The 54526-nt window shown below is 62.8% G+C and carries 60 protein-coding genes, 2 tRNA genes and 1 pseudogene (2 of these 63 cut by a window edge); 38 read left to right on the forward strand and 25 right to left on the reverse strand.

Annotation, left to right across the window (positions count from 1 at the left end; all coding sequences use genetic code 11):
• A protein-coding gene (locus FQV27_RS08545; RefSeq protein WP_246133052.1) for a molybdopterin cofactor-binding domain-containing protein crosses the window boundary here: on the reverse strand, positions 1-1405 show its 5' portion. The gene continues 824 nt to the left of window position 1, outside the view; 1405 of the gene's 2229 nt are visible here — the first part of the coding sequence; the start codon lies at positions 1403-1405; its stop codon lies beyond the left edge, outside the window.
• 13 nt (positions 1406-1418) lie between these two features.
• The gene (locus tag FQV27_RS08550) at positions 1419-1877 is read right to left on the reverse strand and encodes a (2Fe-2S)-binding protein (RefSeq protein WP_147098124.1); all 459 of its coding nucleotides are present in this window, start codon (positions 1875-1877) and stop codon (positions 1419-1421) included.
• A 98-nt stretch (positions 1878-1975) separates the two neighbouring features.
• On the opposite strand from FQV27_RS08550, the gene FQV27_RS08555 reads away from it, so the two are divergent.
• A complete protein-coding gene (locus tag FQV27_RS08555; RefSeq protein ID WP_147097536.1) occupies positions 1976-2551 on the forward strand; it encodes a TetR/AcrR family transcriptional regulator in 576 nt (191 codons plus the stop codon).
• Between the two features lie 54 nt (positions 2552-2605).
• Here FQV27_RS08555 and FQV27_RS08560 read toward each other — a convergent pair.
• Positions 2606-2682: transfer RNA gene (locus tag FQV27_RS08560), tRNA-Met, on the reverse strand.
• Between the two features lie 227 nt (positions 2683-2909).
• Here FQV27_RS08560 and FQV27_RS08565 point away from each other — a divergent pair.
• The 3 genes from FQV27_RS08565 (at position 2910) to FQV27_RS08575 (ending at position 4815) form a co-directional block, all read left to right on the forward strand.
• Positions 2910-3476 (forward strand): tyrosine-protein phosphatase, encoded by a 567-nt coding sequence (locus FQV27_RS08565; RefSeq protein WP_147097538.1) that lies wholly within the window; start codon positions 2910-2912, stop codon positions 3474-3476.
• Between the two features lie 68 nt (positions 3477-3544).
• Positions 3545-3964 (forward strand): DUF6683 family protein, encoded by a 420-nt coding sequence (locus tag FQV27_RS08570; RefSeq protein ID WP_147097540.1) that lies wholly within the window; start codon positions 3545-3547, stop codon positions 3962-3964.
• A 164-nt stretch (positions 3965-4128) separates the two neighbouring features.
• A complete protein-coding gene (locus FQV27_RS08575) occupies positions 4129-4815 on the forward strand; it encodes a hypothetical protein (RefSeq protein ID WP_147097543.1) in 687 nt (228 codons plus the stop codon).
• 22 nt (positions 4816-4837) lie between these two features.
• Here FQV27_RS08575 and gltX read toward each other — a convergent pair whose 3' ends face one another.
• Entirely contained in the window at positions 4838-6160 is a 1323-nt protein-coding gene (gene gltX, locus FQV27_RS08580; protein WP_147097545.1) for a glutamate--tRNA ligase, read from the reverse strand.
• Positions 6161-6238: 78 nt separating this feature from the next.
• On the opposite strand from gltX, the gene FQV27_RS08585 reads away from it, so the two are divergent.
• From FQV27_RS08585 to FQV27_RS08620, 8 genes and pseudogenes are all read left to right on the forward strand, one after another.
• Positions 6239-6646, forward strand: a complete 408-nt coding sequence (locus tag FQV27_RS08585) for a metallopeptidase family protein (RefSeq protein WP_147097548.1) — start codon at positions 6239-6241, stop codon at positions 6644-6646.
• On the forward strand, positions 6643-7593 hold the full coding sequence (locus tag FQV27_RS08590) for a 1-phosphofructokinase family hexose kinase (RefSeq protein ID WP_147097551.1): 951 nt from the start codon (positions 6643-6645) through the stop codon (positions 7591-7593). Before FQV27_RS08585 ends, FQV27_RS08590 begins: the two co-directional genes overlap by 4 nt.
• Positions 7590-8033 (forward strand): L-alanine exporter AlaE, encoded by a 444-nt coding sequence (gene alaE / locus FQV27_RS08595; RefSeq protein WP_147097553.1) that lies wholly within the window; start codon positions 7590-7592, stop codon positions 8031-8033. Before FQV27_RS08590 ends, alaE begins: the two co-directional genes overlap by 4 nt.
• Positions 8034-8108: 75 nt before the next feature.
• The gene (locus FQV27_RS08600; RefSeq protein ID WP_147097556.1) at positions 8109-9014 is read left to right on the forward strand and encodes a dioxygenase family protein; all 906 of its coding nucleotides are present in this window, start codon (positions 8109-8111) and stop codon (positions 9012-9014) included.
• 98 nt (positions 9015-9112) lie between these two features.
• Positions 9113-9322, forward strand: a complete 210-nt coding sequence (locus FQV27_RS08605) for a hypothetical protein (RefSeq protein ID WP_147097558.1) — start codon at positions 9113-9115, stop codon at positions 9320-9322.
• Positions 9319-9873 carry a hypothetical protein gene (locus FQV27_RS08610; protein WP_147097560.1) on the forward strand — a complete coding sequence of 185 codons (555 nt, stop codon included), beginning with the start codon at positions 9319-9321 and terminating at the stop codon, positions 9871-9873. The genes FQV27_RS08605 and FQV27_RS08610 overlap by 4 nt, the downstream gene beginning before the upstream one ends.
• Before the next feature lie 31 nt (positions 9874-9904).
• Positions 9905-10030 (forward strand): annotated as a pseudogene (locus tag FQV27_RS19335) (TetR family transcriptional regulator); the annotation flags it as partial.
• Positions 10031-10072: 42 nt separating this feature from the next.
• The gene (locus FQV27_RS08620; RefSeq protein WP_147097563.1) at positions 10073-10432 is read left to right on the forward strand and encodes a TetR-like C-terminal domain-containing protein; all 360 of its coding nucleotides are present in this window, start codon (positions 10073-10075) and stop codon (positions 10430-10432) included.
• A 44-nt stretch (positions 10433-10476) separates the two neighbouring features.
• On the opposite strand, the gene FQV27_RS08625 is transcribed toward FQV27_RS08620, so the two are convergent.
• Positions 10477-11034 carry a hypothetical protein gene (locus tag FQV27_RS08625; RefSeq protein WP_147097565.1) on the reverse strand — a complete coding sequence of 186 codons (558 nt, stop codon included), beginning with the start codon at positions 11032-11034 and terminating at the stop codon, positions 10477-10479.
• Between FQV27_RS08625 and dtd the strand changes: the two genes are divergently transcribed.
• Positions 11033-11482 (forward strand): D-aminoacyl-tRNA deacylase, encoded by a 450-nt coding sequence (gene dtd, locus FQV27_RS08630; protein WP_147097566.1) that lies wholly within the window; start codon positions 11033-11035, stop codon positions 11480-11482. The genes FQV27_RS08625 and dtd overlap by 2 nt on opposite strands.
• A 533-nt stretch (positions 11483-12015) precedes the next feature.
• Positions 12016-13257 carry a DEAD/DEAH box helicase gene (locus FQV27_RS08635; RefSeq protein WP_186827279.1) on the forward strand — a complete coding sequence of 414 codons (1242 nt, stop codon included), beginning with the start codon at positions 12016-12018 and terminating at the stop codon, positions 13255-13257.
• Positions 13258-13310: 53 nt separating this feature from the next.
• Here the strand turns inward: FQV27_RS08635 and FQV27_RS08640 are convergent, their stop codons facing one another.
• Entirely contained in the window at positions 13311-14498 is a 1188-nt protein-coding gene (locus FQV27_RS08640; protein WP_147097570.1) for a multidrug effflux MFS transporter, read from the reverse strand.
• A gap of 178 nt (positions 14499-14676) precedes the next feature.
• On the opposite strand from FQV27_RS08640, the gene FQV27_RS08645 reads away from it, so the two are divergent.
• Together FQV27_RS08645 and FQV27_RS08650 are read left to right on the forward strand one after the other, a co-directional pair.
• Entirely contained in the window at positions 14677-15249 is a 573-nt protein-coding gene (locus FQV27_RS08645) for a thymidine kinase (protein WP_147097572.1), read from the forward strand.
• 64 nt (positions 15250-15313) lie between these two features.
• On the forward strand, positions 15314-15988 hold the full coding sequence (locus FQV27_RS08650) for a DUF2270 domain-containing protein (protein ID WP_147097574.1): 675 nt from the start codon (positions 15314-15316) through the stop codon (positions 15986-15988).
• 2 nt (positions 15989-15990) lie between these two features.
• On the opposite strand, the gene FQV27_RS08655 is transcribed toward FQV27_RS08650, so the two are convergent.
• Positions 15991-16449: an SRPBCC domain-containing protein gene (locus FQV27_RS08655; RefSeq protein ID WP_222611680.1), complete on the reverse strand. Its 459-nt coding sequence runs from the start codon at positions 16447-16449 to the stop codon at positions 15991-15993.
• Positions 16450-16566: 117 nt separating this feature from the next.
• Between FQV27_RS08655 and FQV27_RS08660 the strand changes: the two genes are divergently transcribed.
• The 6 genes from FQV27_RS08660 to FQV27_RS08685 are packed head-to-tail and all read left to right on the forward strand — an operon-like array spanning position 16567 to position 21950.
• Positions 16567-17709, forward strand: a complete 1143-nt coding sequence (locus FQV27_RS08660; protein WP_147097585.1) for a D-alanyl-D-alanine carboxypeptidase family protein — start codon at positions 16567-16569, stop codon at positions 17707-17709.
• A gap of 8 nt (positions 17710-17717) precedes the next feature.
• Positions 17718-18314: a dTMP kinase gene (gene tmk / locus FQV27_RS08665; protein ID WP_147098130.1), complete on the forward strand. Its 597-nt coding sequence runs from the start codon at positions 17718-17720 to the stop codon at positions 18312-18314.
• Positions 18311-19402 carry a DNA polymerase III subunit delta' gene (locus FQV27_RS08670; RefSeq protein WP_147097587.1) on the forward strand — a complete coding sequence of 364 codons (1092 nt, stop codon included), beginning with the start codon at positions 18311-18313 and terminating at the stop codon, positions 19400-19402. The genes tmk and FQV27_RS08670 overlap by 4 nt, the downstream gene beginning before the upstream one ends.
• 3 nt (positions 19403-19405) lie before the next feature.
• Complete coding sequence (locus FQV27_RS08675; protein WP_147097589.1) at positions 19406-20212, forward strand: TatD family hydrolase; 807 nt, start codon at positions 19406-19408, stop codon at positions 20210-20212.
• Positions 20209-21012: an MBL fold metallo-hydrolase gene (locus tag FQV27_RS08680; protein ID WP_147097591.1), complete on the forward strand. Its 804-nt coding sequence runs from the start codon at positions 20209-20211 to the stop codon at positions 21010-21012. The genes FQV27_RS08675 and FQV27_RS08680 overlap by 4 nt, the downstream gene beginning before the upstream one ends.
• Complete coding sequence (locus FQV27_RS08685) at positions 21009-21950, forward strand: AEC family transporter (protein WP_147097593.1); 942 nt, start codon at positions 21009-21011, stop codon at positions 21948-21950. The genes FQV27_RS08680 and FQV27_RS08685 overlap by 4 nt, the downstream gene beginning before the upstream one ends.
• On the opposite strand, the gene FQV27_RS08690 is transcribed toward FQV27_RS08685, so the two are convergent.
• The 4 genes from FQV27_RS08690 to FQV27_RS08705 all read right to left on the reverse strand — a co-directional run bounded on the left by FQV27_RS08690 (position 21947) and on the right by FQV27_RS08705 (position 26548).
• Entirely contained in the window at positions 21947-22918 is a 972-nt protein-coding gene (locus tag FQV27_RS08690) for an ABC transporter permease (protein ID WP_147097595.1), read from the reverse strand. The two genes, FQV27_RS08685 and FQV27_RS08690, sit on opposite strands and share 4 nt — an antisense overlap.
• Positions 22919-22921: 3 nt before the next feature.
• Entirely contained in the window at positions 22922-24217 is a 1296-nt protein-coding gene (locus tag FQV27_RS08695; protein WP_147097597.1) for an ABC transporter permease, read from the reverse strand.
• 54 nt (positions 24218-24271) lie between these two features.
• Positions 24272-25345 carry an ABC transporter substrate-binding protein gene (locus tag FQV27_RS08700; protein WP_147097599.1) on the reverse strand — a complete coding sequence of 358 codons (1074 nt, stop codon included), beginning with the start codon at positions 25343-25345 and terminating at the stop codon, positions 24272-24274.
• 99 nt (positions 25346-25444) lie between these two features.
• Positions 25445-26548: an ABC transporter ATP-binding protein gene (locus FQV27_RS08705; protein WP_147097601.1), complete on the reverse strand. Its 1104-nt coding sequence runs from the start codon at positions 26546-26548 to the stop codon at positions 25445-25447.
• 193 nt (positions 26549-26741) lie between these two features.
• Here FQV27_RS08705 and FQV27_RS08710 point away from each other — a divergent pair.
• The 6 genes from FQV27_RS08710 (at position 26742) to FQV27_RS08735 (ending at position 31303) form a co-directional block, all read left to right on the forward strand.
• Positions 26742-26828: transfer RNA gene (locus FQV27_RS08710), tRNA-Leu, on the forward strand.
• Between the two features lie 176 nt (positions 26829-27004).
• A complete protein-coding gene (locus FQV27_RS08715; protein ID WP_147097603.1) occupies positions 27005-27415 on the forward strand; it encodes a hypothetical protein in 411 nt (136 codons plus the stop codon).
• 106 nt (positions 27416-27521) lie between these two features.
• Positions 27522-28184, forward strand: a complete 663-nt coding sequence (gene lipB / locus FQV27_RS08720) for a lipoyl(octanoyl) transferase LipB (RefSeq protein WP_147097605.1) — start codon at positions 27522-27524, stop codon at positions 28182-28184.
• A 173-nt stretch (positions 28185-28357) separates the two neighbouring features.
• Positions 28358-28819, forward strand: a complete 462-nt coding sequence (locus FQV27_RS08725; RefSeq protein ID WP_147097608.1) for a c-type cytochrome — start codon at positions 28358-28360, stop codon at positions 28817-28819.
• A 245-nt stretch (positions 28820-29064) separates the two neighbouring features.
• A complete protein-coding gene (gene ctaD, locus FQV27_RS08730; RefSeq protein WP_147097609.1) occupies positions 29065-30738 on the forward strand; it encodes a cytochrome c oxidase subunit I in 1674 nt (557 codons plus the stop codon).
• 70 nt (positions 30739-30808) lie between these two features.
• Positions 30809-31303 (forward strand): DUF2244 domain-containing protein, encoded by a 495-nt coding sequence (locus FQV27_RS08735; protein WP_147097611.1) that lies wholly within the window; start codon positions 30809-30811, stop codon positions 31301-31303.
• Here the strand turns inward: FQV27_RS08735 and FQV27_RS08740 are convergent.
• Together FQV27_RS08740 and FQV27_RS08745 are read right to left on the reverse strand one after the other, a co-directional pair.
• A complete protein-coding gene (locus FQV27_RS08740) occupies positions 31300-31491 on the reverse strand; it encodes a DUF3008 family protein (RefSeq protein WP_147097613.1) in 192 nt (63 codons plus the stop codon). The genes FQV27_RS08735 and FQV27_RS08740 overlap by 4 nt on opposite strands.
• Positions 31492-31562: 71 nt before the next feature.
• Positions 31563-32024 (reverse strand): GatB/YqeY domain-containing protein, encoded by a 462-nt coding sequence (locus FQV27_RS08745; RefSeq protein ID WP_147097615.1) that lies wholly within the window; start codon positions 32022-32024, stop codon positions 31563-31565.
• Positions 32025-32152: 128 nt separating this feature from the next.
• Between FQV27_RS08745 and carA the strand changes: the two genes are divergently transcribed.
• The gene (gene carA, locus FQV27_RS08750; RefSeq protein ID WP_147097617.1) at positions 32153-33313 is read left to right on the forward strand and encodes a glutamine-hydrolyzing carbamoyl-phosphate synthase small subunit; all 1161 of its coding nucleotides are present in this window, start codon (positions 32153-32155) and stop codon (positions 33311-33313) included.
• 86 nt (positions 33314-33399) lie between these two features.
• Positions 33400-35619, forward strand: a complete 2220-nt coding sequence (locus FQV27_RS08755; RefSeq protein ID WP_147097619.1) for a glycosyltransferase — start codon at positions 33400-33402, stop codon at positions 35617-35619.
• Positions 35620-35757: 138 nt separating this feature from the next.
• Here the strand turns inward: FQV27_RS08755 and FQV27_RS08760 are convergent, their stop codons facing one another.
• On the reverse strand, positions 35758-38577 hold the full coding sequence (locus FQV27_RS08760) for a [protein-PII] uridylyltransferase family protein (protein WP_147098132.1): 2820 nt from the start codon (positions 38575-38577) through the stop codon (positions 35758-35760).
• A 179-nt stretch (positions 38578-38756) separates the two neighbouring features.
• On the opposite strand from FQV27_RS08760, the gene FQV27_RS08765 reads away from it, so the two are divergent.
• From FQV27_RS08765 to ilvN, 3 genes are all read left to right on the forward strand, one after another.
• The gene (locus tag FQV27_RS08765; RefSeq protein ID WP_147097621.1) at positions 38757-39599 is read left to right on the forward strand and encodes an arginyltransferase; all 843 of its coding nucleotides are present in this window, start codon (positions 38757-38759) and stop codon (positions 39597-39599) included.
• 161 nt (positions 39600-39760) lie between these two features.
• On the forward strand, positions 39761-41506 hold the full coding sequence (locus FQV27_RS08770) for an acetolactate synthase 3 large subunit (protein ID WP_147097623.1): 1746 nt from the start codon (positions 39761-39763) through the stop codon (positions 41504-41506).
• Positions 41507-41514: 8 nt separating this feature from the next.
• The gene (gene ilvN, locus FQV27_RS08775; RefSeq protein WP_147097626.1) at positions 41515-42075 is read left to right on the forward strand and encodes an acetolactate synthase small subunit; all 561 of its coding nucleotides are present in this window, start codon (positions 41515-41517) and stop codon (positions 42073-42075) included.
• Positions 42076-42103: 28 nt separating this feature from the next.
• On the opposite strand, the gene FQV27_RS08780 is transcribed toward ilvN, so the two are convergent.
• Positions 42104-42469 carry a hypothetical protein gene (locus tag FQV27_RS08780; RefSeq protein ID WP_147097628.1) on the reverse strand — a complete coding sequence of 122 codons (366 nt, stop codon included), beginning with the start codon at positions 42467-42469 and terminating at the stop codon, positions 42104-42106.
• 334 nt (positions 42470-42803) lie between these two features.
• Positions 42804-43580, reverse strand: coding sequence for a M48 family metalloprotease (locus tag FQV27_RS08785; protein ID WP_246133053.1), 777 nt, complete (start codon positions 43578-43580; stop codon positions 42804-42806).
• A gap of 98 nt (positions 43581-43678) precedes the next feature.
• Here FQV27_RS08785 and FQV27_RS08790 point away from each other — a divergent pair, with 98 nt between their 5' ends.
• On the forward strand, positions 43679-43918 hold the full coding sequence (locus tag FQV27_RS08790; RefSeq protein ID WP_147097630.1) for a hypothetical protein: 240 nt from the start codon (positions 43679-43681) through the stop codon (positions 43916-43918).
• 2 nt (positions 43919-43920) lie between these two features.
• On the opposite strand, the gene FQV27_RS08795 is transcribed toward FQV27_RS08790, so the two are convergent.
• A complete protein-coding gene (locus FQV27_RS08795) occupies positions 43921-44184 on the reverse strand; it encodes a DUF167 domain-containing protein (protein ID WP_147097631.1) in 264 nt (87 codons plus the stop codon).
• An 87-nt stretch (positions 44185-44271) separates the two neighbouring features.
• Here FQV27_RS08795 and FQV27_RS08800 point away from each other — a divergent pair, with 87 nt between their 5' ends.
• Both FQV27_RS08800 and FQV27_RS08805 read left to right on the forward strand, forming a co-directional pair.
• The gene (locus FQV27_RS08800) at positions 44272-44844 is read left to right on the forward strand and encodes a nitroreductase family protein (protein WP_147097633.1); all 573 of its coding nucleotides are present in this window, start codon (positions 44272-44274) and stop codon (positions 44842-44844) included.
• The gene (locus tag FQV27_RS08805) at positions 44841-45542 is read left to right on the forward strand and encodes an EI24 domain-containing protein (RefSeq protein ID WP_147097635.1); all 702 of its coding nucleotides are present in this window, start codon (positions 44841-44843) and stop codon (positions 45540-45542) included. The genes FQV27_RS08800 and FQV27_RS08805 overlap by 4 nt, the downstream gene beginning before the upstream one ends.
• Here FQV27_RS08805 and FQV27_RS08810 read toward each other — a convergent pair.
• Positions 45514-45783, reverse strand: a complete 270-nt coding sequence (locus FQV27_RS08810) for a DUF1467 family protein (RefSeq protein ID WP_147097637.1) — start codon at positions 45781-45783, stop codon at positions 45514-45516. The genes FQV27_RS08805 and FQV27_RS08810 overlap by 29 nt on opposite strands.
• A 177-nt stretch (positions 45784-45960) precedes the next feature.
• On the opposite strand from FQV27_RS08810, the gene FQV27_RS08815 reads away from it, so the two are divergent.
• Positions 45961-46692: a response regulator gene (locus tag FQV27_RS08815; RefSeq protein WP_147097639.1), complete on the forward strand. Its 732-nt coding sequence runs from the start codon at positions 45961-45963 to the stop codon at positions 46690-46692.
• A gap of 92 nt (positions 46693-46784) precedes the next feature.
• On the opposite strand, the gene FQV27_RS08820 is transcribed toward FQV27_RS08815, so the two are convergent.
• The 6 genes from FQV27_RS08820 to FQV27_RS08845 all read right to left on the reverse strand — a co-directional run bounded on the left by FQV27_RS08820 (position 46785) and on the right by FQV27_RS08845 (position 52718).
• Positions 46785-47522, reverse strand: coding sequence for a GNAT family N-acetyltransferase (locus FQV27_RS08820; protein WP_147097641.1), 738 nt, complete (start codon positions 47520-47522; stop codon positions 46785-46787).
• Between the two features lie 85 nt (positions 47523-47607).
• On the reverse strand, positions 47608-49383 hold the full coding sequence (gene aspS, locus FQV27_RS08825; protein WP_147097643.1) for an aspartate--tRNA ligase: 1776 nt from the start codon (positions 49381-49383) through the stop codon (positions 47608-47610).
• Between the two features lie 77 nt (positions 49384-49460).
• A complete protein-coding gene (locus tag FQV27_RS08830) occupies positions 49461-50156 on the reverse strand; it encodes a CPBP family intramembrane glutamic endopeptidase (protein ID WP_186827268.1) in 696 nt (231 codons plus the stop codon).
• Positions 50129-50929 carry a glycoside hydrolase family 25 protein gene (locus tag FQV27_RS08835; protein WP_147097645.1) on the reverse strand — a complete coding sequence of 267 codons (801 nt, stop codon included), beginning with the start codon at positions 50927-50929 and terminating at the stop codon, positions 50129-50131. The genes FQV27_RS08830 and FQV27_RS08835 overlap by 28 nt, the downstream gene beginning before the upstream one ends.
• Before the next feature lie 122 nt (positions 50930-51051).
• Positions 51052-51279 carry a hypothetical protein gene (locus FQV27_RS08840; RefSeq protein WP_147097647.1) on the reverse strand — a complete coding sequence of 76 codons (228 nt, stop codon included), beginning with the start codon at positions 51277-51279 and terminating at the stop codon, positions 51052-51054.
• Positions 51280-51338: 59 nt separating this feature from the next.
• Positions 51339-52718: an FAD-binding oxidoreductase gene (locus FQV27_RS08845; RefSeq protein WP_147097650.1), complete on the reverse strand. Its 1380-nt coding sequence runs from the start codon at positions 52716-52718 to the stop codon at positions 51339-51341.
• A gap of 27 nt (positions 52719-52745) precedes the next feature.
• Between FQV27_RS08845 and FQV27_RS08850 the strand changes: the two genes are divergently transcribed.
• A complete protein-coding gene (locus tag FQV27_RS08850; RefSeq protein WP_147097651.1) occupies positions 52746-54488 on the forward strand; it encodes a chloride channel protein in 1743 nt (580 codons plus the stop codon).
• On the opposite strand, the gene FQV27_RS08855 is transcribed toward FQV27_RS08850, so the two are convergent.
• A protein-coding gene (locus FQV27_RS08855; RefSeq protein ID WP_147097653.1) for an ABC transporter ATP-binding protein crosses the window boundary here: on the reverse strand, positions 54485-54526 show its final stretch. 639 nt of this gene lie beyond the right edge of the window; 42 of the gene's 681 nt are visible here — the last part of the coding sequence; its start codon lies off the right edge, out of view; the stop codon is at positions 54485-54487. The two genes, FQV27_RS08850 and FQV27_RS08855, sit on opposite strands and share 4 nt — an antisense overlap.

A 54526-nucleotide genomic window follows, 5' to 3' on the forward strand; every position in this document is an offset into this window, starting at 1 on the left:
GCAGACGCGCCATGGAAAGCTGGCGCGGAAAGTCCTGAAGAAAATCCTCCTCGCGCGAGAAGATCAGCTTCACCGGCGTGCCGCGCATCTTGTTCGCGACTTCGGCGGCGGGGCGGATATTTTCGAATTCCAGCCGGTGTCCGAAACTTCCGCCGCTGTACAGGTTGTGGAACACCACCTTCTCGACCGGATGGCCGGTGATCTGGGCAACCATGCCCTGCACGGCATTCGGGATCTGGTGGCCGACCCAGATTTCCGCGCCCTCGTCCGTCACCAGAACCAATGCGCTCAGCGGTTCCAGCGGCTGATGGGCCAGATAGGGCGCGCGATATTCGGCCTCGATCACCCCGTCGCCTGCCAGCGCGGTATCGACATCGCCTTCGTCACGCCAGATCTTCTCTCGGTGCTCGTCGGCGAAAGACGCCTCCATCACGGCCCAGTGCTCCGACTGATCGGGGGGATAATCGCCCTGCGCCCAGTCGCATTTCACAGCCTCGGCCGCGCGCATCGCATACCAGCTGTTCGACGCAATGACAGCAATGCCATTCGTGACTTCGACAACGGACGAGACACCGGGCATCGCCAGCGCCTCGGCGGCATCATAACCGTTCAGCCCGGCGCCCTTGTAGGGATTGACGCGCAGGGCAGCATAAACCATCCCGTCCAGCGTCAGATCGAGGCCGAATTTCATCGCGCCGGTTGCCTTCGCCTCGACATCGACGCGCTGCATCGGCTTGCCAAGGATGCGCCATTCCGACGGATCGCGCAGCGCGACGTTTTCCACCGGCGGGATCGCCGCGGCTTCGGCGGCGAGTTCGGTGTAAGGAATTCTGGTCCCATCCGGCAGAACCACCTGACCGGCCTCGGTCGTCAGATCCGCGACCGCCATACCGCTGCGCTTTGCCGCCGCAGCCTTCACGGTTTCGCGCGCCACCGCACCGGCAAGGCGCAGCTTGTCATAGCTGTCCGGCACCGTGCTGGACCCGCCGGTCATCTGCATCCCCTGACTGGCAATCCAGTCCGCCGCCTGCTTGCGCGCGGCCTCTGCCTCGGGCGACAGGTCATAGGCTTCGAACGGCACGAATTCGCCGGCAAGCCCGGTATTGGCATAGGCCGGATCGGGCGGACCGAAGGACACGTCCGGCTGATCGAGGTCGATATCAAGCTCTTCGGCGATCAGTGCCGCCTGCACCGAGGCAACGCCCTGCCCGACATCGGCATGGGGCGTGACAACGGTGATGCGCTCCGGACCGATGACAACCCAGGGGTTGATCGTGGCGGCGGGCGGCGCGGCCCCCTGCGGCAATGGCGGGGCCATGTCCTGCGCAAAGACGGCCGGCCCGAAGGCGACACCCCCGGCTACGGCGGCAGAGCCGAACAGAAAAGCGCGGCGTGAAAAAGTCATCCCGTCCTTCATCTCAGTTCTCCGCCATTTTTGCCGCAGCGGCATGGATCGCCTCGCGGATACGGACGTAGGTTCCGCAGCGGCACAGATTGCCGGCCATTGTCTTGTTGATATCCTCATCGGTCGGGGCCGGGTTCATGTCCAGAAGCGCTGCCGCCTGCATGATCTGCCCGGTCTGGCAATAGCCGCATTGCGGCACCTGATGGTCGATCCAGGCCTGCTGCACGGCATGAAGCGTGCCTGCGCCAAGCCCCTCGATCGTCAGCACTTCGGCCCCGGCCAGATCGCCGATCCGCGCCTGACAGGCCCGCACCGCCATCCCGTCCACATGCACCGTGCAGGCGCCGCATTGCGCAACCCCGCAGCCATATTTCGGCCCGGTGATGCCAAGCTCGTCGCGCAGAACCCAAAGCAGCGGCATATCCGGCTCTACATCGACCTGGCGCGTCTCGCCATTGACGGAAAGTTCGATCATGCTGGCCTCCTTGCTGGCATTTTGGACAGGTTTACAGATCGACAGGGTTTGTCAATATGTCAGGCGAAACCTAACGCAACCGGCCGAGAGCGGCGATGCAGATCCGTGACGACATCCTTGAAGCAGCGGTCGACGTCTTTACACGCTTCGGCCTGCGCAAGGCGACCGTCGGCGATATTGCCGAACGGGCCGGCGTCTCGCGGCAGACCGTCTATGCGCGCTTCGCCGACAAGGATGCGATCATCGCGGCAACCATCGAATTTCTGGGCAGCCGCTGCCTCGATCAGACCCGAAAGGCATGGGAGGATCAGCACAGTCTGGCCGCAAAGCTGGACGCCTATCTGCGTCATTGCGTGATCGACCTTTACCGCATCGCGCATGGCTCTGCGGGCGGCTGGGACATGGTCATCGGCACCCAGCCGCAAGCAAGAGAGGCGATCCGCTTTCTTCTGATGAAACGCGCCAAGGCGCTTGAAACGATCCTTTCGCCGCATGCAAAGGCGCTTGCCAAGCATGGGCAATGCCCCATTGATCTGGCGATGTTCATCTCGACCGTCGGCGACAGCCTGAAACACACGGCCGAGGATGAAGTCGCGCTGAAGCGCAGCCTCGACACGCTGCGCGCCTCGGTCCTGCTGCTTTCGGGGGTCTCTCCGTCACGCGGCGGATAAAGCCGAGGCGACGCGCGGTCATTGCGAACACTGGCCAGCGATTTCGGAAGATTCTGGTAGCGGAGGAGGGATTTGAACCCCCGACACAAGGATTATGATTCCTCTGCTCTAACCAACTGAGCTACTCCGCCCCAAGCGCCCGCTTCGGGTGCAGGCGATGTAAGGGAGGGGGCGAGAGGCGTCAAGACGATTCTTCGGCTTTTCTGCCCGCCCGAGACAGATGCCCCGGATGGCGCGCCGCCGCCGCGCCCGATGTCATCGACCTTACCCCGACATTACGCCGATATAATGTGCCTGGGGCGCCCGCGCATGGTAATGGTCCCTCGAACTTAAACCCGTAAGATCAGGACGTTCGGACATGTGGCGCGCCATTCGCAGAGGGCTGGCTGTTCTTGGCATTTTGCTGATCGGATGCATCGGCTATCTGGCCTATCTTCAGCTCAGCGGCAATTTTCACGAAGTCAGCCCCGGCGCGGTCTATCGCGCCGCGCAGATGGATGGGCAAAAGCTGGTGCGCTGGAACCGCGACCACAAGATCGCCAGCGTCCTGAACCTGCGCGGTCAGGACGACGGCACCGACTGGTACGAAACCGAAAAGGCCGTGACCGACCGGCTTGGCATCAAGCACATTGACTTTCGCATGTCCGCAAGCAGCGAACTGACCGCGGACGAGGCCCGCAAGCTGATCGAGATCATGCGCGACGCGCCCAAGCCCATGCTGATCCATTGCAAATCGGGCGCGGACCGCACCGGGCTTGCCTCGGCCCTGTATGTCGCAGGCATCGACGGCGGCACCGAAGGCGAAGCCGAACGGCAATTGTCGGCGATCTACGGCCATATCGGCCTTCCCGCCGTCAGCGCCGCCTATGCGATGGACAAAACGTGGGAGCGGATGGAGCCGGAACTCGGCTTCTATGACAGCTGACCCTATTCCCGATAGGTGCATTTCACCTGCGTCTCGCTGATCCGGCGGGTGCGGCGCAGCTTGAGGCGATGTTCGCCTCGGGCGATCTTCTTGGCCAGATTGGCGCGGCAATGGAACATGTCGGCCTGAACCGGCACAATGTCGGGGATGCCCATGCCGTCTGGCTGATCAACGCATGGGGCGCGGCGAATGGCGATTTGTCACCGACATCACCGCAGACCGCAATGGCCGTGTCGGAACAGGTGAAGCTGTTCCTGATGGATATAGCGCCCGAAATCTACGTCGCCGATGATGCAGCAAAGCAGGCGAAAGCGGAAAAACTGCTGATCAGTTCTGCGCTGATCGCCAGCATGCAGCAGCAAGCTGCGGGCAAGCCGCTTGCAAGCCGCATGCTTGCGGAAAGCGTCAGGCAAGGATTGTCAGAGATGGGAATAGACACCGACCGGGTGCAACTGACCGAGGCGGGCTTTGCGCTGAAAGGCAATTAGGCGCAGGCCCGCCACACCATCACCACGTGATCCAGCGGAATTACATCCGACCTGTCCGGTCCGCCCATGAACCATCGATTTTCCGCTATTGAAGCCTCCGCAGGCGCTGATATGCCTTGGCGGCGGGCACGGATCCTGCCCCTGTCACATGCAAGCCGGTCGCAATGTCTCGATTCAAAGATGAAGCCATCTTCATGACGAAAAACGCGTTCACTCAGGCCGCATCGCGCGGCTGGACGCAGCCCTACAAGAAGCCCGCCGCCTATTACCATCCCGCTGACGGGCTCACCGTCGAGGTCGATCCGCGATGGCAAAGCGTCGCGGGCTTTGTTGTCAATCCCTCGCCCGGCATATTGATCTACTCGGCATTTTTTCAGAAATGCCTCAAAACCCATCTGAAAATCGGCACGAAGACTGCTGCAATCCGCATCTTCAATCAACAGGTCGAGCGCTATCGCGAGGATGTCAGATTTCCCATCTCTTTCATCGAGGAAGTCGACAGCAAAGCCCCGTCATTTTATGCCGAGCTTCACACGGTCCCGGAGTATATCGACCTGCTTTTGACGACGGTCGAGGACCGGATCCTTCCCAATTATGACATGTCGGGCGATCTGGCTTTCCTTCGCTCGCTTCCCGATGAATACCAATCGTACAATCCACGCTATTTTTGGGACGCGCAGGCCTACACCGTCTCGCAAATCTTAAAAGGCAATAAAGACGTCACTGACCAATTGCTGGCTTCGCAAAAGGTCAGCGGCCTGTCGCGCGATTATATCGAGCAGACAGCAACGCTCGGCCGGCATGCCGATGACATCATCGCCGCAGCAAACGCAATCGAGAATTCAGCCTAGCGCGGCCACAGCCACCGCTACGCTATCCCCGCGCCTTCACCACCTGAATCAGAGGCATTACATCCGACATATCCGGCCCGTGCGCCTGCCCGGTCACGGCCTTCCTCAGCGGCATGAACAGCCCCTTGCCCTTGCGGCCCGTGGCCTCTTTCACGGCGGCGGTCCATTCGCCCCATGTCGCATCCGTATAGGGCGGGGGCGGCAGCAGGGTCATGGCCTCAGCGATGAAATCGCGGTCTTCCTCGGCAATATCGGGTTCGGCCCCATTGCTGAAGATGTCCCACCACTGGCCCAGATCGTCCAGCCTGGTGATGTTCTGGCTGGCCACGCGCCAGAAGCGTTCGGCCTGATCGTCCGGCACGCCAAGCGCCTTGATCCGGTCCTTCACCGCATCGAAGGGCAGCGACTGGTTCTGGTGGCGGGTCAGCGGCCACAGATCCTCGGCATCGAATTTCGTGGGCGAGGCGCCGAAATGCGACAGATCAAAGCTGTCAGCGATTTCATCAAGGCTCAGCAACTCGACCGGCTGGCTGGACCCCAGCCGCGACATCATCGACACCAGCGCCTCGGGCGCGACCCCCGCCTCGCGCAGATCCTTGATCGCCAGCGAACCGAGCCGCTTCGACAGCTCCTCGCCCTGCGGGCCGGTCAGCAGGCTGTGATGCGCGAAATTCGGCACCTTGCCGCCCAAAGCTTCAATGATCTGGATCTGCGTCGCGGTATTCGTCACATGGTCGGACCCGCGCACAATGTCGGTCACGCCCATATCGCTGTCATCGACGGACGAGGCGAAAGTATAAAGCACCGTCCCATCCGTGCGGATCAGCACCGGATCACTGACCGAGGCGGCATCAATGGAAATATCGCCCAGAATGCCGTCCTTCCACTCGATCCGGTTCTGATCCAGCTTGAAACGCCAATAGCCCTCGCGCCCCTCGGCCCGCAGCTTTTCCTTATCCGCATCCGACAGCGCCAGCCCCGCGCGGTCATAGACCGGGGGCTTGCCCATGTTCAGCTGCTTCTTGCGCTTCAGGTCCAGTTCGGTCGGGGTTTCGAACACCTCGTACAGCTTGCCGTCCGCGCGCAGCTGTTCCTTCGCTTCCTCGTACCGGTCCAGCCGCTTCGACTGCTGCTCGATCCGGTCCCAGCTGATCCCCAGCCATTCCAGATCACGCTGGATGCCGTCCATATATTCCTGCTTGGACCGTTCGGTATCGGTATCGTCGAAACGCAGGATGAAGGTGCCGCCGGCCTTCTTCGCGATCAGAAAGTTGAACAGCGCCGCGCGAAGGTTTCCGACATGGATATGCCCCGTGGGCGAGGGGGCGAAGCGGGTGGTTGTCATGGCATGTTCCTTTGGATGCGCTTGCTCTTTCACATGGGGGCAAATTTGTCCATATCTTGGGGCAAACAGGGGAAGATGATGACCGACTGGACCGACGCCACCGCACCCGAAAGTGATGAGATCGAGGCAATCGCCCGCCGCGTCCTGGACACGCTTCCGGCAGCCTTCGCGCCCCATGCCGCAAACATCGTCCTGCGGGTCGAGGATTTCGCCGACGACGCCATGATGGACGAGTTGGAAATCGACGATCCGCTGGAACTGACCGGAATCTATGACGGCGTGCCGATGACCGAAAAGCAGCCCAGCTATCCGCAGCATTTCCCCGATACGATCTGGCTGTTCCGCCGCGCAATCATCGACGAATGGGCCGAACGCGGCGATGTGACGCTGGCCGATCTGGTGACGCATGTGACGGTCCACGAGCTTGCCCATCACTTCGGCTGGTCGGATGACGACATCGCGAAGATCGACAGGTGGTGGGAATGAAACAGGCCCCCATCCTGACGGTAACGCTGAACCCGGCGCTGGATCTGTCGACCGGCGCGGACAAGGTCGAACCCGACAAGAAACTGCGCTGCGACGCGCCCACCGTCGATCCGGGCGGCGGCGGGGTGAATATCAGCCGCGCGATCAAGGTGATGGGCGGTGACAGCATCGCCTTCGTGGCGCTTGGCGGCACAACGGGGCGGCGCATGGCCGAACTGCTGGAGGAAGGCGGCATCGACTGGCAGCAGATGCGCGCGCCGGGCGAAACCCGGCAATCTCTGGCGGTAATGGACCGCGACAGCGGGCTGCAATACCGCTTTGTCATGCCGGGGCCTGAATGGTCCTCGGCCGATGTCGGCAAATCCATCGCACATATCATTCAGGCGGCACAGCCCGGCGGGCTGGTGGTGCTGTCCGGGTCGAACCCGCCCGGCGTGCCGGACGACTATGCGGCCCTGCTTGCCGCGAAACTGGCGGATGGCGATGCCGGGCTGATCGTCGATACCTCGGGCAAGGCCCTGCGCGCCGTCGCCGATGGCGGCCACAATTTCGCCCTGCTGCGCATGGACCGCGAAGAGGCCGAGGGGCTGGCCGGAAAGCACCTTCCCGAACGCACCGACACCGCCCGCTTTGCCGCCGAACTTGTCGCCGCCGGGGCCGCAAAAGCCGTGATCGTCGCGCGCGGCAGCGACGGCAACATCATCGCCGACAGCACCGGCGCCTGGCATGCCGAGGCCGCGAAGGTCGAGATCGTCAGCAAGGTCGGCGCAGGCGACAGCTTCCTTGCCGGCTTCACCCTCGGCCATGCGCGCGGCCTGCCCATCCACGACGCGCTTGGCCTTGCCGCCGCGATGGCATCGGCCACTTGCATGACCCCCGCAACGGAACTGTGCCGCCGCGAAGACGTCGACCGCCTGTTCGCCGCCCGCGTTGTCACCGCGCTGTGACCCGCTCTCCCCGCGCCTTCATCGCCGATACCACGGCGCTGGTGCTGTTCTTCACCGCGACCGGCATCCTGAACGAACGCTTCATCGCCGGGATGAGCTGGCCCGAGGTCGCGCAGGCCCGCATCCTCGGCGCGGCGCTGATGCTGCCCGTCGCCCGCCCTTACGGCCTCTGGCGAGACTGGGTGATGCGCCGCGCGGGACCGGGCCGCCTGTCGCAGCTTCTGTGGGACAGCCTCGCGCTTGTCAGCTTTCAGGTGCCGATCTATGCCGCGATCATCTGGATCAGCGGGGCATCGGGCGCGGGTTTCTGGCGCGGCGTCCTTGGGGCAGCGGTGATGATGCTGGCGCTTGGCCGCCCTTACGGCGCGTTCCTGAACCGGGTCCGCCGCCTGTTCGGCCTGCCCCCCGGCGGCGAAAAACCGATGAGCCTCAACAGCTAGTGATGATCCGCCCCGGAACCCCCGGCCCCGCCCGCCGTTCCGCCTGCAGTCATTTCAAACCGGAGACAGCGTTTCATGCCCCATCACGACCCCCACCATGACGACGAACACGATCTGGGCTTTGCCCATGACCTGCCGCGCCTGATCGGTCGGCGCAGACTTCTGGGCGTCATGGGCGGGCTGGGCCTTGTGGCCGCAGCAAGCCCGGCCTCGGCACTGGAATGCGTGGCCCTGCCTTGGGAAACGCAAGGCCCCTACCCGGCGGATGGCAGCAACTCGCGCGAGGGGCAGATCGTCAACATCCTGACGCAGGAAGGCGTCATCCGCGAAGACCTGCGCCCCTCGTTCGGCGATCTGTCCGGCACAGCGGACGGCCCGCAGCTTGATCTGGAACTGCTGCTGGTCAATGCCGACGGATGCACGCCGCTGGCCGGCCACGCGATCTATGTCTGGCACTGCACGACGCTTGGCGAATACTCGATGTATGACCTGCCGGACCAGAACTTCCTGCGCGGCGTCGGCGTCACCGACGATCAGGGCCGCGTTAAATTCACCACCATCTATCCCGGCTGCTATCCCGCCCGCTGGCCGCATATCCATTTCGAGGTTTTCGAAAGCGCCGAAGCCGCCGTCGCGGGCGATGCATCCGTCCTGACCGCCCAGATCGCCATGCCCCACGACATCAGCGCCGCGCTTTACGAAAGCGACGCGCTGTATGAAGGCAGCACGCAGAATCTGAACAATCTCACCCTCGAAACCGACAACGTTTTCGGCGACAATTCCGAGGAAGTCATCGCCCAGCAAACGCCCGAGATCACCGGCGACGCGGCCAGCGGTTACAAGGCCGCGCTGACCATCCCGGTCGATTTCAACGCCGACCGCACCGTCAGCATGGGTCCGGGCGGCCCCGGCGGCCCGCCGCCCGAAGGGATGCCGCCGGGTGGCGCCCCGCCAGACGGCGCCCCGCCCCCATCCAACTGATCGCCATGCGCCCCGGCCCCGAAAAGGTCGGGGCGCTTTCGTTCTGCGCTGGATACAGCCGCCTTGACGAATCATGTAAGATATTCTTACATCAACGCATGCGTATTCTGACCCAAAGAAATCTGCTGCGTTTGCTGCATATCCTGCTTGGCCTCGGACTGGGGGCGCTTGTCTATATGCCGCCGTCATGGACCGGCGATCTGCGCAGCTTCATGGCATGGATCGGCGTGCCGCTGGCCACCGCCTCGGGGCTGGCCATGTGGCAGCAGGGCCGCATCCGCCGCTGGCTGTCCACCCGCAGCGGATGATCCGCAACCTGCCCGCGCCTGTGCTGGCAATGCTGCTGGCGGCGGCGGTTGGCCTGTCGGCCTTCGGCCAGATCCTGCTGCAATCCACCTTCCGCCAGACCCGCCACCCGGTATCGCTGTTTCGCGCCAATACCACCGCCGATCCCGCCCTGATCCGCGACTGGTATGCGACACTTCAGGCGCAAGGCACGCTGAACCGCATGATCGCGACCGAGATCACCGACCTGATCTGGATCGCGGGCCTTGCCGCCACCGCCATTCTGATGACCCTGCTTGCCGCCCGCCTTCTGCGCCGCCGCAACCCTGCCGCCAGCAACCGCCTGTATCGCATCGCGCCCTATACCGCGCTCGCCCCGGCGCTGGATCTGGTCGAGAACACCTTTTCGCTGGCGATGCTGTCCGATCCGACCGGTTTCCCGGACGCGTTTGCCCATTTGCACGCCGCCGCGTCATGGGCGAAACTCGCCGCGATCGGCACCGTCGCAACGGCCATCCCGGCCTATGCGACCTGTGCGGCCATAAGGGGCAAGGGCGCTGGCGAAAAAAGCTGACTATCACCACGGCGCGCTGCGCGAGACGCTGATCGAACACGCGCTGAAACTGATCGCCGAAAAAGGCATCGCCGGCTTCAGCCTGCTGCAGGCGGCCAATGCCGCAGGCGTCAGTTCCGGCGCGCCCTATCGCCATTTCGCCAGCAAGACCCAGCTTCTGGACGAGATTGCGCGCACCGGCTTCACCCGTCTTGCGACATTGCTTCAGGAACCCACGTCCCAGACCGGCACCGATCACCTGATCGCGCTCGGCCTGCGCTACATCGCCTTTGCCCGCGACAACCCGCCGATGTTCGCCGTCATGTTCGACACGACCGAACGTCACCCCCAGTCGCCCGAAGGCAAAGCCGCCCTCGCCCCCCTGGCCGAGGCTCTGGCGGCGCTTGACGCCCGGAACCGCCTGCGCCTGCCGCCCGATGATGCCCTTCGTGTCACCTGGGCCTTCGTCCACGGCATCGCGCAGTTGCAGGCCGGCGGCATGCTCAGCTTTCAGGGACTGGGCGATGACGCGCTGCGCGCGCTGATGCGCCCGGTGCTCAGCGGCGGGATAACGGGTTGAGCCTGGCGCATGACGGCCGGTCAGTCTTTCGCCAAGCCTGATGGCTATTCGCCGCTGACCACTGGCTGGGCCTTCGGATCATGACTGTCGATAATATCGCTTACCTCGCCGAAGAGGGCATGCAACCGCTCGCTCGGGCAATGGGCCAGATACTTCACCTGTTTATCCGGTCCGCTGTAACTCACGATGTCGCCCCCGTAATCATCGCAGTCCCCCGCTGCATCCAGCACCTTCTGTGGGATCGGATTGGCCAGAATGTGATCCCGCGCGGCGACAAATGCACCGGGGTTCAGCTGCCGCGAAGCAGACCGCTTCTTCTCATCGAAAGGCCCGGCGACGGTTGTCCGCATGATGTCATCCGGAAACACCTCGAACTGCTGGTATCCGCTGAATGCGCCACCCGAGTTCAACTCGACAACAGCACTCGTGTCGCTCGGCTCAAGCGCGGGCGTGCATCCCGCCAGCAACGCCAACGTCAAAAGAAGGTTCTTCCTAACAATCATCCCAACCGCTCCACGAAACAGCGTCAACTTCCGAATGATTGCCGCCAACCCGTTACCGTGACAAGCATCAAGCTGAAACCGAAACCAAAGGCCAGCCATGCGCGCCCTGATCCAACGCGTCACCGACGCATCCGTTACGGTCGATGACCGCATCACCGGCCAGATCGGGCCCGGCCTGCTGATATTGGTCTGCGCCATGCAGGGCGATGACCAGACGGCCGCCGACAAGCTGGCCGCGCGGGTCGCCAAGCTGCGCATCTTCCGCGACGAGGCCGGCAAGATGAACCGCTCGCTTCTGGACACCGGCGGCGCGGCCCTTGTCGTCAGCCAGTTCACCCTTGCCGCCGACACTCGGACCGGCAACCGCCCAGGCTTTTCCAGCGCCGCCCCTCCCGATCAGGGTCAGGCGCTGTATGAGCATTTCGCGCAGGCGCTTCGCGACCTCGGCATCGCCGTCGAGATGGGAGAATTCGGCGCCGACATGCAGGTCGCCCTGACCAATAGCGGCCCGGTCACGATCTGGATGGATACGGCTGACCGTCGCTAGGATGTGAAGCGGATGCCCAACCTGCCCCCGCAAGCTTTCCCAACCCGTTCAGGCGGGCGTGATTCCGGCGGGTCGCGAAGGGGGCAAGGCGGGCTCGTCGTTGTATATACGCGATATATACGCATTATGGATGGGTTATAGACGCGTTATTGCAGCCGTTTCTTTCGCTCGGGAATGCGTCAGGACGCTTGACTTTTCGCCGCCGAACCCTCATCTGCCATTCAACCCCGGATCCGCGTGCTGCCGCGTGTGCAGCCAGTCGCGACCGGGCTTTTGAAGGTTCCCACCTACACGCAGGGGCACCGTCGGGCCGCCGTATCATGGCCCGCACCCCTATGCGGCAAGACGCCGCCCCAGCCGTGCCCGATACGGGTGCGCGGCATATGTAAGTGACTGATATGAATACTGAATACCGCAGGCCGCGTCGCGGCCAGAAACCCCGCCCGCAGGCGCAACGTGCGCCGCGCGAGGCCAATGTAAACGCCCGCCGCGCCCCCGCGCGCGAACCGGTGACAACCGGCCCCTTCGCCGATATGGGCATTGATCCCCGCATCAACGCCAACCTCGCCCCAATGGGCCTGACAGAGCCGACGCCGATCCAGGCGAAGGCCATCCCGCATATCGTGCAAGGCACTGATATCCTTGGACTTGCCCAGACCGGAACCGGCAAGACGGCGGCCTTTTCGCTGCCCATGCTGACCCGGCTGATCGCCCATGGCCGCAAGCCCGATCCGCGGTCCTGCCGCGCCCTGATCCTCGCGCCCACGCGCGAACTGGCAACCCAGATCGCGACCTCGGTCGAAAGCTTCGCCGAGGGCACCCCGATCCGCGCCTTCCGCGTTGTCGGAGGTGCCTCGATCAATGTGCAGATTCAACGACTTGAGCGTGGCGTTGACGTTCTGATCGCAACGCCGGGCCGTCTGATCGACCTGCTGGATCGCAATGCCGTGGACCTGTCCAAGACCGAATATCTGGTTCTGGACGAGGCCGACCAGATGCTGGATATCGGCTTTATCCACGCCCTGCGCCGCATCGCCCGCACCCTGCCGAAAACCCGGCAAACGCTGCTGTTTTCGGCCACCATGCCGAAGCTGATGGAAGAACTGGCCGACACCTATCTGACCAACGCCGTCCGCGTTCAGGCAAACCCGCCGGGCCGCCCCGCCGACAAGATCGATCAGGGCGTCCATTTCGTCAATCAGGGCGACAAGGCCAGCCTGCTGGCCGAATACATGTCCAAGCATCCGGGCGAATTGGCCATTGTCTTCGGTCGCACCAAATACGGGTCCGAGAAACTGGCCAAGCTGCTGGAAAAATGGGGCTTTTCGGTCGCGGCAATCCACGGCAACAAGTCGCAGGGCCAGCGTGAGCGCGCCCTTGCCGGCTTCCGCGAAGGCAAGACGCAGGTGCTGGTTGCGACCGACGTGGCCGCGCGTGGGCTGGACATTCCGGAAGTCGCGCATGTCTATAACTACGACCTGCCGAACGTGCCGGAAAACTATGTCCACCGCATCGGGCGCACCGCCCGCGCCGGTCGCGATGGCCGCGCCGTGGCCTTCTGCGCGCCGGGCGAAATCGGCGAATTGCGCGATATCGAAAAGGCCATCAAGGCGCAGATCCCGGTCATCGGTGGTGAACCGCCAGTCGAGCGGAAGGCCCACCCGCAGGGCCGCGGTCGCGGTGGTCAGAAGCCCCGTCAGGGTGGCGAGGGCGCACCGCAGAAGCGCCCCTCGCGCCGTCCTTCGCGCAGGCCGAAAGCCGAACAGAAGGGCTGATCGCGCGCAGAAAAACCAAACGCCGCCGAAGATTTTCGGCGGCGTTTTTCGTTTCAGATCAGCCGCAACCGTGGCAAAGACAGCGCCGCCGTCGCCCATGCCAGCAGGGCGCATAGCGCAATGGCAGGGATCATGGTCGTGGGCGTATTGTCCATGAACGGCCCGACAATCGCGATCATTATTCCGCCCGTCAGCATCTGGAACGTGCCCCCGATGGATGACGCAAGCCCGGCAATATCCGGGTGCGGGTCCAGCGACATGACCATCGCCGTAGGCATGACCAGCCCCAGAAACGCATAGGCCACGAACAGCCCCGCCATCACGACGGGCAGCGACGCAAAGCCTGACCACACTATGGCGGTCAAAAACACCATGACGCCCGCAAAGCCGGTAATCGCCAGCGAAATCACCCGCTCCATCCCGAAGCGCTGCGCCAGCCGCGCCGCGAATTGCGAAGCGGTGAAAAAGCCGATCGCGTTGACGGCAAAAGCCAACGAGAACTGCATCTCGGTCAGGCCGAAATGCTTGGTGTAAACAAAGCTCGCCGTTGACAGGAACACGAAGAAGCTGGCCATCCCGAACCCGCCGATCATGGTCAGCCCCATGAAGCGCCGGTCGGTCAGCAGGCGGCGGGCACCCGCCAACATCACCTGCAGCCTAACCGGCTGGCGCTGATCGGGGGCCAGTGTTTCCGGCAGGACAAACAGGATCAGGCCAAGGCTCAGGAAGGCTGCGACCGCAAGGACGGCGAAGATCTCTCGCCAGCCGCCCCATTGCATGACCAGCGATCCGGTCAGCGGCGCAAGCATGGGCGAGATCGCGATGACGATCATCACCGCAGCCATCATCCTTGCCGCAGCCGGTCCCGTCGCCAGATCGCGGATGACGGCGCGCGGCACGGCCATAAGCGTCGCGGCCCCCAGGCCCTGCACACCGCGCGCCAGGATCAGCCAGCCGATGCTGGGCGCCATCGCCGCCGCGACGGTGCCGATCAGAAAGATCGTGACGCCAAGGATCAGCGGCTTTTTGCGGCCAATCGCGTCAGCCATCGGGCCATAGATCATCTGCGCGAAGCCAAAGACGATGAAATAGGATGTCAGCGTGCGCGCGGCACCGGCCTCGGTCGTGCCAAGGTCGTTCGCCACCTGCGGCAGCGCAGGCAGATACATGTCGATCGCAAAGGGACCGACGGCGGAAAGAAGACCCAGAATAAGGGCCATGCGGAACATGGGGTCACGCATCGGATAAGCCTGATATTTATGTATAGATAAAGGCAGCGCAGAATCGCGCATGAAAGGGAAACCGCCGCCGCCGATGATGAGCTTTTGCCTGCCCGATCCGGAAATGGCAATCCGAGGCTGTCGCTGCGGCAGTAAATCGCCCGCTTGATGCGTCCTTCCGGCAACGCTATCTGGCGATATGGCCAAGCTGTATTTCCATTATTCGACGATGAACGCCGGCAAAAGCACGCTGCTTCTGCAGGCGAGCTACAACTATCGCGAGCGGGGGATGGAAACGCTGCTGTTGATCGCCTCGCTGGATGATCGCGCAGGTCCGGGCGTCATCGGCTCGCGGATCGGGATTTCGGCTGAAGCGACAGCCTTCGGTCCCGACGAGGATCTGTTCGCGCTTATCAGCAACGATCCGCGCGACCTTGCCTGCGTCTTTCTGGACGAGGCGCAGTTTCTGTCCAAGGCTCAGGTCTGGCAGCTTGCCCGCGTCGCGGATGATCTGGGCATCCCGGTCATGGCCTACGGGCTGCGTGTCGATTTCCGGGGCGAGCTGTTCCCCGGCTCCGCCGCGTTGCTGGCCCTGGCGGACGATATGCGAGAGGTCCGCACCATCTGCTTCTGCGGGCGCAAGGCCACCATGGTGATCCGGCGCGGCCCGGACGGTCGCGCCGTCACCGACGGAGATCAGGTGCAGGTCGGCGGCAACGAAACCTATCTGTCGCTGTGCCGCCGCCACTGGCGCGAAGCGGTGGGTGCCTGAAAATCCGACGAATTGCTTGCCGTGACGTCACTTCCCTGCCAGTTTCACAGGCAGGGAGGCAGGGATGGACGGGGACCGCACGTCGCGCAAAAAGCTCGACCCGGCAGAGATCGGCGCGATCGCGCATCTGTACCGGGGTGAGGTCTATCGCTCGACCGTCTGGCGCACGCTGCTGGACACCTCGACCAACTGGTCGGTGGTCACGCTGGGGGTCGCTTTGTCGATCACCTATTCCTCGCCACAGGCATCGCCGCTGCCGTTGGTGCTGGTCGGCATCCTGATCATCTTCTTCCTCATGCTGGAGGCGCGGCGCTACCGCTATTTCAACGTCTGGCGCGCCCGTTGCCGCTGGATGGAGTTGCATTTTTTCGCACCCATGCTGAAGGAAGGCGACCTGCATCTGGAAGATCACTGGCAGGACAGGCTGGCCGACGACTATCTGCATCCCCGCTATCACGTCAGCATGTGGACGGCGATCGGGCGGCGCATCAGACGCAACTATTTCTGGATTCTGCTGATCCAGACGGCGGCCTATCTGGGCAAGCTGATCGTGCATCCGACACCGCTGGAATCGCGCGCGCAATTGCTGGAACGTGCGGCCATCGGCCCTGTGCCGGGCTGGATCGTGCTGGCCCTGGGCGGGCTGTACTGCCTGTCATGGGGCGTCATCGCGATCATCAGCGAGCGCGAGAACAAGCGCCGCGCCCAAAGGCGCCGCGACCCCTTGGGCATGGGCTAGACCTATCTGAACATGCCCTCTCGGCGTGAAATGCCGTGATCCAGCCATGTGCGCATCGTCGCCAGCATATAGGACCATCCCATGACGTTCCCATAAGCGAATTTCAGACCGTCCGCCGTAGGTTGCCATCCAGTCTCGCTGACCTCGACGCGGGTGCGGCCCGGCGCGATCTCCTCGAAGGTGAAGGTTACGCGGTTGCGTCCATCGCCCGAAGGATGCCCCCAGTCGAAGACCAGTTTTTCACCAGGCACAGCTTCGATCACCTGCACGTCGAAAGGGCCGGGAAAATCGGCGAACTCCCAGGTGACAGTCGCGCCGCTCTGCATCACACCTTTTGCGCCAGCCGTCGTGAAATGCTGCTGAAGCTGGTCAGGTTCGGCCACTGCCGCGTAGACCTTGGCGGGCGGATGATCGAAGATGCAGAATACCGTGAAATCCATGTCCTTGGCCGTGATCGTCATCGGTGGCTCCCTCTGCTCACAGTTGCAAGATACATTGGTCCTGCGCGTTGCGACAGGACAGATCATCGGGTAATCCTATTCTCAAAACAGGCACTCCGCCCAAAGACAGGCACATCCATGCGCGCAGTAATTCCCGCCCTTCTCGCCCTTCTTCTGCCCTTGCAGGCGGCTGCTTTCGACACAACCGCCCGCTCGGCCTGGGTGTATGATGTGGGTACCGGCACGGTGCTGCTGGAAAAGAACGCGGACCAGCCCATCCCGCCCGCATCAATGTCAAAGCTGATGACCGTCTATATGCTGTTCGAGGCCGTGCGCGATGGTCGCCTGCAAATGGACACCCGCCTGCCCGTGTCCACGAAGGCGCGGCAGATGCAGGGCTCGACCATGTTCCTGAACGAACGCGACCGCCCCACGGTCGAGGAGCTTATAAAGGGCATCATCGTGCTGTCCGGCAATGACGCCTGCGTCGTCGTCGCCGAAGGCTTGGCCGGGACCGAGGAAGCCTTTGCCCGCCAGATGAACGACCGGGCGAAATCGCTGGGGATGACGCAATCGCATTTCGCCAACGCCTCCGGCTGGCCGGACCCGAACCACGTCATGTCGGCGCATGACCTCGGCATTCTGGCAGAACATCTGGTCGAGGATTTCCCCGAGCTTTACAAGTATTTCGCGATCACCGAATTTCCGTTCGACAATCGTGCGCCCGCCAATCGCCATAACCGCAACCCGCTTCTGAAGCTTGGTATCGGGGCGGACGGGCTTAAAACAGGCCACACGCAGGAAGCCGGATATGGGTTGGTCGGGTCCGCTGTTCAGGGTGACCGCCGGGTGATCTTTGTCGTCACCGGATTGGACACCGAAAAGGCGAGGGCTGAGGAGGCAGAGCGGATTACCGCATGGGCCTTTCGCGACTTTACGATGAAAGAAGTCGTGCCGCAGGGCGAAACAGTCGCCTCGGTCCCTGTCTGGCTGGGGTCTAAATCGCAGGTCGCGCTGACCACGCAGAACGGGTTGAACGTGCTGATGCCCATCGGCGCGGAATCGGGTGTCACCGCCGAGGCGGTCTTTACCGGCCCGATCGAGGCCCCGGTCGCGAAAGGCGCCCAGCTTGGCACCCTGCAGATCCAGATCCCCGGCGTCGGCCCTGCCAATGTGCCGCTGGTCGCCGCCGAAGAAATCACCGCGGCGGGCTTTGTCGGGCGCATGAAGGGTGCTGCGATGCGCCTAGGCGGCGAGGCGTGGACCGCCGCGCGGAACTGACGGGCCGCATGTTCATCAGCTTCGAAGGTATAGACGGCAGCGGCAAGTCCACGCAGGCGCGAATGCTGGCCGAAGCCCTGCTTGCCGAGGGCCAAGAGGTGGTGCTGACGCGCGAGCCGGGCGGGTCGGACGGCGCAGAAGCGATCCGTCGCCTGCTGGTCGAAGGCGGCACTGACCGCTGGTCGGCGGAAACCGAGATCCTGCTGTTCAACGCCGCCCGCCGCGACCATCTGGAACGCACCATCCGCCCGGCGCTGGAACGAGGCGCGACCGTCATCACCGACCGCTTCGCCGATTCCACGCGGGTCTATCAGGGCGTGACGCGGGGCGATCTGTCGGCCACGGTCGAAGCCCTGCACAAGCTGATGATCGGGATTGAGCCCGACCGGACTTTCGTGATCGACATTGACCCGGCGGAAGGGCTGGCACGCGGCGTGGCACGTGGCGGCACCGAAGACCGCTTCGAATCCATGGGCCTCGGCTTTCAGGAAAAGCTGCGTGCGGGCTTTGCCGATCTCGCTGCCGCCCATCCCACGCGCGTCCGCATCATCGACGGCAGTGGCGCGCCCGTGGACGTCGCCGCGCGTGTCCGGGCTGCATTATGAGCGATGATACCCCCGAATCCGACCGCGTCCCCGGCGCGCCGCATCCGCGCCATGCACGCGCGGTCATCGGGCACGATCAAGCGGCGGCGGATTTCCTGGCCTCCGCCGATGCGCATCGTCTGCACCACGCCTGGCTGATTACGGGGCCGCGCGGGGTCGGCAAGGCGACGCTGGCCTGGCAGATCGCGCGCTGGCTGCTGGCCGATGGTGCGCCCGGCGACCTGACCATTCCGGCAGATGATCCTTTCGCCCGCCGCGTGGCCGCGCTTTCCGAACCGCGCCTGCATCTGGTCCGTCGTGGCTTCGACGACAAAACCGGGCGGCTGAAGGCGGAGATCGGCGTCGATGACATCCGTGCGCTGCTGTCCTTCTTTCACATGAGCGCGGCAGAGGGTGGCCGCCGTGTCGCTATTGTCGATGCCGCCGATGACATGAACACGGCCGCCGCCAACGCATTGCTGAAAATGCTGGAGGAGCCGCCGAAGGCGGGCATCATCCTGCTGATCTCCCACCAGCCCGCACGCCTGCTACCCACCATCCGCTCGCGCTGCCGAGAGCTGCGACTGTCCCCGCTGTCGCCAGAGGATATGACCCGCGTGCTTGCCCCCCTTGGCGTCGATGCCGGGGCCGAGGCGCTGGCGGCTTTGTCAGGCGGATCGGTGGGGGAAGCGCTGCGGCTTGACGGTCAGGACGGGCTGAAGGTCTATGCCCAGATCGTTGACCTGTTCGCCACCCTGCCTCGCTTTGACCGCCAGAAGGCGCGCGATCTGGCCGAAGGTGCCGCAGGGCGCGCGACCGCCGACGGCGATCCCTTCGATCTGCGCATCACCCTGCTGGACCGCTTCCTGACCCGCCTTGCGCGCGCCGGACTGTTGGGCGCACCGATCCCCGAAGCCGCCAGGGGAGAGGCCGATCTGATGGTGCGGCTGTGCCCCGATGGCCGCGCGGCGCGCATCTGGGCGGGCGCGCAGGCGGAACTGTCGGCGCGGGCGCGGACGGGTCGGGCGGTCAACCTTGACCCTGCGGCGCTGGTGATGGATATGCTGATCCAACTGGCCGGGTTGGCCCCGGCACATGCGAAAGCCTGACCGATGCCCTATCCCGATGCCGGCAAGGCGGTCCCTGTCGTGGACAGCCATTGCCATCTCGACTTCCCCGATTTCGATGGCGAGCGTGATGCGCTGATCGACCGCGCCCGCGCCGCCGGCGTGGGTCGCATGGTCACCATCTGCACCCGCCTGCGCAACGAACCCGGCGTGCGCGCCATCGCCGAAACCCATGACGGCGTCTTCTATGCCGCCGGCACCCATCCGATGAGCGTGGCGGACGAACCCATGGTCAGCGTCGATGAACTCGTGGCGCTTGCCGCCCATCCGAAATTCGTCGGCATCGGGGAAACCGGGCTTGATTACCATTACACTGCCGACAGCGCTGCCGCGCAGCAGGACAGCCTGCGCATCCATATCGAGGCCGCGCGCCAGACCCGCCTGCCGCTGATCATCCATGCCCGCGACGCCGATGATGACATGGCCCGCATCCTGACCGAGGAGCACCGCGCAGGCGCATATACTTGCGTCATGCACTGCTTCAGCTCTGGCCCGGCACTGGCGCAGGCGGCGCTGGATCTGGGGTTTTATCTGTCCATGTCCGGGATCGCGGCATTTCCCCGTTCGACCGAGTTGCGCGACATTTTCAAGGCCGCGCCGCTGGACCGCATTCTGGTCGAAACCGACGCCCCATATCTTGCCCCGCCGCCACACCGCGGTCGCCGGAACGAACCGGCTTTCGTCACCCGCACCGCCGCCGTCGGTGCGGAACTGTTCGGCATGTCCTACGCCGATTTCGCGGCCCAAACCTCGGCCAATTTCGACCGGCTGTTCTGGAAGGCCGCCGCATGATCCGCGTCACCATCCTGGGCTGTGGATCGTCCGGGGGGGTGCCGCGCATTGGTGGGAACTGGGGGGCATGCGATCCCGGCAATCCCAAGAACCGCCGTCGCCGCTGCGCGATCCTGATCGACAGGATCGGCGATGATGGCATGACACGGGTGCTGGTGGATACCGGCCCCGATCTGGTGCCGCAGATGCTGGATGCCGGTGTGACCACCATCGACGCCGTGGTCTGGACACATTCCCACGCCGATCATGTCCACGGCATCGACGACCTGCGTCAGCTTGCCTATAACGCCCGCGCCCGTGTGCGGGGCTATGCCGACGCGGCGACCACGGCGCATCTGCGGGGCCGCTTCAACTATATCTTCGAAAGCCCGCCCGGATCGAACTATCCCCCCATTGTTGATCTGCACCCTTTCGAGGGTCCGATCACCATTGACGGTGACGGCGGGCCGGTCGAGATCACCCCGTTCACCGTGCCGCACGGCGAGATCGAGGCTCTGGGACTGAAAATCCCGACCTCCGGCGGCGGTATCGTCTATCTGCCCGATGTGCAGATGATCCCCGACGAGGCGTGGCAGACCATCGGCACGCCCGAGATCTTCATTTGCGACGCCCTGCGCCATGATCCCCATCCCAGCCACGCCCATCTGGCGCTGACGCTGGACTGGCTGGCGCGATCCGGCGCGCCACGCGGAGTGCTGACGAATATGCATATCGACCTCGACTACGCCAGAACCGATGCGGAAACGCCCGCAAACGTCACCCCGGCCTTTGACGGGCTGGTGCTGGAGGCGGTGGAGTGACCGCGCTGTTCGATGTCGTGCTGCCGGTTTTTCTGGTCATCGGCTTTGGCTATGTCGTCGCATGGCGCGGATTGTTTTCGGAAGCCGCCGTCGATGGGGTCATGCGCTTCGCACAGAACTTCGCCGTTCCGGTGCTTCTGTTCCAATCCGTCGCCAGACTGGACCTGTCGGCGGATTTCGACATCCCGATGCTTTTCGCCTTCTACGCAGGCGCATTCGCGTCCTTCGGGCTGGGCGTTTTCGGCGCGCGCTGGCTGGGCCGCCCGCCAGAGGATGCCGTCGCGATAGGGTTCATCTGCCTGTTTTCGAACTCGCTTCTTCTGGGTGTGCCGATCACCGAACGCGCTTACGGGCCTGATGCGCTGGCGGGAAACTGGGCGATCATCTCGATCCATTCGCCGATGCTTTACACCTTCGGGATCACGGTGATGGAGTTCACGCGCGCCCGCGGGCAGAACCTGTCTGTCGGACGCGTGGCGCTGCGGGCGCTGACCGGCGTTCTGCAAACGCCGCTGGTGATCGGCATTCTGTGCGGGCTGGCGATGAACTTCGCGCTGCAGGCGGGGCTGGTGCTGCCGGGAGGATTCTGGGACGGTGTCGGAATGATGTCCAGAGCGGCACTGCCAACAGCGCTGTTTGCACTTGGCGGCATCCTTTATCGCTACAAACCGGAAGGCGACAGCCGCGCCATCGCCATCTGTTGCTTTGCCGGTCTGATCCTGCACCCGATGGTGACCTTCGGACTGGGCAAGCTGTTCTCGCTGGATATCGCCGCAATGCGTTCGGCAGTGCTGACGGCCTCGATGGCGCCGGGGGTGAATGCCTATCTTTTCGCGTCGATCTATGGCGTTGCGAAGCGCGTCGCGGCATCGACGGTGCTTGTGGCAACAGCGCTGTCGATCCTGACCATATCGGTTTGGCTCGCGATCCTGCCCTAGCGGGGTGTCACGCCCCGGATGCGTTCGGACCTGCGGCGCAACAGCTCTACCGTGGTCAGAAGCGCGATGGAGAAGACGACCAGCAGCGTCGCCACGGCCAGAATCGCGGGGCTGATCTGTTCTCGAATACCGTTCCACATCTGGCGCGGGATGGTCTGCTGTTCCGGGCCGGCGATGAACAGCACCGCAACGACTTCGTCAAAGCTGGTGACGAAGGCAAACAGCGCACCGGAGATTACACCCGGCAGGATCAATGGCATGGTCACGCGGAAAAACGTGGTGCGCGGATTGGCGCCAAGACTGGCGGCCGCGCGGTTCAGCGACTGGTCGAACCCGACCAGCGTGGCCGTCACGGTTATGATGACAAAGGGTATCCCCAATGTCGCATGGGCCAGAATCACACCCAGATAGGTGTTGGCAAGACAACCAGAATTCGACAGCACCGGTCGCAGGATCGAATGCGCCCAACTGCCCTGCGGCACGCAGGCCGAGGAATAGAAGAAAAACAGCCCCGTCGCGGTAATGATCAGCGGCACGATCATGGGCGAGATCAGGGTCGCCATGATCAACCGTCTGAACGGCATTTCCGGCCTTGACAGGCCAAGTGCCGCCAGCGTGCCCAGCACTGTTGCCAGAATGGTCGAGCAGACGCCGATGATGATCGAATTCTTCGCCGCGTTCACCCATTTCGCATTTGCCCACATATCGGCGAACCAGGCGGCATCGCGCGGCGCGCCGGGCTGGGCCATGCCGAATGTCATCAGGCTGTCATACCACCGCATCGAGAAACCTTCCGGCTTCAGCGACAGCATGTCCTTGGTAAAGGTGAAGTACGGCTCTGTATTGAAGCTGAGCGGGATGATGATCAGGATCGGCGCGATCAGCAAAATAAAGATCAGCGTGCAGATGACCAGATAGGTCCAGTGCCAGATACGTTCCAGCGGAGTTGCATATGTCGGAAGCGCCATGGTTCAGCCCAGCTTCAGATTGTCGATGCCGACAAGGCGGTCATAGACCCAGTAAAGGATCAGCACGCCACCAAGCAGGATCGCTGCAAGCGCCGCGGCCATCGACCAGTTCAGCGTGCCCGTCATATGTTCGGCAATCATGTTCGAAATCAGCTGACCCGATGCCCCCCCGACAAGCGCAGGGGTGATGTAGTAGCCAACGGCAAGGATAAAGACCAGAAGCGCCCCTGCCCCAAGCCCCGGCAGAGTCTGCGGGAAATAGATGCGCCGAAAGGCCGTCCAACTGGTCGCGCCAAGGCTTTTCGCGGCGCGCACATAGCTCGGGTTGATCGTGCGCATCACCGAATAAAGCGGCAGGATCATGAAGGGCAGAAGGATATGTGTCATCGCGATTATCGTGCCGATCTGGTTATACATCATCTTCAGCCGGCCCCCGTTGTCGATCACCCCAAGCCAGATCAGCAGATCATTCACGACGCCCTGCTGTTGCAGCAGGACCATCCAGCTTGTTGTGCGCACCAGAAGCGAGGTCCAGAAGGGCAGCAGCACGAGGATCATCAGAAGGTTCGACCTGCGCAGCGGCAGCGTCGCCAGCAGATGCGCAATGGGAAAACCCAAAAGGAAGGTCATTAAGGTCACAAGCGCCGATAACCACAGCGTCCGCAGAAACAGCATGATATAGACGCGCCGGTTTTCGTTGACCTGCACGACGTCGCCCTCGACATTTCGTGTTCTGTCGAGCGAGGCGAGATAAAAGCTGTCGGTATATGCTGTCGAGGAATTGCGCATCGACGCCCAGAGCGACGGGTCGCCCCAATCCTCGTCAATCTCCAGCAGCGCCTCGCGGTAAGGCGGCTCTATCCCGCCCCTGACCTTGCGCCCGGTCGAGGTGAAAAGCGAGCGCGTGCCCGGCATCTCATAGTTTATCCGGGTGCCGACGATGCCGATGCTGCGTGCCTCGGCCGAGGCTTGCAGGTCGCGGGCAAGGGCTGCGAAGGCGGCTTCATCCGGGGTGGTACCCGGTTCGGTTTCGGCAAACCATTCGCTGAGCTGCGGCATATTCGCCGCGAAGCCGTCATTGTGGATCGAACGATAGAGCATCTGCCCGATCGGAAAGGCGAATGTGACGACTATGAACAGAAGCAGCGGTGCCACAAGCATGAAGGCCCGCCAGCGGGCCTTGCGCGATGCCCGCGACAGCGCCCGGTTCAACGGCTGGCCGTCTGCGGTCGTCAGCGGCCCGTCGACTCCGCCCGCCTCGATTGCGATGGCTGCATGGGGATCAAGTGGTGTCGCCATTCGGTCTTTCCAGATTGGCCCGGCCAGCCTCGTCGGTGGCCGGGCCGTGGGTTATCAGCCTGCAAGCCAGGCGTTGAAGCGCTCGTTCAGTTCCGAATCATGGTCGACCCAGAAATCGAGGTCAGAGCCAAGCGCATTGCCCATATTCGCCTCGGTCGTCGGCAGGTGCGGCCCCATCGGCTCCTCGGTGCCTTCAATATTTCCGACGATCGCAGCGGCAGATTTACGCGGCGGGCCATAGCTGATGAACTCGGCCGCGCGGGCCTGATTCGCCGGCGCCGTCGAGAAGGCGATGAACTTGAGCGCATCTTCCATATGAGGCGCGCCTTTCGGGATCACCCAGCCTTCCATTTCATAGATCTGACCGTCCCAGACGATCTTGAAGGGTTTGTTGTCCTTCATTGCCGCGTCGAAGATACGCCCGTTGAACGCATAGGCCATTGTCACTTCGCCATCAGCCAGAAGCTGCGGCGGCTGCGCGCCGGCTTCCCACCAGATCACGTCATTCTTGATGGTATCCAGCTTGGCGAAGGCGCGATCAACGCCTTCCGGCGTGGACAGCACCTCATAGACTTCTGCAGCCGGAACACCGTCCGCCATCAGCGCGAATTCCAGGTTGAACTTCGCGCCTTTGCGCATGGTGCGCTTGCCTGGGAAGGCTTCGAGGTCAAAGAAGTCAGCCGGGCCAGCGGGCTTGGCGTCGGGGAACTTCGAATCGTCATAGACCTCGACCATCGAATAAACGTCGGTGGCCACGAAGCAGTCGGTCACGCCGCCTTCGATATAGTCATCGGCGGCTGTCGTGCCGTCATCGGCGGCCGTCAGGCTGGCCGCATCGATTTCTTCCAGCAGGCCTTCGTCGCAAAGCCGCACGGCATCGGCATATTCGACCGAAGCCACGTCGCTTGTAACGTTGCCGGCTTCGACCATGGCCTTGATCGGGGTCGCGGGGTTGTCGGCATCGGCGATGTTCACGGCGATGCCGGTCTCGGCAGTAAAGGGCTTGGCATAGGCTTCGAGATGCGAATTGCCGTAAGCGCCGCCCCAGCTGAGCAGATTGACCTCTTGCGCAGAGGCGGCGAATGCCATGCTGCACAGTGCCGAGGTCAGGATCAGGGTCTTTTTCATCGAAATCTCCTGTTGCGTTTGGTCGGCACATTGGCCGTTATCATTGGGCGCCGTGCAGCGCCGGGTCATGGCGCGGGGATCGCGCCGGGCCGGTCCCTGTCAAACCGGATCAAGCGCCCGGGCATCCTGCGGATGCCACCCGACGCGGATGGTATCGCCGGGCGTCAGACGTGTCTGACCCAGCGTATTGCGGCATTTCATGACGAAATCGTATTCTCCGCCAATCATCAGGCGGGTGCGCAGGATGTCCCCCATATAGACGACATCCATCACCCTGGCTTCCAACGTATGCGCGCCGTCGGGCATCATCGCATCCTTGAATTCGATACGCTCAGGCCGGATCGACACTGTCGTGGGTTGCCCGACCTCGTGCACGTTCACCGCCGTCGCCTCGATCGTTTCGCCATTGGCAAGGCGCACGGTCGCGCGATCCCCGCTCAGATCGGCAATCGTGCCGTTCAGCGAATTATTCTCGCCGATGAACCCGGCCACGAAGCTGTTTTCGGGCGCTTCGTAAAGCGTCTCTGGCGCGGCGAGCTGCTGGATGCGGCCATCGTTGAACACAGCGACCCGGTCCGACATGGTCAGCGCCTCGCCCTGGTCGTGGGTCACATAGACAACGGTTACACCAAGTCTTTCATGCAAGGCCTTGATTTCGAACTGCATATGCTCGCGAAGCTGTTTATCGAGCGCGCCGAGAGGTTCGTCCATCAGAACCAGCTTCGGATCGAATACCAGCGCGCGGGCAAGCGCGATCCGCTGCTGCTGGCCGCCCGAAAGCTGCGCCGGGCGGCGGCTCGCAAACGCACCCATCTGCACCATATCCAGCGCGCGCCTGATCCGGTCGTCGCGTTCGGCCTTGGACAGACCGCGCACTTCCAAGGGAAAGGCAAGGTTCTCGCCCACCGTCATATGCGGAAACAGCGCATAGTTCTGAAACACCATACCGATCCCGCGCTTGTGCGGCGGCACGTCGTTGATGTTTGTTCCGTCAAGAAGGATCTGGCCGTGGGTCGCGGTTTCGAACCCGGCGAGCATCATCAGGCAGGTGGTCTTCCCCGATCCTGACGGCCCGAGCATGGTAAGGAATTCGCCCCTGCCGATGGATAGGTTCAGATCTTTGACGACAAGCGTCTGACCGTCATAGCTTTTCTGCACGTGATCGAAGACGACGAAACCGTCATCATGGGCCGTATTCGTCAAGCGCGGTTCCCCTGTCTTGTTTCGCGGTTCTGATCGCCGCTCGCGACAGGTTAAGCGGGGCAGAGGCCGGATTGCAACAGGCTGGATCGCGCGGAAATGGAATGGCGGCGCGGGTGCCGAAAATGTCGGCACGACCTGCGATTCCCCCTTTTCATCCGCCGCATGAGTCGTTATCTGCCCCCCTTGTCGCGATGCGGTCGTGGCGGAATTGGTAGACGCGCAGCGTTGAGGTCGCTGTTCCTTAACCGGAGTGGAAGTTCGAGTCTTCTCGACCGCACCAAAGACACCCATCTGACGGCGCCGAAAGGCACACCGTCAGGCTTTTCTTCTGACATCTGACATCATGTTGCGGGCCGATGGGCGCTGTTTGCGCCGGGAACATGACGTGTTCAGCGGTTAGCGTTTCATTAACCTCTCTGTCCTACCGTCCGGCCATGTCCAAAACGGAGACGCCGGATGCGCCCTGCCTTTACTGCCATGATTGCCTGCCTTGCCCTCGCGGCTTGTGTGAACGTGAATGACACGCCCGTCAGCACGCGCCCTGCCCAGATCACCACGCAGGAGCGCGGCCTGATCCAGTCGACGATCATTGACGGCATGAAAGACCCGGCCAGTGCGCAACTGCGCAACCTTGTGGCATATGATCTCAGCGACGGTCAGGGCCGGGCAATCTGCGGCGAAGTGAACGGAAAGAACGCTTTCGGCGGCTATGTCGGTTTTCAACCGTTCTTCATGCGCGTTAAGGACGGCCGGCTTGTCTCCAGCTATTACGGCACGGGCGACCCGAACGATCTCGATCACTTCATGGCGCGAAAGGGCTGCGGCGAGGCTGCGACCGGCATGATGAAGATTTCCAGCACCAAGTGACGCGCGACTGGACTTCGAAGCGCCGGAAACGCGGTGCCCTTTCATTTTTGCATCGCGCCCATTAACTCGGCAGGGCCGCAATCACGTGGCCAATCCGGAGACGCGAATGCCGCCCCTGCCAGAACCCGAATGGGTCATAGAGCCCGGCCTGACCCCCTACCCCGAGGCTGTCGCCGCGATGGAAGCGCATGTCGCGGCAATGCTGGATGGTCGCGCAGGAGAACGTATCTGGCTTGTCGAACATCCGCCGCTTTACACGGCCGGCACATCTGCGCGCGAGGCGGACTTGCTGGATGACCGGTTTCCCGTCCATGTCGCCGGGCGCGGGGGGCAATATACCTATCACGGTCCGGGGCAGCGGGTCGTCTATACCATGCTCGACCTGAACCGGCGCGGCCGCGACGTGCGCGCCTTCGTCAAGTCGCTTGAGACCTGGGTGATCGACACACTCGCCGAGTTCGGCATCCGCGGCGAGATCCGCGACGGCCGTGTCGGCGTCTGGGTATCCCGCCCCGACAAGCCGCCCCTGCCCGACGGCAGCATGAGAGAGGACAAGATCGCCGCAATCGGCATAAAGTTGCGGCGCTGGATCAGCTTTCACGGCATCTCGATCAATGTCGAACCCGATCTGAGCCACTATGGCGGCATCGTGCCATGCGGGATCAGCGATCATGGGGTCACTAGTCTGGTGGATCTTGGCCTGCCGGTCACGATGGCAGATCTCGACAGCGCCTTGCAGCGCCGTTTTTCAACTGGCTTCGCGGTCTAAGTGCTGGACTGCGTCGCAGGCGCGGTGCGGCAAATCCGCCGCGCCTGCCGGGGATAGTTTATCGGATGCAGATGGTTGTGATTTGAACCCCCCGCATGCCGCGCCTAGTATTTCCAGCAAGGAAGATCGCGCGCGGATATGCAGCTCTCTGATTGCGCAGGAAAGGATAGACGATGAAAACCAGCCTGATCGCCACGTTGACCCTGTTTTCGCTTTGCTCACCGGCTTTGGCACAGGATGCCGCGAAAGGTGAGAAAGAGTTCAACAAGTGCAAGGCCTGCCACATGATCCAGGACCCGACGGGCGCCGATATCGTGAAGGGCGGCAGGACTGGCCCGAACCTGTTCGGCGTCGTCGGCCGCAAGATCGCCTCGGTCGAGGACTTCAAGTATGGCGACGGTATCCTGAAGCTTGCAGAGGCAAAGCCCGATGCTGTCTGGGACATCCACTCGCTGAAGGCCTATGTGACCGATCCGACCGGATATCTGGATCAGTATTCCGGCGACGATAAGGCCAAGTCGAAGATGACGTTCAAGCTGACCCGGAATCAAGACGATCTGGTCGCCTATCTGCTGAGCATCTCGCCCGATGCGCCCGCGCAGCCCGCAGAGGGCGACGGCGCGCCCGCACCGTAAGCAGCAGTCGCTGCGGATCGGACCCGAAGGGACAATCCGCCCGGCGCGCATCCCTGTCCGGACATTTCGGCAATGCATCCGGCCCCCGCCTCCTGTCGCGGGGGCTTTTTGATACGCCGAAAAACTGTGCCGCAACATGAAGTTTCCCGCCCGAGGCGCATTGCCGCATCCGGTCATCGCGTCTATTGTGCGCCAATCTGCCGGCCCTGCCGGCTGACTCAGGATCAACCCAGGGAGATCGCGCAATGGCCGATGCAGCCGTTCACGAATCCGGCGGACATCATGATACTCGCGGGTTCTTCACCCGCTGGTTCATGTCCACCAACCACAAGGATATCGGTATCCTTTATCTGTTCACGGCCGGCCTTGTCGGTCTGATCTCGGTCAGTTTCACCGTCTACATGCGGATGGAATTGCAGCACCCCGGCGTGCAGTACATGTGCATGGAAGGCGCGCGCCTGTTCCCGAGCGCTGCCGATTGTACCCCCAACGGCCACCTGTGGAACGTGCTGATCACCTATCACGGCGTGCTCATGATGTTCTTCGTCGTGATTCCGGCGCTTTTCGGCGGATTCGGCAACTACTTCATGCCGCTGCAGATCGGTGCGCCGGACATGGCGTTCCCGCGCCTGAACAACCTGTCTTACTGGATGTATGTCTGCGGCGTGGCCCTGGGTATCGCGTCGCTGCTCGCGCCTGGCGGCGGTGGCGGACATGGTTCCGGGGTCGGCTGGGTCCTTTACCCGCCGCTTTCGACGACCGAGGAAGGTTATTCGATGGATCTGGCGATCTTCGCCGTCCACGTCTCGGGTGCCTCTTCGATCCTCGGCGCGATCAACATCATCACCACTTTCCTGAACATGCGCGCCCCCGGCATGACGTTGTTCAAGGTGCCGCTGTTCGCCTGGTCGGTCTTCATCACCGCCTGGCTGATCCTTCTGTCGCTGCCGGTTCTGGCCGGCGCCATCACCATGCTGCTGATGGACCGCAACTTCGGGACGAACTTCTTCAACCCGGCAGGCGGCGGCGACCCGATCCTGTACCAGCACATCCTGTGGTTCTTCGGCCACCCGGAAGTGTACATCATCGTGCTGCCCGGCTTCGGCATCATCTCTGCCGTGATCGCCACCTTCTCGCGCAAGCCGATCTTCGGCTATCTGCCGATGGTTCTTGCGATGGCCGCAATCGGCGTGCTCGGCTTCGTCGTCTGGGCGCACCACATGTACACCGTCGGCATGTCGCTGACCCAGCAAAGCTATTTCATGCTGGCCACCATGACCATCGCGGTGCCGACCGGCATCAAAGTGTTCAGCTGGATCGCGACGATGTGGGGCGGCTCGATCGAGTTCAAGACGCCGATGCTCTGGGCGTTCGGCTTCCTGTTCCTGTTCACCGTCGGCGGCGTGACCGGCGTCGTGCTGTCGCAGGCACCGCTGGACCGTGTGTATCACGACACCTATTACGTCGTGGCTCACTTCCACTATGTGATGAGCTTGGGTGCGGTTTACGCCATCTTCGCCGGGGTCTACTTCTGGATCGGCAAGATGTCGGGCCGTCAGTACCCGGAATGGGCCGGCAAGCTGCACTTCTGGATGATGTTCATCGGTTCGAACATGATCTTCTTCCCGCAGCACTTCCTGGGCCGTCAGGGTATGCCGCGCCGCTATATCGACTATCCCGAGGCATTCGCCTACTGGAACAATATCTCGTCGCTTGGCGCCTATCTGTCCTTTGCCTCGTTCCTGTTCTTCATCGGCATCGTGTTCTACACGCTGTTCGCCGGTAAGCGCGTGACCGAGAACAATTACTGGAACGAATACGCCGATACGCTGGAATGGACCCTTCCTTCGCCGCCGCCCGAACACACGTTCGAGCAGCTTCCCAAGCGCGAAGACTGGGATCACAGCCACGCGCACTGATCGGCTGACATGATTGAGCGGCCCCGGAGAAATCCGGGGCCGTTTTCACAACAGAACCGGACCCTCGCCGATGCCCTATATCTGGAGCGATGTCGGAGATGCGCGGCAGATGCGGGCAACACCGCATCGCTCATTGCCCCGCAAGGGCTTCGTCTGGTTCATCGGAATCACCGCAAGCCTGCTGTGCCTGCCGCTTCTGGCCGTGCTTGGAAACGTCATCCTGTGGGCGCTGCTGCCGTTCATGCTTGCTGCAATCGCTGCAATCTGGTGGGCGATCGAGCTGAGCTATCGCAGTGGCACAAGCGAAGAGATCCTGCGCATCACGCCAGAGCGAATCACCGTTACGCGCCTGGACCCGGACGGCGCGAAGCGCGAATGGTCAGCCAACCCTTACTGGATACGTGCAACGATCAGGCCCGGTCCGGTTGACGATTATCTAACTCTCACGGGCGATCACGAAAGCGGACGAGAGATCGAACTCGGTGCGTTCCTGACGCCCGAGGAACGCCGTGATCTGCAAAGGGACGTGAACCGCGAACTCGCGCGGATACGGGGGACGGGCTAGCTGTCATCCTCGACATGCTCGGGCAGGTGATCGTGATCGGTCGAGGCGATCTCGTCCAGTTCCGCTTCCGTCATACTGTCATACATCTCGCGCGAGGCGCCTTGCAGATCGCTCACCTTACCCTCTCCGCGCTTGACGGCGAGCGCTGCGCCTGCTGCGCGTTGCTGGGCCTTCGATTTCGCTGGCATCTCGATCCTCCGGGGCTGCGTCTCAACAAAAAACGCGCCCCGGTCGGGACGCGTTCCGTTGAAGCAGGCGGTCAGAGCAGCCGTTCCTTGACCATCTGACCGACCGCTCCGAAATCCATCTGACCGGCATAGCGCGTTTTCAGTTCTGCCATGACACGACCCATATCCCGCACCGATGTCGCGCCAAGCGAGGCCAAGACCTCATCCAGCGCAGCCTGGGTTTCTTCGGCGCTCATCTTGCGGGGCAGGAATTCCTCGATCACCAGAATCTCGGCGTTTTCCTTTTCCGCCAGTTCCAGACGACCGCCCTCCTCATAGGCGCGGGCCGATTCTTGGCGCTGCTTGACCATCTTCGAAAGGATCGCGACCAGATCGGCATCTGACAGGCCGGGCGCTTCGCCCTCGCCGGTGCGCGCAGCGATTTCCCGGTCCTTTATGGCTGCCGAAATCAGCCTGAGCGTCGACAGGCGTGCGGGGTCCTTCGCCTTCATGGCGTCCTTGGTGGCGGACTGGATTTTCGTCTTCAGCTCCATGGCGATCCCTCTTGTCCAGAAGCGCCTTGATGTAGGTGCGGAAAGACACTCAATCAAGTCCGCCTTTGCTTGACCAACATGCCACCCTTCACTAGGTTCCGCGCGATTGCCAGATCAGGAGCCAGCCCATGACCGCGCCCGCCGCGAAACCGACCGCCTGCCTTGCCCTTGCGGATGGAACGATTTTCATGGGGCAAGGCTTCGGTGCCGAGGGCGAGGTGGTGGCCGAACTGGTCTTCAACACCGCCATGACCGGCTATCAAGAGATCATGACAGATCCGAGCTATGCGAGCCAGATCGTGACGTTCACATTCCCCCATATCGGCAATACCGGCGTGACCGAGCAGGATGACGAGGCCGCCGACCCAGTTGCCAGTGGAATCGTGGTGAAATGGGACCCGACCGATCCGTCGAACTGGCGCGCGACATCAGACCTTCAGGACTGGATGAGCCGTCGCGGCCGCATCGGGATCGGTGGCGTCGACACCCGGCGGCTGACCCGCGCGATCCGCCTGCAAGGCAGCCCGCATGTCGTGCTGGCCCACGACCCCGAAGGTAATTTCGACATCGAGGCGATGATTGCGAAGGCGCGTGGCTGGAAGGGTCTGATCGGGCTCGACCTCGCCAAAGAGGTGACGACCCGGCAAAGCTACCACTGGACGGACGGCCTTTGGGGCTGGCCCGGCGAATTTGCCGGTCAGGATTCCGCGAAGCCCTTCAAGGTTGTGGCACTGGACTACGGTGCGAAGCGCAATATCCTTCGTTCGCTGGTCGGCGCAGGCGCCGATGTAACGGTGCTGCCCGCGACCGCAACCGTCGAAGAGGTTCTGGCCCATGCGCCTGAGGGCGTGTTCCTGTCGAACGGACCGGGCGATCCCGCAGCGACGGGCGCATATGCCGTGCCGATGATTCGCGAACTTCTGGACCGGGACATGCCTATCTTCGGGATCTGCCTTGGCCACCAGATGCTGGCTTTGGCGCTTGGCGCAAAGACCGTCAAGATGAGCCACGGCCATCACGGTGCCAACCATCCCGTGCGCGACGTCGATACCGGCAAGGTCGAGATCACGTCAATGAACCACGGGTTCGCCGTCGATGCGCAGACCCTGCCCACAGGCGTGCGCGAGACGCATGTCAGCCTGTTCGACGGCTCGAATTGCGGGCTGGCGGTCGAGGGAAAGCCGGTCTTTTCGGTTCAGTATCACCCTGAAGCGAGCCCCGGCCCTCAGGATTCGGCATATCTCTTCAAACGCTTTGCCGACGCCATGCGCGACCGCCGGGTCGCCTGAAGCGCGCATTCGGTCCCGATTCGCGCCGCTTAACCGAAAATTAAGCGGGCGCGTGCCAGTCATGACGAAACCAACGGGGATTCGTCATGATTGCCAAGACTGCCGCGACCGATCTTCCCGTCCCGATTCGCCCCGGTGTGAAAGTGCCCGATCCGGGCACCGAGCAGGCGACGCTTGGGCCTCGCGACCTGCGGCCGCTGGGGCAGATCCTGCTGGAAGACGGCGCTGTCAGTCATGGCGATCTGCTGAAGGCGACGGTGATGCGCGGAAGGCAGAATGTCCCGCTTGGTCAGATCCTGCTCGCGCAGGGCTGGGTGACGGAAGAGTCGCTGACGCGTGCCCTGACCCGTCAATGGCGGACCTCTGCGGTCGATCCGCTGACGATGCCGCCCGATTCTCGGCTGATCGACCGCCTGGGTCCGGCCTTCTGCCTGAAGAACGCCATTCTGCCCTGGCGGCGCGTCGGCGGCGTCACGTTCATCGCGACGTCACGACCGGAATCTTTCCAGACACTGCAGACCATTCTGCCCACCGGCTACGGCCCGGTCCGCATGTTGCTCTGCAGCGAAAGCGCAATCCATCAGGCGATCATATCGCTGCGCATGACGTCTTTGACCCGGCGGGCGGAAACCAGTGTCGCAGCCGGTGAAAGCTGCCGCAGCCGAAATGAAGGCAGCATCGCTCGTTTCACGATTCTGCTGCTTTCGGCACTGGCGTTTCTTGCCGTGGCGGCCCCAGTCGGCCTGCTTTCGGTTCTGACCGGATGGGCGATGCTGACGCTGCTTGCCGGCACGATCCTGAAACTGGCGGCGTTCAAGGCCGTGTTGCGCCAGAAGGCCGAAGACGCGGCGGACCAGACCCTGATTGCAACCGGCCTGAAGACGCAACCAGAGATGCTCACGGCGCTGCCTGTGATCTCGGTGATGGTGCCGTTGTTTCATGAAAGCGACGTCGCAGGGAAGCTTCTGGGACGGCTCGCCCGGCTGGATTACCCGCGCGAGCTGACTGACATTCTTCTTGTCGTCGAAGCGACGGACCCGATCACCTCGGCCGCATTGAAAGGGGTGCGCCTGCCGCATTGGGTGCGTGTCGTAACGGTCCCGCCCGGTCCGGTCCAGACGAAGCCGCGCGCCCTGAACTATGCACTGAATTTCTGTCGCGGCGATATTGTCGGGGTTTGGGACGCCGAGGACCGGCCGGATCCCGACCAGCTTCACAAGATCGCACGTGGCTTTGCCTTTGCTGCGCCCGACGTCGCCTGCCTTCAGGGTCAGCTCGACTATTTCAATCCGCGCAGCAACTGGCTCGCCCGCTGCTTCACCATCGAATACGCCTCGTGGTTCCGCGCCAACCTTCCGGGCATCGCAAAACTTGGCATGATCGTGCCTCTGGGCGGCACGACGCTGTTTTTCCGCCGCGATGTACTCGAGCAGCTCGGTGGTTGGGACGCCTGGAATGTCACCGAGGATGCCGATCTCGGCGTCCGTCTGGCGCGGCGGGGCTGGCGCACCGAACTTGTCGACACGACGACGGATGAGGAAGCGAATTGCCGCGCGCTGCCGTGGATCAAGCAGCGCTCGCGCTGGCTCAAGGGTTATGCGATGACCTGGGGGGTCCATATGCGCCAGCCGCGCAAACTGTGGCAAGAGCTCGGCCCCAAGCGCTTCATCGGCTTTCAGATCCAGTTCCTGGGCACGATTTCGCAATATCTGCTCGCCCCCGTCTTGTGGAGCTTCTGGGCGCTCTCGCTCGGTCTGCCGCATCTGCTGCGAGAGCCGCTTGCGCATCTGTGGGGCGGCAACGCGATCGCGATGCTGTTCACGCTTTTCGTCGCCTCGGAGCTCATTGGAATGGCCATCAACCTTTGGGCGGTCCGGGGCGAGAAGCACCGTCACCTGCGCATCTGGGTGCCATTGATGCACCTGTACTTCCCGCTCGGATGCCTTGCCGGATGGAAGGCGATCTACGAGGTCGTGACGAACCCGTTCTATTGGGACAAGACGGCACATGGTGTTTTCGACGAAACCGAGGTTGCGGAAACGCTGGTTGCTGTACCTGACGATGCGCGGATCGTGCCGATGCTTGGCGACATCGGGAACACGAAAGGCAGTTCCTTCGTCATGGCTGACATATCAGCGATGGAGACTGCGGCCCCCGCGCCGCCCCTCTCTGTCGTGGAAGATGACGTCGCGCATGCGCTGGCTTCCGCAGATGCGTCTGGGTCGGACGGTGTCCATCACGCGGTTCCCCAAATCAAAGTGGTCGCGGATATGCCGATCGGCGACCGTCAGCGCATGTTGGGGTGAGCGCGCCCAATTTACGACGCGCTGACTGCCGCGCAGATGCGGTGATATGGTCGCCCAATCTGCGAACCGGCCTGCGCTCTGTCGGCGCATCGGCTTATGAAGGTATTCGTGGGGCAGTTCGGCCGGACGGCGAAGGCATCAGGCTTCAGACTCCTCCGCCGGGTCGTGGGGTATCGACAGCGCGTCTTCGACAATATCACCGACTGCTGCCACCGTTTCGTTCAGCCGCGACTTCAGTTCCGCGAGATCTGTGACCCCGGTTTCTCGCAGCAGGAATTCCTGCCCGCCCGGCCCCAGCTCATCCATGTTCAGCGTCTTTTCTGTCAGAAGGCGCGCGGCAGCCTGAACACGCCAAAGAAAGCGCTGCGCCGAAAGCAACCTCTCTGTCGCGGCTTTCGTCAACAGCCCGTGACGTTGCCCTGCCCGAACCTGCGCCTCCAGCCCGCGCGCCGGGTCGGCCCCGCGCAGCGCGAAGCTTTGCGCAAGAAGTTCCAGATCCTGCAGACGGCCGCGTCCAATCTTCGCATCCCACTCGCCGTCTGGCGCTTTGGCCGCGAAGATACGCGCGCGCATGTCCGTCAGATCCGGCAGGACGCGCGCGTCATGTCCGTGCGCGGCAAGCACCTCTACCCGCAAGGCTTCGACCTCGTCCGCAAGCGCGGCCCCGTCTTGTCCGCATGCTGCAATCGGACGCGCGCGCGTCAGGGCAAGATGCTCCCAAGTCCAGGCTTCGTTCATCTGATAATCGCGGAAAGACTGAACCGAGGTCGCAACCGGTCCCTGCCGCCCCGACGGACGAAGGCGCATGTCAACCTCGAACAGACGGCCGGTTGCCGTCTGCGCCGACAGCGCCGTAATAAGCGCCTGGGTTAGCCGCGCATACCATGCCCGCGGTGCAAGGGGCTTGCGCCCGCTGGATTCGTCAGCGCCGTCGGCATCATAGATCACGATCAGATCAAGATCCGAACCGGCGTTCAGCCGACGCGCGCCAAGCGACCCCATCCCAAGCACGACCGCACCCCGTCCTGGCGGCGGGCCGTGGCGCTCCGCAAGCTGGTCCACAACCAGAGGCAGCAGCGCGGCAACTGCGGCGTCGGCGATGTCGGCATATTCCTGCCCTGCCTGAGACGCATCGCTCAGCCCGCGCAGATGGTGGACCCCGATCCTGAATTGCCATTCATGCGCCCAACGCCTGACTTCGTCGAGAGCGCGTTCATAACCGCCATCACGAGCAGCCATTTGCTGTTCAAGCCGAAGCGAAAGCTCTTCCCGAAGCCCCGAAAGACCGGGCCAGGGCGCGAAGAATGATCCGCCAAGCACAGCGTCCAGCACCTCGGGGTGCCGCCCGAGATAGGCGGCCAGGCCAGGCGCGGTCGCGCATATATCGGCGATCAGGTCGATCAGCGACGGATTGGCCTCGAAAAGCGAGAAAAGCTGCACGCCCGCAGGCAGCCCCTGCAGGAAACCGTCAAAGCGTGACAATGCTTCTTCCGAATGGGCGGCGCGCGTCATGCGGGCAAGGATATCGGGCTTGATGCGCCGAAATATCTGCTGCGCGCGCTGCGTGCGGAGCGCGGGATAGTTGTCCCACCGGTCGATGATGGCCTGCGCCTCAGGCGAAATTTCTGGCATCTCCGTTACGTCGCCCGGCGCGAAGAAGGCATCGGTAAGCGTCTCGACCCGTTCAAGCCGCGTGCGCAGCGTTTCCGACCAGCGGTCCAGATCATCGTCGCCCATCATCTGACAGATGTTCAGAAGGCCGTCGCGATCCTTCGGAAGATCATGCGTTTGCGCATCATTCACCATCTGTATCCGATGCTCGATATCGCGGTGCTGTCGATAGTGATCCGCAAGCTCGGTCGCTATGTCGGCGGGTATCCAGTCGCGTTCCGCAAGCGCCTCCAGCGCCGGGACGGTGCCACGCAGGCGCAGCTCGGGGTCGCGGCCTCCGGCGATAAGTTGGCGGGTCTGGGTAAAGAATTCGATCTCGCGAATGCCGCCTTGCCCAAGCTTCATGTTGTGACCGGGAATGCTCAGCCGCCCGCCAAGGCCCTTATGGTCGCGAATCCGCAGGCGCATGTCATGGGCGTCCTGGATCGCCGCAAAGTCGAGATGCTTGCGCCAGACAAAGGGCCGAAGCCCGGCAAGAAACCGTTCACCGGCCGCGATATCGCCGGCACAGGGTCGCGCCTTGATATAGGCCGCTCGCTCCCATGTCCGGCCCTCGGCCTCATAATAGGCCAAGGCTGCCGAGGCTGACAGACAGACCGGGGTCACCGCGGCATCGGGCCGCAGACGCAGGTCCGTCCGGAAAACATAACCATGTTCTGTATTGTCGGACAGGGTGGCCGCCATCTTGCGGGTTGCGCGGATCAGCGAAGCACGCGCCTGATGCTGGTCATCTTCTGAATAAGCCTCGTCATCGTAAAGAACGATCAGGTCGATGTCAGAGCTGTAATTCAGCTCTGCCGCGCCCATTTTGCCCATCGCCATGACGAAAATTCCGCCTGCATCGGCGTCTGTCGCAGGCAGCTTGCCGCGATCGATCTCGGCGCGTACATGCACCCTGAGCGCGAGATCCGTTGCCCGGTCGGCCAGATCAGTCAGCGCGCCTGTCACCTGATCCAGCCGCCAGACGCCACCGAGATCGGCAAGTCCCGCAAAAAGCGCCACACGCCGCTTCGCACAGCGCAGGGCTGGCCCCAGGTCTTGCGCATCGAGATCCTCGAAGCCCTGCATTTCATGGACGACGATGTCATCTCCGCATTCGGCAAGCGCACGCGGCAACCACTCGGATTCTTTCTGCATGAGCGACCACAGATACGGGCTGCAGCCCGCGGCGCCCACAAGCAGATCGGTCGTCTTTGCATCAAGGTCGCCGAACATCGCGCGCGCTTCCGCTGCGCGGGCGGTGTCATGGGGGATTGGCAGGCGGGTGATCGAGGCAGCAAAATCCATGGATGGAGTTAGGGCCATCCTCGCGCCCGCGTCAATCGCCCTGCCCCGCGCGCATCCACCTACTTCTGCGCTTGGCCTCTGGTGCTTCTATTGCTACCGTTCGCAAGGATAAGGCGGCACAGACGGGTTTGCATGTCGGCACTCATGGACAAAACGCGCGACACTGGAAAGGGCAAGCGATGCGGCATACGCTGACGCATGTGCCGCAGTTCTATGTGACTGCGCCACAGCCCTGCCCGTATCTGCATGGCCGCGCCGAGCGCAAGCTGTTTACCGCGCTGCATCCCGGCAACGCGCAGGAACTGAATAACGCCCTGTCCCGGCAAGGTTTCAGGCGGTCGCAGAACGTGCTTTACCGGCCAAGCTGCGAAAGCTGCGTCGCCTGCATGTCGGCGCGCATCAGGGTAAAGGATTTCAAGCCAAGCCGTACGCAGCGCCGGGTGGCCAATCGCAATGCCGACCTGAGCAGGCTCGCCACGAGTGCCTGGGCGACAGAGGAACAGTTCGAGCTGTTTCGCCGCTATCTCGATGGGCGTCATGCCGATGGTGGCATGGCCGACATGGACATCTTCGAGTTCGCCGCCATGATCGAAGAGACGCCGGTCCGCACCCGCATCATCGAATATCGCGGCAACGACATCCTTCCTTCGGTCGATCCCGATGCTGCACATTCGCTTGCCGATCCAAACCTTGCGGCGGTGTGCTTGACTGATGTGCTGGATGACGGGCTGTCGCTGGTCTACAGTTTCTTCGATACGCGACTGTCGGCGCGCAGTCTCGGAACGCATATCATCCTTGATCACGTGGAACTCGCCCGTGAATCCGGCCTGCCCTATGTTTATCTGGGATATTGGGTGCCGGGCAGCCGGAAGATGGATTACAAATCCCGTTTTGGCGCGTTGGAGATCTATAAGGGCGGCGTCTGGCAGGATATCGGCGATCCTGCGGATCATTCGGACGAGGCGCATCCGTTGGCCGTTGACCCCATCGTCGAACAGGTGGCGCGGATCGACCTGCCCTGAACGCGCAACATTATTGCGCCGCATGTGAATTTTGCGCCATTTTCGCTAATTTCGCCCATTGACCCTGCGCCGAGCCGCCCATAGTTTGCGCCGACGCGGCATGGTCAGCTTCGCCACAGGCGAGGGTCAGGGGTCGCATTCACAGGATGAGGATGGGTCAGATGTCCCGAAAGATGACGGGTGCGAGAATGATTGTCGAAGCTCTGCGCGATCAGGGTGTCGACACCGTATTCGGCTATCCGGGCGGGGCGGTGCTACCTATTTATGACGAGCTGTTCCAGCAAAATGACATCCAGCATATTCTGGTCCGCCATGAACAGGGCGCGGTTCATATGGCCGAAGGTTATGCACGTTCGACCGGAAAGCCCGGCGTCGTGCTGGTGACTTCCGGCCCCGGCGCCACGAATGCCGTGACCGGCATGACCGATGCGCTGCTGGATTCGATCCCGCTGGTTGTCCTGTCCGGTCAGGTCCCGACTTTCCTGGTCGGCACCGACGGCTTTCAGGAAGCTGACACAGTCGGCATCACGCGGCCCTGCACCAAGCATAACTGGCTGGTCAAGGACACGTCGAAACTGTCGGCCACGATCCATCAGGCGTTCAATGTTGCAACCTCTGGCCGTCCGGGGCCGGTGCTGGTCGACATTCCGAAGGACGTCCAGTTCGCCGAGGCCGAATATGTCGGGCCGAAGCAGGTCGATACCACGAATTACCAACCGCGCCGAAAAGGCGATCCCGACGCCATCACGCGTCTGGTGGAGCTGATGGAACAGGCTGAGCGCCCGATCTTCTACACCGGCGGCGGCGTTATCAATTCCGGAGCCGGCGCAAGCCAGCTTCTGCGTGAGATCGTTGACGCGACCGGCTTTCCCGTCACCTCGACGCTGATGGGCCTCGGTGCCTATCCGGCTTCGGGGCGGAACTGGCTGGGCATGTTGGGCATGCATGGCATGTACGAAGCCAACCTCGCGATGCATGGCTGCGATCTGATGATCGCCGTCGGCGCTCGTTTCGACGACCGGATCACCGGGCGCGTTGCCGATTTCAGCCCGGATTCGATCAAGGCGCAGATCGACATAGATCCTTCCAGCATCAACAAGATCGTGCATGTCGAGCTGCCTATTCAGGGCGATGTCGGCCACGTACTGGAAGACATGCTGAAGATATGGAAGTCTCGCGGCCGCAAGACCAACAGCGAAGCCGTCCGCAAGTGGTGGTCACAGATCGAGCAGTGGCGCGAGGTAAAATGCCTCGCCTACACGAATTCGGACACGATCATCAAACCGCAGCATGCGCTGGAACGTCTGGAAGCATTGACCAAGGGCCGCGACCGCTACATCGCGACCGAGGTTGGCCAGCATCAGATGTGGGCCGCGCAGTTCCTGCATTTCGAAGATCCGAACCGCTGGATGACGTCGGGCGGGCTTGGGACGATGGGCTACGGGCTGCCGGCATCAGTCGGGGTGCAGGTCGCCCATCCGGATGCGCTCGTTATCAACGTCGCAGGCGATGCGAGCTGGCTGATGAACATGCAGGAAATGGGCACCGCGGTGCAGTTCCGTGCGCCGGTCAAGCAGTTCATCCTGAACAACGAGCGTCTCGGCATGGTCCGTCAATGGCAGCAATTGCTGCACGGAGAGCGATACAGCCAAAGCTGGTCGGACAGCCTGCCCGATTTCGTCAAGCTGGCCGAGGCGTTTGGCTGCAAGGGGCGTCAGGTGAGCGACCCGGCAGAGCTCGACGACGCGATTCAGGAGATGATCGACTATGACGGCCCGTTCATCCTGGACGTGCTGGTCGAGAAGCACGAAAACTGCTTCCCGATGATCCCGTCCGGCAAGCCGCATAACGAGATGCTGCTTTCGCCCGAAGCAGAGGCATTCACCGGCGGCGGCGCACTGGTTTAAGGAAGGCGATCATGGCACTGAATATCAAGCAAGGCTCCACAAGCCATTCCGCCTATGACCTGCGCGACCCGAACGCGCAGATCGAGGAGCGCCACACGCTCGCCGTTCTGGTCGAGAACGAGCCGGGCGTTCTGGCCCGCGTCATCGGTCTGTTCTCGGGTCGCGGTTACAATATCGACAGCCTGACCGTCGCAGAGACCGATCACGAAGGGCATCGCTCGCGGATCACGATCGTCACGCGCGGCACGCCATCAGTGATCGTTCAGATCAAGGCGCAGCTGGGACGGATCGTCCCGGTTCACGAGGTCCACGACCTGACCACAGAAGGCCCGAGCGTTGAGCGCGAGCTGGGTCTGTTCAAGGTGTCCGGCACTGGCGATCATCGTGTCGAAGCCCTGCGCATCGCAGAAATCTTCCGCGCAAATGTCGTGGATTCAACGCTTAAGAGCTTTGTCTTCGAAATTACCGGAACACCGGAAAAGCTGGACGCATTCGCTGAATTGATGCGGCCGCTTGGTCTCAGCGATCAGGCGAGAACGGGCGTGGCGGCACTTGCAAGGGGCGCGTGACGCGCCCCACGCTGCCAGAACGACGCGATCAGCGGATCGCGACCGGCGACAGGAAATCCGGAACTTCGTTGTCATTTTCGCGCGGCTCGTCGCACGCAGGCTGGGAATTGCCGCTTGATACAATGTGCAAGTGTGACGCGGGACGATTGGTGTGTCCCAGCAGCGCTGCAGGAAGCTGCGGGCAGACCTTGGGCGCGATGATGCTGACGGAACGGGCGTGACGCAGATTGCCGATGGTTTCGCATTCAAGACGCAGAAGATCGCCCGGCACCGGCCAATCAATCTCCTCCATCAAACCTTCGCGGCCGCGAAGATAGGCCAGCGGCCCCTGATCTTCACACCAGATGACAGCCTTGCTTGTCGCTTCGCTGCTCCAGATAACCACTCCGATCATTCCTGCCCTCCCAACGGTGCATCGCTCAACCCTGATGCACCTTATGTGCTCGCCATAGAAATAGCAGCCTGAACGGCATCTAGATAGTTGGATAAATGCATTTTCATGATGGTTCCGTCAAATAACGTTACGTCATAAGCCGGTTTGAAGACGGCAAAAGGGGTTGCTGAGCATCTTTGACATAGTATTGAGGTTTTTCAACACCTTGCAAAACAGTTCTGCCAAACTGCGGCCAACCCTCGCAGGAAGCCTCTCGCGTGACTTCTGATCGAGCGCCGACAGAGGCATACGTCAGGGTAGCAAAACTGACGTATTCTACAGATTAATCAGATACTTACCTGGTCCTTCCAGCACGAACATCCGCGACAGCCCGCTGAACCTGCGCCATCCGCGATGCGCGAGCCGGATGAGAGCCGAGAATCCGATCGCCGGGATCGGGCATGCGGCGGAAGAACTCTGCACCATTGACCGGATCATAGCCCGCATTCATCGTGATGATCGCCCCAAGATAGTCGGCCTGTAGTTCCCAGTCCTTGGAATAGACGCGTGATCCCACACTTGCCCCCATCTGCTGAACGCTGCTGATCGTGCTTGCATCGGCACCGGCCGCAGCCGCCAGTCCGCCCAGAATCACCGCGCCAGCCGTTGCAGAGGTCGATTTCCGCGCCAGGTGGTTCAGGATGTGGTGGCTCGCCTCGTGTCCGACAACGAAAGCCAGCTCATCCGCATTCTGCGCCGCCGCGATCAGGGACACGGTGAAGCCGATGATCGGCCGCCCCTGCCCGTCCAGCGTCTGGAAGGCATTCGGCTCCAGATCAAGGCGGTCGTCGACCACGAACTGATAGTCGCAGTTGATATTGGTTGTGCGCCGCGCGGCGCATTCCCGCTCGACCGCTGGTTCCATCCTGCGAATGACGCTGATGAAATTGCGCGCCGCCTGCTGTGGCGACTGCGGTGTCGTGCGGGACGGGCGAACGACCGTCGCCTCGGCAGTCCTTTGGGTTGGCGCGGGAAGTTCGGGCGTGTCACTGACCACGACGGGCGTACATGCGGACAGCACCAGCGCAGAGATCATGGACAGGGCGAACGGGCGAATTTTTATGGGCGACATGATGACTCTCTGCTGATGCCCGGCCAGAATAGACAAGCCCCCCTTGCGAGGCAAACGACTTCGGGTCACGCTGAAGAAAGACATAAAGCGGGGCCACCATGTTCACCATCGAGCACGATTTCGACGCAACCGTCATCACACTTATCGACGAGCCGGAAACGGCGCCGTTGCAAGGCGACGTGGTGATTACTGCATTCGATGACCGTGTCGTCGTCCGGCAAGATGAACCCGACACCGACCGCTATAGCGAGATCACCCTAAGCTCGCGTCAACTGGCAGAGCTGCGTGCCGCGCTGAACCTTCCCGAGGGCGGCTATCGGCTGGACCGACCGAAATAGCGTCATCCGACCAGAAAGGACTTGTCGCGCGCTGTCTCTCCGCGAACACATGTCAGCTGCGACTTGGGAACACCGATGGCCTTCGCCAGCAGCGCGATAACCGCCGCAGTCGCCTTGCCGTTTTCGGGAACGGCCGTGACATGGACGCGGATCGCGCCTTTGTCGTCGGTGAAAATCCGGTCGGCCGACGCACCCGGCGTGACCCGCACATCAAATCGCGTGCCCGGCTCGGCCAGTTCGGCAAGATCAATCAGCTTTCTGCGCATGGCTCGTTCAACGTCGGCAGGACGCGAAGGTCAAGCCTTGGCTGGACCGCGTCGCTCGACTACATGATCCGGTAGAAGGAGATTTCGATGAACCATTCGAACCCGAAAGCGCTGGATTTCCTGCGAACCCGCCGGTCACATCCGCCATCGACGCTGCGCGCCCCAGGACCGGACGCGGCTGCGCTGGAGGATCTGCTTACGATCGCCGCACGCACGCCCGATCACGGAAAACTGGAACCGTGGCGCTTCATCGTGCTGCGCGACGATTCGCTTGATCGGCTTGCCCCGCTGGTCGAGGCGGCGTCGGCCGCGGCGGGCAATCCCGCAGAGAAGGCCGCGAAACATGGAAGCTCCTTCCGCGTCCCGGTGGTCGTCGCGGTGGTATTCGCGCCGGTCGAAAGCGCGAATATCCCGGAATGGGAGCAGTTCCTGTCAGCAGGGGCCGTCTGTCTGGGTCTTGTGAACGCCTCGCTTGCCGCGGGCTTCGGCGCAAGCTGGCTGAGCGGTGTCGCCAGCGAACCGTCATTCGCGCAACAGCATCTGGGAATCGCGCCGAACGAACGGATCGCGGGATTTATCCATATCGGCTCTCGCGGTGAAGCCACCCCGCCAGAGCGTCCGCGCCCCGATATCGCCGCAAAGACCTCTTACCCCGCATGACCGCGACGCGCGCTTTGCTGCTTGGCTGGGCCGATCTGTTGCGCCCCCGGATCTTCGGTCTGGTGCTGATGGGTGTCGTGCTGACGATCGGCCTTTTCGTCATGCTGCAGATTGTTATTTTCTGGGCAGTCAGGCTTTTGGCGCCCGGCAGCATAACCCTGCCCGTCTGGGGCGAGATCACGCTTGGCCCGGCGCTTAGCTGGGGAAGCCTGGCGCTGTTTCCGATCATGGGCTTTTTCCTTATGGCACCCGTTGCTGCTGCCTTCTCAGGCCTGTTTTCGGATCGCGTTGCCGAACGGGTCGAGGCGATTCATTATCCGCATCGGCGCGGATCAGAGCCCGATTTCTGGGACGGCCTTCTCGAATCGCTGCCGGTCATGGGCGCGGTGCTGCTGGTCGGGCTTGTCAGTCTGCTGTTGACCCCGTTTATCGGTCCTCTGGCGCCGGTCCTGTTTTACGGGGCGAATGGCTGGCTGCTGGGGCGCGAGTTCTTCCAGATGGCGGCACGGCGGCACCTTTCGCAGCCCGATGCGACAAATCTGCGTCGGTCACGCTCGTTCGCAGCTACGTCGCTTGGCGTGATGATCGCGTTCGGGCTGACGGTTCCGTTGCTGAATATCGCCGTGCCAGTGCTGGCGGCGGCAGGCTTCACGCATCTTTACCACCTCGTCACCGGACGAGCTGGTCGAGCTGCATGATATCTTCGCGCGTGATGATCCCGCCAAGGATGACATAGGCGCAGCCTGCCCAAAGCACTGCCGAGATCACGCTGGCCCAGAACATCTTCTGCTTCAGCCGTGGATTGGCCGGCGCGCCGGATGGTGTTCCCGGCACGACCTCTCCGGCCTCTTCCTGACTGATCTGGCCAATCGGCAGCAGCACAAAAAGGGTCAGAAACCAAAGGACCGCATAAAGGACGATACCGCCGGTCAGATTCATCGCCACCCTCCTGCTGCTGGCATATTGTGGCCCGCGCCAGACGCGCGCCGTGGTCGCCTGTGCGCGTTTTACGCGCCCGGCGCGATAAATCCAAGGCTGTCCCGGCGACGTTAACCCACCCTTAGGTATTTCGGGCCTAGCGTGGGCTATCAGGTGATTCCATTAGGGGATGGAAGAATGCAAACCGAACAAAATTCTCTGGCTGCGGCCGCACCGCTCTGGCGCGCTCAGCTTCCCGGACGTCCGCTCTCGGGTTTGACGGTGCTGATGGTCGAAGACTCGCGCTTCGCGTCAGAGGCGATGCGCCTTCTGTGCCTGCGCTCTGGTGCCCGGATCAGACGGGCGGACAGTCTGCGCACGGCCATGCGGCATCTGCAAACCTACCGGCCAAGCGTCGTGATCGTGGATATGGGCCTGCCAGATGGCAGCGGCGCGGAGCTTATCGCGCAGATCGCCACGGTCGGCACCGGCGCGCCGGTCACAATCGGCATCTCGGGCGATCCCGAAACCGAAGGCGAAGCAATTGATGCCGGTGCCGCAGGTTTTCTGACTAAACCGATTGAAAGCCTTGCAGTATTTCAACAGGCTGTGCTGTCGGCGTTGCCTGCCGATGTGTTGCCGCGCGGCTTGCGTGTCCTGCCGGACGACATCATCACCCCGGACAAAAGCGCGCTGCGCGACGACCTCGCGCATGTTGCCGAAATCCTTGCCGGGACAAGTGATGCGTCTGCGATCGACTATGTCGCGCGTTTCCTGACCGGGGTGGCACGCTCCGCGCATGATCTTCCGCTGGCAGAAGCGGCCGCAGCGCTGGCGCAGGATCATGGGGCCGGGCGCGGCGTGGCGATTGATCTGGCGCGCATCAGCGGCCTCGTCCATGAACGGCTTGCTGCGACTGGCTCTGCCTGAGCTGCGGCTTGCACAGCCCGTGGCGGCAGGCTCCACCGCCGCGGGCTGCGTATCAGCTGGACACCGCTGCGTCACCAAGGGCGATGCCGGGTTCAGGGCAGGCGAACAAGCGCGCTCAGCATCTTCTCCGCGCGCAAGACGACGGGTGCCGTCAGACTGGACAAGCTTGTTATCTGTCGATCACCGTCGAAATTCTGCGGTAAAAGCCAGGTGTCATATGCGGTCGAGAGTTCGGCCCAGTCATCTGCAGTCATTGCAAACCATGCGGTATCGCGGCTTCGGCCCTTGACGATCATATGATCGCGAAACATGCCTTCGAAGGCGAAGCCGTATCGACGCGCGGCGCGACGAGACGGCGCGTTCAGCGCGTTGCATTTCCATTCGACCCTGCGATAACCCGCGCCGAAAGCCCAAGCGATCATCGCCATCAGCCCCTCGGATGCCGCGCGGCTGCGCTGTGCAGCCGGTGCGATTACGACATTGCCGATTTCCAACACCCCATTCGCTGCGTCGATCCGCATGAATGATGCATAGCCGAGCGTGTCGCCTGTATCTGCCGCTTGCATGACATAGAAGACGACATCCGACAGCGACGCGGCCTCCATCGCAACACGCATAGCCGCGGCATCGGCGAAAGGCCCGTTGCTCATATAATCCCAAAGCGCCGCGTCGTCGCGCGTGACCTCGAATACCGGGGCGGCGTGATGAGCCGGGTCCAACCGTTCAAGGCGAACATACCGGCCGTCTATCGCATCGGGTCCGGGCGGCGATGGCGGTTGCCAATTCTCGACCACAGGGCCGATGGGGCGGCGATCATTCGCGTCGGTCATGTCCGGCCCCTGCGATCTCGTGGCGCGCTAGATGCCCGCCCGAGCAGCGGGTCGGGCATCCAGCATTTCTGCGTGTTGGACCCGGTCACTCTTTCGGCAACGCACGCAGGCGCAGCTCGCGCATCTGTTCGTTCGTCGGTTCGCTTGGGGCGCCCATCATCAGATCCTCGGCGCGCTGGTTCATCGGGAACATGATGACCTCGCGGATGTTCTGTTCATCCGCCAGCAGCATCACGATCCGGTCGATGCCCGCCGCGCAGCCGCCGTGAGGCGGCGCGCCATAGCGGAAGGCCTTGACCATACCGCCGAAACGCTTTTCGACCTCGGTCGCGGGATAGCCGGCCAGTTCAAACGCCTTGAACATGATTTCCGGCTTGTGGTTGCGGATCGCCCCACTGATCAGCTCGTAGCCGTTGCAGGCCAGATCGTATTGATAGCCCTTCACCGCCAGCGGGTCGCCAGACAGCGCATCCATCCCGCCCTGCGGCATCGAGAACGGGTTGTGCGAGAAGTCGATCTTGCCCTCATCGGTCTTCTCGTACATCGGGAAGTCGACGATCCAGGCGAATTTGAACTGGTTCTCGTCGGTCAGACCCAGCTCGCGCCCGATCTCGTTGCGGGCGCGACCGGCGACGGCCTCGAATGTCTCGGGCTTGCCGCCAAGGAAGAAGGCCGCGTCGCCCTCGCCCAGACCAAGCTGCTGGCGGATCGCCTCGGTGCGTTCGGGGCCGATATTCTTTGCGATGGGGCCTGCGGCTTCGGTTGAACCGTCATCGGCCTTCCGCCAGAAAATGTACCCCATCCCCGGCAGGCCTTCCTTCTGTGCAAACGCGTTCATGCGGTCGGCGAATTTGCGGCTGCCGCCGGTGGGCGCGGGGATGGCGCGGATTTCGGTCCCGTCCTGTTCCAGCAGCTTGGCGAAGATCGCGAAGCCCGAGCCGCGGAAGTGGTCGCTGACCACCTGCATCTCGATCGGGTTGCGCAGGTCAGGCTTGTCACTGCCGTATTTCTGCATCGATTCCGCATAGGGAATGCGCGGCCAGTCGGCATCGACCGGGCGGCCGCCGCCGAATTCCTCGAACAGGCCCTGAATGACCGGCTGGATGGCGTTGAAGACATCTTCCTGATCGACAAAAGACATCTCGACGTCGAGCTGATAGAAATCCGTGGGCGAGCGGTCGGCGCGCGGGTCTTCGTCGCGGAAGCAGGGCGCGATCTGGAAATAGCGGTCGAAGCCCGCGACCATGATCAGCTGCTTGAACTGCTGGGGCGCCTGCGGGAGCGCATAGAATTTCCCGGGATGAAGGCGCGACGGCACCAGAAAGTCGCGTGCGCCTTCGGGGCTGCTTGCCGTGATGATCGGGGTCTGGAATTCGGTGAAGCCGCTGTCCCACATCCGGTTGCGCAGGGACCGCACGACCTTCGACCGCAGCATGATGTTGTTGTGCAGCGATTCACGCCGAAGGTCGAGGAAGCGGTAGGCAAGGCGCGTTTCTTCGGGATAGTCCTGATCGCCGAAGACCGGCAGCGGCAGTTCTTCGGCGGGGCCGAGAACCTCGATTTCGGTCGCATAAACCTCGATCTCGCCGGTCGGCAGCTTCGGGTTCACCAGCGAGGCGTCGCGCAGCTTTACGCGGCCATCGACGCGGATGACGGTTTCCGCCCTCAGCTTCTCCATCGCCGCAAAGGCGGGCGAGTCGCTGTCGGCCAGCACCTGCGTCATGCCGTAATGATCGCGCAAATCGACGAACAGCACGCCCCCGTGGTCACGGACGCGGTGAACCCAGCCCGACAGACGGACCTCTTCCCCGGCATTCTTGGCGTTCAGATCGGCGCAGGTATGGCTGCGATAGGCGTGCATGGCGGACCTCTTTCGTTCAGCACCCGCATGAACAGCCACGGCGGCGGGAAGTCAAGGCGATGCTGGCCGGGAAGCGATCAGAACGGGCGCTGAACCGCGCCGGAATAGAAATAGACGCCCATGCCGACCGCGAACAGGATGTTTCCGGCGATGGCGTGCAGGAACCATGCGTAGGGAAAGCCGCGACGAAGGTAGCCCACGGCGAAGGCCAACCCGCCAGCAAAGGTGAAGATGGCGACGATCCAGCTCCAATACATCAGATGCGCAAGACTGAAGATCGCGGCATTGGCCAGCACGGCCTGTTTGGGGCCGCTGAACAGGCGTCCGAAGCGGTGAAAGAACAGGACGCGGAAGATCAGCTCCTGCGGCAGGGCAGACAGGATCGGGTAAAAGACCCAGATCACCAGCATGAAGCGCCAGTTCGTGCGCAGGAAGCGGAACATCGCCTCTGGCGCGGTCAGATACAGCACCACCACAGAGGCCGCGAAGGTGATCGCCGCAAATGCCGCGATCATGCGCCAGTCGAATGGCCCCCAGCCCCGGAAAAGCTCTCGCCAGTTGAAGTTGCCGGTGTACCAGAGCAGCGCCAGCCCGGCGAGCGAGAAGAAGGCCAGCGATTCAAACAGCAGGCTGGGCGGCATGAACACGGCGATTGCCACAGGAACTGCGACGAACAGCGTCACGAATTCGGCAATCAGGCGCCCCCGGCCCTGCTGACCGGGTGCCGCCCATGTAAAGCGTTGTGTCAGCGCACCAGGCGACGATTCAGCCATGTGCGCCAATCGCTTACACTGCCGGCAAAGGCGTTCAGGTCGACGTTGCCACGGATGCCTGGAACGCTGCCGGTGCCGGTATATTGCCAGAACGTCCACCGCTGCCCCGGATAGACCTGGCGCGGATGCCCCGCGACCGAGCGCAGCCAGAACTCGGCGTTCAGACGTCCGATCCCGGTATCCCGGTAGAAATCGACAGTGGTATAGATGATCGGGCGTTGCCCGTAGTGCCGTTCAAGGATGGCGATGAAGTTCGATGCCTCGCGAAGGATTTCAGCGGAACCCGGACGGCGCGGGCAGGTTCGCGAGTGGGTCCATTCGATGTCCAGCACCGGCGGCAGCGAGCCTGCTTCGCGGGGGACGTTGCGGATGAACCAAGCGGCCTGTTCAGCACCCGAGCGACAGAAGTAGTAATAGTGATAGGCGCCGCGCGGGATGCGGGCGTTGCCTGCCTCGCGCCAGTAGCGCTGGAATTCCGGGTCGCTGTGATCTGCACCCTCGGTCGCTTTCAGGAAGGCAAAGCTGACGCCGGATGTGCGCGCACGGTTCCAGTCAATCTGGCCCTGCCAGCGCGAGATGTCGATGCCGTGGACCGCGTGATTGTAGGGGTGGCCGCCGACCCATTCATGCGGCGCGTTGTCTCCCAGTTGCGGGACAGAGCCGCCGACCCATCCGCCCCCGCCACTCGGGACGACGACGGAGCGTTGGCCACCGCCACATGCTGCGAGCAGCATCAGGGCAAAAGCCGAAAGAATGGTGACAATGCGCGACATGGTGCCCCTCGATAAGCCTGTTTTCCGACTTATCGCAGCGCGGAATCACAAAGTCACCAGTGCAGGCCGCTCACGAAATCGTCAGCTTGGCGCGGTGTTGCGCGCATGGCAGCATATCGCTGTCACTGCGCCGGGGCAGTCTCGCCCTGTTCACCTGTCGACTCGGCAGCCGTGCCGGTGCTCGGATCGGCGGTTGTGACGGTCGGTTCGTCGGTCACGGCTTCGGGTTCGGACGCGCCGAAGACAAGCCATGCGACCACCACGGCGACGATGGCCACCGCAATCGCAATCAGCGCGGGCGAATGACGTCGGGCCTGCTTTTCGACGGGTTGTTCCGGGGGATGGGCCATTGCGCAAACTCCTTGCTTTATGCAGACCCAACCATGCCCGGCAATTCAGGTTCCGAAGGTCAATTCCGGTCCGGCACGAGCTTGCCGGGATTGAGGATATTATTCGGATCAAGCGTCGCCTTGATCGCGCCCATCACCGCCCAGGCTTCGCCGTGCTGTTCCTCCATCAGGGCGCGCTTGCCGATCCCGATGCCATGTTCGCCCGATACGGTCCCACCGACCGCAATGGCGCGCCTGGCCATGGCGTTCGCGACCTCTTTCGCGCGGGCGAGTTCCTGTTCGTTGCCCGGTTCGATCAGCAGAAGCGTGTGGAAATTACCGTCGCCGACATGGCCGACGATATCGCCAAGGATACCCGCGTCCGCCATATCCCGCGCGGCCGCGGAAACCGCGCCGGGCAGTTCCGACATCGGCACGCAGACATCGGTCACGACTCCGGTCGCGCCGGGCCTGAGCTTCAGCGTGGCCCAGTAAGACGCATGCCGCGCCTCCCAGAGCTTGCGGCGATCCTCGGGCGAGGCCGCCCATTGAAAGCCCTCGCCGCCGCATTCGCCGGCAATGTCACCGAATGCCTCGGCATTTGCGCGCACCCCTTCGGGCGAGCCGTTGAATTCGATCATGAGATGGGGCTTTTCCGGATAATCGGTGCCGGAATGCAGGTTCACGGCGCGCATGGCAATCGGGTCCATGAATTCGATCCGGGCCATGGGAATGCCGATCTGCATGGTCATCGCAACGCAATTCACCGCATCCTCCAGCGTCGGGAAAGCGCAGACTGCCGCTGCGACGTCCTCGGGCTGGCCATGAAGGCGAAGCGTCAGTTCAGTGATGATCCCGAGCGTCCCCTCGGAGCCGACGATCAGTGCATTCAGATCATATCCCGCACTTGATTTCGCGGCGCGCGTGCCCGTCCGAATGATTGTGCCGTCGGCCAGCACGACCTCCATCGCGAGGACGGCATCGCGCATCGTTCCATAGCGCACCGCCATTGTCCCCGACGCTCTGGTCGCAGCCATGCCACCAAGCGAGGCATTCGCACCGGGATCAATCGGAAAGAAAAGACCGGTGGCACGCAGGTCGGTGTTCAGCGCCTCGCGCGTAAGCCCCGGCTGCACGACCGCCAGCATATCTTCGGGGCGGATATCCAGAATGCGGTCCATTCGCAGCATGTCCAGCACAAGTCCCCCATGCGTGGCCAGCGAATGCCCCTCAAGCGAGGTGCCTGTGCCCCAGCCGATGACCGGGCACCGATGCCTGTTGCAGATAGCAAGAATCCGGCTGACCTCCTCGGTCGTTTCTGGCCATGCAACTGCGTCGGGCGGCGGCGCGCGGTGCCACGTTTCGGACTGGCCATGCTGATCGCGGTCGGCATCTTTCTGTGACAGGCGATCCCCAATGATCGCACGAATCTCGTCAAATGCCTGCTGATGGTTGACCATGGGTTCCCCCTTTTGCTTGATGCCAACATGGCCCAATCCGAACCGCCCCGAAAGCCCCAGAACAACGCCGCTGCCGGTCACTGGCTGACGGCCGGGTTCGGACAGACGCGCCGTCAGGTGGCCGAGGGGTTGCGCATCATGCGCCACAAGGGACCAAGCCAGATACAGTTCTGGCTGCTGGCGCTGCTGATCGGGATTGGCGCAGGTCTGGCGGCACTGGGCTTCCGGTTGGGCATCACCGTGCTGCTTCGGACATTTTACGGCATCGACGACGAATCGCTGACCAATGATGCCGCCCGCCTGCCCTGGTGGTGGCTGGTTCTGGTGCCAACGGTCGGCGGGCTTGTCGTCGGGCTGATCCTTGACCGTTTCACTGCGGCCGGGCGCGCCGCAACCGTCGCGGATGTCATCGAGGACGCCGCACTCGAAGGCGGTCGCGTCAACATGCGCGAAGGCTTCGCCTCGGCCGCGGCATCGCTTCTGACCCTCGGGATGGGCGGCTCTTCGGGTCGAGAGGGGCCGGTCGTTCATTTCGCCGGCGTGATCTCGACATGGTTCGCGACCCGCATCAGCGCCAGCCCGATGGCCGGGCGGGAACTTCTGGGCTGCGCCGTCGCGGGCGCGGTCGCCGCCAGCTTCAACGCACCCATCGCCGGCGCATTGTTCGCGCATGAGGTTATTCTGCGCCATTTCGCCGCCCACGCATTTGCCCCCATCGCAATCGCTGCCGTGGCCGGCGCAGTCATCAACCGGCAGGCCTTCGGCGGCGCAACCGAGTTCGCATTGCCCGGAGAGCCGGGTCTGAGCTTTTATGTCGAGCTTCCTGCCTTCATGCTGCTTGGCATTGTATGCGCCCTTGTTGCTGCGGCGCTTGTCTGGGCGGTGCTGCGCGCGGATGCGACCGGGAACGCGCTGTTTCAACGAACCGGATGGCCGCGCTGGCTGCGTCCGACCCTGGCGGGTGCGCTGCTGGGACTGCTGGCCATTCCCTTTCCGCATATCATCGGCGTCGGTTACCAGACGACATTCGCAGCACTTCGCGGTGCGTTCGGCCTTCAGGAGGTGCTGATCTTCGCCGTCGTCAAAGTGCTGGCGGTGTCGCTGACGCTTGGCGGGCGCATGGGCGGGGGCATCTTCTCGCCCGCGCTGGTGCTGGGTGCGCTGACCGGACTTGCCTTCGGGATGATCGCGACCTCGATGGCGCCAACCATGTCGGGCAGCACCACAATCTACGCCATGGCGGGCATGGGCGCGGTCGCAGCCGCCGTCCTCGGCGCGCCGATCTCGACCGCGCTGATCGTCTTTGAAATGACCGGCGACTTTCAAACCGGCATCGCGGTCATGACCGCAGTGTCGCTGTCATCTGCGCTGGCATCGCGAATCCTGCACCGATCCTTCTTCCTGACCCAGCTTGAACTGCGCGGCGTTCACGTGGCCGAAGGTCCGCAGGTCTGGTTGCCGCAGAAGATGCGCATCAACTCGTTGATGCGCGCACCGGATGCTGAAAACGCCCCTGCCCCCGATCTGGTGCGCAACCTTGCCCTGTCAGGGCGCGCGCTTGTTGACGGGGCGCGGCTGGGATTGGCGCTTTCGGAATTCGAACGCACCGGCGCGGCGTTCCTGCCGGTGATCCGCCCGCCCGCCCCACGCGATCCCGCTGCCATTGGCCCGCCCTCGCCGCCAGAGGTCATCGGCACGCTGTATCATGTCGATGCGCTGCGCGCGCTCAATCAGGCGCTTGCCGCGACTGCGGCCGAAGAACACGGCTAGGCGGCGACGAGGCGGCCCTGTTCAAGCCGGACCGTGCG

The sequence above is a fragment of the Paracoccus aurantiacus genome (assembly GCF_007993065.1).
GTDB classification, from domain to species: domain Bacteria; phylum Pseudomonadota; class Alphaproteobacteria; order Rhodobacterales; family Rhodobacteraceae; genus Paracoccus; species Paracoccus aurantiacus.

What these genes read in the sequence shown, in the direction of transcription:
- FQV27_RS08555 (WP_147097536.1), top strand. Translation starts at nt 1,976, where the DNA reads ATGCAGATCCGTGACGACATCCTTGAAGCAGCGGTCGACGTCTTTACA.
- FQV27_RS08565 (WP_147097538.1), top strand. Translation starts at nt 2,910, where the DNA reads ATGTGGCGCGCCATTCGCAGAGGGCTGGCTGTTCTTGGCATTTTGCTG.
- FQV27_RS08570 (WP_147097540.1), top strand. Translation starts at nt 3,545, where the DNA reads ATGTTCGCCTCGGGCGATCTTCTTGGCCAGATTGGCGCGGCAATGGAA.
- FQV27_RS08575 (WP_147097543.1), top strand. Translation starts at nt 4,129, where the DNA reads ATGTCTCGATTCAAAGATGAAGCCATCTTCATGACGAAAAACGCGTTC.
- gltX (WP_147097545.1), bottom strand. Translation starts at nt 6,160, where the DNA reads ATGACAACCACCCGCTTCGCCCCCTCGCCCACGGGGCATATCCATGTC.
- FQV27_RS08585 (WP_147097548.1), top strand. Translation starts at nt 6,239, where the DNA reads ATGACCGACTGGACCGACGCCACCGCACCCGAAAGTGATGAGATCGAG.
- FQV27_RS08590 (WP_147097551.1), top strand. Translation starts at nt 6,643, where the DNA reads ATGAAACAGGCCCCCATCCTGACGGTAACGCTGAACCCGGCGCTGGAT.
- FQV27_RS08600 (WP_147097556.1), top strand. Translation starts at nt 8,109, where the DNA reads ATGCCCCATCACGACCCCCACCATGACGACGAACACGATCTGGGCTTT.
- FQV27_RS08605 (WP_147097558.1), top strand. Translation starts at nt 9,113, where the DNA reads ATGCGTATTCTGACCCAAAGAAATCTGCTGCGTTTGCTGCATATCCTG.
- FQV27_RS08610 (WP_147097560.1), top strand. Translation starts at nt 9,319, where the DNA reads ATGATCCGCAACCTGCCCGCGCCTGTGCTGGCAATGCTGCTGGCGGCG.
- dtd (WP_147097566.1), top strand. Translation starts at nt 11,033, where the DNA reads ATGCGCGCCCTGATCCAACGCGTCACCGACGCATCCGTTACGGTCGAT.
- FQV27_RS08625 (WP_147097565.1), bottom strand. Translation starts at nt 11,034, where the DNA reads ATGGCTGGCCTTTGGTTTCGGTTTCAGCTTGATGCTTGTCACGGTAAC.
- FQV27_RS08635 (WP_186827279.1), top strand. Translation starts at nt 12,016, where the DNA reads ATGGGCATTGATCCCCGCATCAACGCCAACCTCGCCCCAATGGGCCTG.
- FQV27_RS08640 (WP_147097570.1), bottom strand. Translation starts at nt 14,498, where the DNA reads ATGCGTGACCCCATGTTCCGCATGGCCCTTATTCTGGGTCTTCTTTCC.
- FQV27_RS08645 (WP_147097572.1), top strand. Translation starts at nt 14,677, where the DNA reads ATGGCCAAGCTGTATTTCCATTATTCGACGATGAACGCCGGCAAAAGC.
- FQV27_RS08650 (WP_147097574.1), top strand. Translation starts at nt 15,314, where the DNA reads ATGGACGGGGACCGCACGTCGCGCAAAAAGCTCGACCCGGCAGAGATC.
- FQV27_RS08655 (WP_222611680.1), bottom strand. Translation starts at nt 16,449, where the DNA reads ATGACGATCACGGCCAAGGACATGGATTTCACGGTATTCTGCATCTTC.
- FQV27_RS08660 (WP_147097585.1), top strand. Translation starts at nt 16,567, where the DNA reads ATGCGCGCAGTAATTCCCGCCCTTCTCGCCCTTCTTCTGCCCTTGCAG.
- tmk (WP_147098130.1), top strand. Translation starts at nt 17,718, where the DNA reads ATGTTCATCAGCTTCGAAGGTATAGACGGCAGCGGCAAGTCCACGCAG.
- FQV27_RS08670 (WP_147097587.1), top strand. Translation starts at nt 18,311, where the DNA reads ATGAGCGATGATACCCCCGAATCCGACCGCGTCCCCGGCGCGCCGCAT.
- FQV27_RS08675 (WP_147097589.1), top strand. Translation starts at nt 19,406, where the DNA reads ATGCCCTATCCCGATGCCGGCAAGGCGGTCCCTGTCGTGGACAGCCAT.
- FQV27_RS08680 (WP_147097591.1), top strand. Translation starts at nt 20,209, where the DNA reads ATGATCCGCGTCACCATCCTGGGCTGTGGATCGTCCGGGGGGGTGCCG.
- FQV27_RS08690 (WP_147097595.1), bottom strand. Translation starts at nt 22,918, where the DNA reads ATGGCGCTTCCGACATATGCAACTCCGCTGGAACGTATCTGGCACTGG.
- FQV27_RS08695 (WP_147097597.1), bottom strand. Translation starts at nt 24,217, where the DNA reads ATGGCGACACCACTTGATCCCCATGCAGCCATCGCAATCGAGGCGGGC.
- FQV27_RS08700 (WP_147097599.1), bottom strand. Translation starts at nt 25,345, where the DNA reads ATGAAAAAGACCCTGATCCTGACCTCGGCACTGTGCAGCATGGCATTC.
- FQV27_RS08715 (WP_147097603.1), top strand. Translation starts at nt 27,005, where the DNA reads ATGCGCCCTGCCTTTACTGCCATGATTGCCTGCCTTGCCCTCGCGGCT.
- lipB (WP_147097605.1), top strand. Translation starts at nt 27,522, where the DNA reads ATGCCGCCCCTGCCAGAACCCGAATGGGTCATAGAGCCCGGCCTGACC.
- FQV27_RS08725 (WP_147097608.1), top strand. Translation starts at nt 28,358, where the DNA reads ATGAAAACCAGCCTGATCGCCACGTTGACCCTGTTTTCGCTTTGCTCA.
- ctaD (WP_147097609.1), top strand. Translation starts at nt 29,065, where the DNA reads ATGGCCGATGCAGCCGTTCACGAATCCGGCGGACATCATGATACTCGC.
- FQV27_RS08735 (WP_147097611.1), top strand. Translation starts at nt 30,809, where the DNA reads ATGCCCTATATCTGGAGCGATGTCGGAGATGCGCGGCAGATGCGGGCA.
- FQV27_RS08740 (WP_147097613.1), bottom strand. Translation starts at nt 31,491, where the DNA reads ATGCCAGCGAAATCGAAGGCCCAGCAACGCGCAGCAGGCGCAGCGCTC.
- FQV27_RS08745 (WP_147097615.1), bottom strand. Translation starts at nt 32,024, where the DNA reads ATGGAGCTGAAGACGAAAATCCAGTCCGCCACCAAGGACGCCATGAAG.
- carA (WP_147097617.1), top strand. Translation starts at nt 32,153, where the DNA reads ATGACCGCGCCCGCCGCGAAACCGACCGCCTGCCTTGCCCTTGCGGAT.
- FQV27_RS08755 (WP_147097619.1), top strand. Translation starts at nt 33,400, where the DNA reads ATGATTGCCAAGACTGCCGCGACCGATCTTCCCGTCCCGATTCGCCCC.
- FQV27_RS08760 (WP_147098132.1), bottom strand. Translation starts at nt 38,577, where the DNA reads ATGGATTTTGCTGCCTCGATCACCCGCCTGCCAATCCCCCATGACACC.
- FQV27_RS08765 (WP_147097621.1), top strand. Translation starts at nt 38,757, where the DNA reads ATGCGGCATACGCTGACGCATGTGCCGCAGTTCTATGTGACTGCGCCA.
- FQV27_RS08770 (WP_147097623.1), top strand. Translation starts at nt 39,761, where the DNA reads ATGTCCCGAAAGATGACGGGTGCGAGAATGATTGTCGAAGCTCTGCGC.
- FQV27_RS08780 (WP_147097628.1), bottom strand. Translation starts at nt 42,469, where the DNA reads ATGATCGGAGTGGTTATCTGGAGCAGCGAAGCGACAAGCAAGGCTGTC.
- FQV27_RS08785 (WP_246133053.1), bottom strand. Translation starts at nt 43,580, where the DNA reads ATGTCGCCCATAAAAATTCGCCCGTTCGCCCTGTCCATGATCTCTGCG.
- FQV27_RS08790 (WP_147097630.1), top strand. Translation starts at nt 43,679, where the DNA reads ATGTTCACCATCGAGCACGATTTCGACGCAACCGTCATCACACTTATC.
- FQV27_RS08795 (WP_147097631.1), bottom strand. Translation starts at nt 44,184, where the DNA reads ATGCGCAGAAAGCTGATTGATCTTGCCGAACTGGCCGAGCCGGGCACG.
- FQV27_RS08800 (WP_147097633.1), top strand. Translation starts at nt 44,272, where the DNA reads ATGAACCATTCGAACCCGAAAGCGCTGGATTTCCTGCGAACCCGCCGG.
- FQV27_RS08805 (WP_147097635.1), top strand. Translation starts at nt 44,841, where the DNA reads ATGACCGCGACGCGCGCTTTGCTGCTTGGCTGGGCCGATCTGTTGCGC.
- FQV27_RS08810 (WP_147097637.1), bottom strand. Translation starts at nt 45,783, where the DNA reads ATGAATCTGACCGGCGGTATCGTCCTTTATGCGGTCCTTTGGTTTCTG.
- FQV27_RS08815 (WP_147097639.1), top strand. Translation starts at nt 45,961, where the DNA reads ATGCAAACCGAACAAAATTCTCTGGCTGCGGCCGCACCGCTCTGGCGC.
- FQV27_RS08820 (WP_147097641.1), bottom strand. Translation starts at nt 47,522, where the DNA reads ATGACCGACGCGAATGATCGCCGCCCCATCGGCCCTGTGGTCGAGAAT.
- aspS (WP_147097643.1), bottom strand. Translation starts at nt 49,383, where the DNA reads ATGCACGCCTATCGCAGCCATACCTGCGCCGATCTGAACGCCAAGAAT.
- FQV27_RS08830 (WP_186827268.1), bottom strand. Translation starts at nt 50,156, where the DNA reads ATGGCTGAATCGTCGCCTGGTGCGCTGACACAACGCTTTACATGGGCG.
- FQV27_RS08835 (WP_147097645.1), bottom strand. Translation starts at nt 50,929, where the DNA reads ATGTCGCGCATTGTCACCATTCTTTCGGCTTTTGCCCTGATGCTGCTC.
- FQV27_RS08840 (WP_147097647.1), bottom strand. Translation starts at nt 51,279, where the DNA reads ATGGCCCATCCCCCGGAACAACCCGTCGAAAAGCAGGCCCGACGTCAT.
- FQV27_RS08845 (WP_147097650.1), bottom strand. Translation starts at nt 52,718, where the DNA reads ATGGTCAACCATCAGCAGGCATTTGACGAGATTCGTGCGATCATTGGG.
- FQV27_RS08850 (WP_147097651.1), top strand. Translation starts at nt 52,746, where the DNA reads ATGGCCCAATCCGAACCGCCCCGAAAGCCCCAGAACAACGCCGCTGCC.